The 54,903-nt window shown below is 62.4% G+C and carries 55 protein-coding genes and 4 tRNA genes (2 of these 59 cut by a window edge); 29 read left to right on the top strand and 30 right to left on the bottom strand.

The window, feature by feature from the left end; translation table 11 throughout:
• The 3 genes from ACT3UQ_RS02355 to ACT3UQ_RS02365 form a co-directional block, all read left to right on the top strand.
• Positions 1-159, top strand: partial view of an alpha-ketoacid dehydrogenase subunit beta gene (locus tag ACT3UQ_RS02355; protein WP_105553194.1) — the end only. Its footprint begins 924 nt before the window's first position; the window shows 159 of its 1,083 coding nt (coding positions 925-1,083); the start codon falls outside the window, past its left edge; its stop codon occupies positions 157-159.
• On the top strand, positions 160-1,560 hold the full coding sequence (locus ACT3UQ_RS02360) for a dihydrolipoamide acetyltransferase family protein (protein WP_444636432.1): 1,401 nt from the start codon (positions 160-162) through the stop codon (positions 1,558-1,560).
• Positions 1,561-1,821: 261 nt separating this feature from the next.
• Positions 1,822-2,787, top strand: a complete 966-nt coding sequence (locus tag ACT3UQ_RS02365; protein ID WP_444636433.1) for a hypothetical protein — start codon at positions 1,822-1,824, stop codon at positions 2,785-2,787.
• A 62-nt stretch (positions 2,788-2,849) separates the two neighbouring features.
• Here the strand turns inward: ACT3UQ_RS02365 and ACT3UQ_RS02370 are convergent, their stop codons facing one another.
• On the bottom strand, positions 2,850-3,713 hold the full coding sequence (locus tag ACT3UQ_RS02370) for a phosphatase PAP2 family protein (RefSeq protein ID WP_444636434.1): 864 nt from the start codon (positions 3,711-3,713) through the stop codon (positions 2,850-2,852).
• Between the two features lie 80 nt (positions 3,714-3,793).
• Here ACT3UQ_RS02370 and ACT3UQ_RS02375 point away from each other — a divergent pair, with 80 nt between their 5' ends.
• The 3 genes from ACT3UQ_RS02375 to menD all read left to right on the top strand — a co-directional run bounded on the left by ACT3UQ_RS02375 (position 3,794) and on the right by menD (position 8,861).
• Complete coding sequence (locus ACT3UQ_RS02375; RefSeq protein WP_444636435.1) at positions 3,794-4,801, top strand: o-succinylbenzoate synthase; 1,008 nt, start codon at positions 3,794-3,796, stop codon at positions 4,799-4,801.
• Positions 4,802-4,914: 113 nt separating this feature from the next.
• Positions 4,915-7,032, top strand: coding sequence for a PhoX family protein (locus ACT3UQ_RS02380; protein WP_444636436.1), 2,118 nt, complete (start codon positions 4,915-4,917; stop codon positions 7,030-7,032).
• Positions 7,033-7,169: 137 nt separating this feature from the next.
• On the top strand, positions 7,170-8,861 hold the full coding sequence (menD, locus tag ACT3UQ_RS02385; protein ID WP_444636437.1) for a 2-succinyl-5-enolpyruvyl-6-hydroxy-3-cyclohexene-1-carboxylic-acid synthase: 1,692 nt from the start codon (positions 7,170-7,172) through the stop codon (positions 8,859-8,861).
• Positions 8,862-8,931: 70 nt separating this feature from the next.
• Here the strand turns inward: menD and ACT3UQ_RS02390 are convergent, their stop codons facing one another.
• The 4 genes from ACT3UQ_RS02390 to ACT3UQ_RS02405 form a co-directional block, all read right to left on the bottom strand.
• The gene (locus tag ACT3UQ_RS02390; RefSeq protein WP_105553187.1) at positions 8,932-9,714 is read right to left on the bottom strand and encodes an amino acid ABC transporter ATP-binding protein; all 783 of its coding nucleotides are present in this window, start codon (positions 9,712-9,714) and stop codon (positions 8,932-8,934) included.
• Positions 9,715-9,727: 13 nt separating this feature from the next.
• A complete protein-coding gene (locus ACT3UQ_RS02395) occupies positions 9,728-10,519 on the bottom strand; it encodes an amino acid ABC transporter permease (RefSeq protein WP_444636438.1) in 792 nt (263 codons plus the stop codon).
• A 98-nt stretch (positions 10,520-10,617) separates the two neighbouring features.
• Complete coding sequence (locus tag ACT3UQ_RS02400; protein WP_105553185.1) at positions 10,618-11,400, bottom strand: ABC transporter substrate-binding protein; 783 nt, start codon at positions 11,398-11,400, stop codon at positions 10,618-10,620.
• 152 nt (positions 11,401-11,552) lie between these two features.
• Positions 11,553-12,890 (bottom strand): isochorismate synthase, encoded by a 1,338-nt coding sequence (locus ACT3UQ_RS02405; RefSeq protein WP_105553184.1) that lies wholly within the window; start codon positions 12,888-12,890, stop codon positions 11,553-11,555.
• A 286-nt stretch (positions 12,891-13,176) separates the two neighbouring features.
• On the opposite strand from ACT3UQ_RS02405, the gene ACT3UQ_RS02410 reads away from it, so the two are divergent.
• Complete coding sequence (locus ACT3UQ_RS02410; protein WP_105553183.1) at positions 13,177-14,274, top strand: polyprenyl synthetase family protein; 1,098 nt, start codon at positions 13,177-13,179, stop codon at positions 14,272-14,274.
• Here the strand turns inward: ACT3UQ_RS02410 and ACT3UQ_RS02415 are convergent.
• The 4 genes from ACT3UQ_RS02415 to ACT3UQ_RS02430 are packed head-to-tail and all read right to left on the bottom strand — an operon-like array spanning position 14,271 to position 16,880.
• Entirely contained in the window at positions 14,271-14,489 is a 219-nt protein-coding gene (locus ACT3UQ_RS02415; RefSeq protein WP_105650042.1) for a hypothetical protein, read from the bottom strand. The genes ACT3UQ_RS02410 and ACT3UQ_RS02415 overlap by 4 nt on opposite strands.
• A gap of 21 nt (positions 14,490-14,510) precedes the next feature.
• Positions 14,511-15,023, bottom strand: a complete 513-nt coding sequence (locus ACT3UQ_RS02420) for an HIT family protein (RefSeq protein WP_105553181.1) — start codon at positions 15,021-15,023, stop codon at positions 14,511-14,513.
• Positions 15,023-15,457, bottom strand: a complete 435-nt coding sequence (locus tag ACT3UQ_RS02425; RefSeq protein WP_096283502.1) for a hypothetical protein — start codon at positions 15,455-15,457, stop codon at positions 15,023-15,025. The genes ACT3UQ_RS02420 and ACT3UQ_RS02425 overlap by 1 nt, the downstream gene beginning before the upstream one ends.
• Before the next feature lie 19 nt (positions 15,458-15,476).
• Positions 15,477-16,880, bottom strand: a complete 1,404-nt coding sequence (locus ACT3UQ_RS02430; protein WP_444636439.1) for a PucR family transcriptional regulator — start codon at positions 16,878-16,880, stop codon at positions 15,477-15,479.
• 114 nt (positions 16,881-16,994) lie between these two features.
• On the opposite strand from ACT3UQ_RS02430, the gene ACT3UQ_RS02435 reads away from it, so the two are divergent.
• The 3 genes from ACT3UQ_RS02435 (at position 16,995) to gabT (ending at position 20,293) form a co-directional block, all read left to right on the top strand.
• Positions 16,995-18,602 carry a sodium-dependent transporter gene (locus tag ACT3UQ_RS02435; protein ID WP_444636440.1) on the top strand — a complete coding sequence of 536 codons (1,608 nt, stop codon included), beginning with the start codon at positions 16,995-16,997 and terminating at the stop codon, positions 18,600-18,602.
• A gap of 2 nt (positions 18,603-18,604) precedes the next feature.
• Positions 18,605-18,745 carry a methionine/alanine import family NSS transporter small subunit gene (locus ACT3UQ_RS02440; RefSeq protein ID WP_096283508.1) on the top strand — a complete coding sequence of 47 codons (141 nt, stop codon included), beginning with the start codon at positions 18,605-18,607 and terminating at the stop codon, positions 18,743-18,745.
• 207 nt (positions 18,746-18,952) lie between these two features.
• Entirely contained in the window at positions 18,953-20,293 is a 1,341-nt protein-coding gene (gene gabT, locus ACT3UQ_RS02445; protein ID WP_444636441.1) for a 4-aminobutyrate--2-oxoglutarate transaminase, read from the top strand.
• A gap of 50 nt (positions 20,294-20,343) precedes the next feature.
• On the opposite strand, the gene rarD is transcribed toward gabT, so the two are convergent.
• Positions 20,344-21,282 carry an EamA family transporter RarD gene (gene rarD / locus ACT3UQ_RS02450; RefSeq protein ID WP_444636442.1) on the bottom strand — a complete coding sequence of 313 codons (939 nt, stop codon included), beginning with the start codon at positions 21,280-21,282 and terminating at the stop codon, positions 20,344-20,346.
• A 294-nt stretch (positions 21,283-21,576) separates the two neighbouring features.
• On the opposite strand from rarD, the gene htpX reads away from it, so the two are divergent.
• Positions 21,577-22,440 carry a zinc metalloprotease HtpX gene (gene htpX / locus ACT3UQ_RS02455; protein ID WP_105553175.1) on the top strand — a complete coding sequence of 288 codons (864 nt, stop codon included), beginning with the start codon at positions 21,577-21,579 and terminating at the stop codon, positions 22,438-22,440.
• Positions 22,441-22,530: 90 nt separating this feature from the next.
• Here htpX and ACT3UQ_RS02460 read toward each other — a convergent pair whose 3' ends face one another.
• Positions 22,531-23,019 carry a YajQ family cyclic di-GMP-binding protein gene (locus ACT3UQ_RS02460; protein ID WP_105553174.1) on the bottom strand — a complete coding sequence of 163 codons (489 nt, stop codon included), beginning with the start codon at positions 23,017-23,019 and terminating at the stop codon, positions 22,531-22,533.
• Positions 23,020-23,184: 165 nt separating this feature from the next.
• Here ACT3UQ_RS02460 and ACT3UQ_RS02465 point away from each other — a divergent pair.
• Together ACT3UQ_RS02465 and ACT3UQ_RS02470 are read left to right on the top strand one after the other, a co-directional pair.
• Positions 23,185-23,266: transfer RNA gene (locus ACT3UQ_RS02465), tRNA-Tyr, on the top strand.
• 142 nt (positions 23,267-23,408) lie between these two features.
• Positions 23,409-23,780 carry a thioredoxin family protein gene (locus tag ACT3UQ_RS02470; RefSeq protein ID WP_096283570.1) on the top strand — a complete coding sequence of 124 codons (372 nt, stop codon included), beginning with the start codon at positions 23,409-23,411 and terminating at the stop codon, positions 23,778-23,780.
• Positions 23,781-23,815: 35 nt separating this feature from the next.
• On the opposite strand, the gene ACT3UQ_RS02475 is transcribed toward ACT3UQ_RS02470, so the two are convergent.
• On the bottom strand, positions 23,816-24,811 hold the full coding sequence (locus ACT3UQ_RS02475; RefSeq protein WP_444636443.1) for a DNA-3-methyladenine glycosylase family protein: 996 nt from the start codon (positions 24,809-24,811) through the stop codon (positions 23,816-23,818).
• A 91-nt stretch (positions 24,812-24,902) separates the two neighbouring features.
• Between ACT3UQ_RS02475 and ACT3UQ_RS02480 the strand changes: the two genes are divergently transcribed.
• Both ACT3UQ_RS02480 and ACT3UQ_RS02485 read left to right on the top strand, forming a co-directional pair.
• The gene (locus tag ACT3UQ_RS02480; protein ID WP_105553172.1) at positions 24,903-26,267 is read left to right on the top strand and encodes a pyridoxal-phosphate dependent enzyme; all 1,365 of its coding nucleotides are present in this window, start codon (positions 24,903-24,905) and stop codon (positions 26,265-26,267) included.
• 28 nt (positions 26,268-26,295) lie between these two features.
• Positions 26,296-27,453, top strand: a complete 1,158-nt coding sequence (locus ACT3UQ_RS02485) for a cystathionine gamma-synthase (RefSeq protein WP_105650037.1) — start codon at positions 26,296-26,298, stop codon at positions 27,451-27,453.
• A gap of 70 nt (positions 27,454-27,523) precedes the next feature.
• On the opposite strand, the gene ACT3UQ_RS02490 is transcribed toward ACT3UQ_RS02485, so the two are convergent.
• Complete coding sequence (locus ACT3UQ_RS02490; RefSeq protein ID WP_141393447.1) at positions 27,524-27,934, bottom strand: hypothetical protein; 411 nt, start codon at positions 27,932-27,934, stop codon at positions 27,524-27,526.
• 333 nt (positions 27,935-28,267) lie between these two features.
• Here ACT3UQ_RS02490 and ACT3UQ_RS02495 point away from each other — a divergent pair, with 333 nt between their 5' ends.
• Positions 28,268-30,181, top strand: a complete 1,914-nt coding sequence (locus tag ACT3UQ_RS02495) for a DEAD/DEAH box helicase (RefSeq protein ID WP_105553169.1) — start codon at positions 28,268-28,270, stop codon at positions 30,179-30,181.
• 285 nt (positions 30,182-30,466) lie between these two features.
• Here the strand turns inward: ACT3UQ_RS02495 and ACT3UQ_RS02500 are convergent, their stop codons facing one another.
• Positions 30,467-31,897, bottom strand: a complete 1,431-nt coding sequence (locus ACT3UQ_RS02500; RefSeq protein ID WP_444636444.1) for an HNH endonuclease signature motif containing protein — start codon at positions 31,895-31,897, stop codon at positions 30,467-30,469.
• Between the two features lie 287 nt (positions 31,898-32,184).
• Positions 32,185-32,256, bottom strand: a tRNA-Thr gene (locus ACT3UQ_RS02505).
• 414 nt (positions 32,257-32,670) lie between these two features.
• On the opposite strand from ACT3UQ_RS02505, the gene ACT3UQ_RS02510 reads away from it, so the two are divergent.
• Positions 32,671-32,742 (top strand) — tRNA-Thr (locus ACT3UQ_RS02510).
• A 47-nt stretch (positions 32,743-32,789) separates the two neighbouring features.
• A tRNA-Met gene (locus ACT3UQ_RS02515) sits at positions 32,790-32,863 on the top strand.
• A 50-nt stretch (positions 32,864-32,913) separates the two neighbouring features.
• Here ACT3UQ_RS02515 and ACT3UQ_RS02520 read toward each other — a convergent pair.
• Positions 32,914-33,630: a GTP pyrophosphokinase gene (locus ACT3UQ_RS02520; protein WP_374954780.1), complete on the bottom strand. Its 717-nt coding sequence runs from the start codon at positions 33,628-33,630 to the stop codon at positions 32,914-32,916.
• A gap of 341 nt (positions 33,631-33,971) precedes the next feature.
• Between ACT3UQ_RS02520 and ACT3UQ_RS02525 the strand changes: the two genes are divergently transcribed.
• The 6 genes from ACT3UQ_RS02525 (at position 33,972) to ACT3UQ_RS02550 (ending at position 38,394) form a co-directional block, all read left to right on the top strand.
• Complete coding sequence (locus tag ACT3UQ_RS02525) at positions 33,972-34,844, top strand: DUF2797 domain-containing protein (protein WP_105553166.1); 873 nt, start codon at positions 33,972-33,974, stop codon at positions 34,842-34,844.
• Positions 34,845-34,909: 65 nt separating this feature from the next.
• Positions 34,910-35,170 (top strand): hypothetical protein, encoded by a 261-nt coding sequence (locus tag ACT3UQ_RS02530; RefSeq protein ID WP_096283766.1) that lies wholly within the window; start codon positions 34,910-34,912, stop codon positions 35,168-35,170.
• 48 nt (positions 35,171-35,218) lie between these two features.
• Positions 35,219-35,665 (top strand): MaoC family dehydratase N-terminal domain-containing protein, encoded by a 447-nt coding sequence (locus ACT3UQ_RS02535; protein WP_105553165.1) that lies wholly within the window; start codon positions 35,219-35,221, stop codon positions 35,663-35,665.
• 3 nt (positions 35,666-35,668) lie between these two features.
• On the top strand, positions 35,669-36,109 hold the full coding sequence (locus tag ACT3UQ_RS02540; protein WP_105553164.1) for a MaoC family dehydratase: 441 nt from the start codon (positions 35,669-35,671) through the stop codon (positions 36,107-36,109).
• Positions 36,085-37,305 (top strand): MFS transporter, encoded by a 1,221-nt coding sequence (locus ACT3UQ_RS02545; RefSeq protein ID WP_258133536.1) that lies wholly within the window; start codon positions 36,085-36,087, stop codon positions 37,303-37,305. The genes ACT3UQ_RS02540 and ACT3UQ_RS02545 overlap by 25 nt, the downstream gene beginning before the upstream one ends.
• Before the next feature lie 27 nt (positions 37,306-37,332).
• Positions 37,333-38,394 (top strand): UDP-N-acetylmuramate dehydrogenase, encoded by a 1,062-nt coding sequence (locus ACT3UQ_RS02550; RefSeq protein ID WP_444636445.1) that lies wholly within the window; start codon positions 37,333-37,335, stop codon positions 38,392-38,394.
• Between the two features lie 53 nt (positions 38,395-38,447).
• On the opposite strand, the gene asd is transcribed toward ACT3UQ_RS02550, so the two are convergent.
• From asd to ACT3UQ_RS02595, 9 genes are all read right to left on the bottom strand, one after another.
• Positions 38,448-39,566 carry an aspartate-semialdehyde dehydrogenase gene (gene asd, locus ACT3UQ_RS02555; RefSeq protein WP_105553162.1) on the bottom strand — a complete coding sequence of 373 codons (1,119 nt, stop codon included), beginning with the start codon at positions 39,564-39,566 and terminating at the stop codon, positions 38,448-38,450.
• Positions 39,567-39,678: 112 nt separating this feature from the next.
• Positions 39,679-39,906 carry an NF038396 family protein gene (locus ACT3UQ_RS02560; RefSeq protein WP_096283756.1) on the bottom strand — a complete coding sequence of 76 codons (228 nt, stop codon included), beginning with the start codon at positions 39,904-39,906 and terminating at the stop codon, positions 39,679-39,681.
• A gap of 5 nt (positions 39,907-39,911) precedes the next feature.
• On the bottom strand, positions 39,912-40,460 hold the full coding sequence (locus tag ACT3UQ_RS02565; RefSeq protein ID WP_444636446.1) for a dihydrofolate reductase: 549 nt from the start codon (positions 40,458-40,460) through the stop codon (positions 39,912-39,914).
• Positions 40,457-41,269, bottom strand: a complete 813-nt coding sequence (locus ACT3UQ_RS02570; protein ID WP_444636447.1) for a thymidylate synthase — start codon at positions 41,267-41,269, stop codon at positions 40,457-40,459. The genes ACT3UQ_RS02565 and ACT3UQ_RS02570 overlap by 4 nt, the downstream gene beginning before the upstream one ends.
• 50 nt (positions 41,270-41,319) lie before the next feature.
• Positions 41,320-41,643, bottom strand: a complete 324-nt coding sequence (locus ACT3UQ_RS02575; RefSeq protein ID WP_105568739.1) for a GNAT family N-acetyltransferase — start codon at positions 41,641-41,643, stop codon at positions 41,320-41,322.
• Between the two features lie 81 nt (positions 41,644-41,724).
• Positions 41,725-42,732, bottom strand: coding sequence for an NUDIX hydrolase (locus ACT3UQ_RS02580; protein ID WP_444636448.1), 1,008 nt, complete (start codon positions 42,730-42,732; stop codon positions 41,725-41,727).
• Positions 42,732-44,948 (bottom strand): RNA degradosome polyphosphate kinase, encoded by a 2,217-nt coding sequence (locus ACT3UQ_RS02585; RefSeq protein ID WP_105650417.1) that lies wholly within the window; start codon positions 44,946-44,948, stop codon positions 42,732-42,734. Before ACT3UQ_RS02585 ends, ACT3UQ_RS02580 begins: the two co-directional genes overlap by 1 nt.
• Before the next feature lie 82 nt (positions 44,949-45,030).
• Complete coding sequence (mshD, locus tag ACT3UQ_RS02590; protein ID WP_105650418.1) at positions 45,031-45,993, bottom strand: mycothiol synthase; 963 nt, start codon at positions 45,991-45,993, stop codon at positions 45,031-45,033.
• 50 nt (positions 45,994-46,043) lie between these two features.
• Complete coding sequence (locus ACT3UQ_RS02595) at positions 46,044-46,700, bottom strand: response regulator transcription factor (protein ID WP_105553155.1); 657 nt, start codon at positions 46,698-46,700, stop codon at positions 46,044-46,046.
• 128 nt (positions 46,701-46,828) lie between these two features.
• Between ACT3UQ_RS02595 and ACT3UQ_RS02600 the strand changes: the two genes are divergently transcribed.
• The 3 genes from ACT3UQ_RS02600 (at position 46,829) to ygfZ (ending at position 49,520) form a co-directional block, all read left to right on the top strand.
• Positions 46,829-47,563 (top strand): hypothetical protein, encoded by a 735-nt coding sequence (locus ACT3UQ_RS02600; protein ID WP_444636449.1) that lies wholly within the window; start codon positions 46,829-46,831, stop codon positions 47,561-47,563.
• Positions 47,564-47,818: 255 nt separating this feature from the next.
• Complete coding sequence (locus ACT3UQ_RS02605; RefSeq protein WP_444636450.1) at positions 47,819-48,433, top strand: FABP family protein; 615 nt, start codon at positions 47,819-47,821, stop codon at positions 48,431-48,433.
• A 1-nt stretch (position 48,434) separates the two neighbouring features.
• Entirely contained in the window at positions 48,435-49,520 is a 1,086-nt protein-coding gene (gene ygfZ / locus ACT3UQ_RS02610; protein WP_444636451.1) for a CAF17-like 4Fe-4S cluster assembly/insertion protein YgfZ, read from the top strand.
• Between the two features lie 74 nt (positions 49,521-49,594).
• On the opposite strand, the gene ACT3UQ_RS02615 is transcribed toward ygfZ, so the two are convergent.
• The 4 genes from ACT3UQ_RS02615 to ACT3UQ_RS02630 all read right to left on the bottom strand — a co-directional run bounded on the left by ACT3UQ_RS02615 (position 49,595) and on the right by ACT3UQ_RS02630 (position 52,711).
• The gene (locus tag ACT3UQ_RS02615; protein ID WP_444636452.1) at positions 49,595-50,623 is read right to left on the bottom strand and encodes a 6-phosphofructokinase; all 1,029 of its coding nucleotides are present in this window, start codon (positions 50,621-50,623) and stop codon (positions 49,595-49,597) included.
• A gap of 231 nt (positions 50,624-50,854) precedes the next feature.
• Positions 50,855-51,097 carry a PspC domain-containing protein gene (locus tag ACT3UQ_RS02620; RefSeq protein ID WP_096283732.1) on the bottom strand — a complete coding sequence of 81 codons (243 nt, stop codon included), beginning with the start codon at positions 51,095-51,097 and terminating at the stop codon, positions 50,855-50,857.
• Between the two features lie 24 nt (positions 51,098-51,121).
• Positions 51,122-51,361 carry a hypothetical protein gene (locus ACT3UQ_RS02625; protein WP_105553151.1) on the bottom strand — a complete coding sequence of 80 codons (240 nt, stop codon included), beginning with the start codon at positions 51,359-51,361 and terminating at the stop codon, positions 51,122-51,124.
• Between the two features lie 12 nt (positions 51,362-51,373).
• A complete protein-coding gene (locus ACT3UQ_RS02630; RefSeq protein WP_444636453.1) occupies positions 51,374-52,711 on the bottom strand; it encodes a PspC domain-containing protein in 1,338 nt (445 codons plus the stop codon).
• 125 nt (positions 52,712-52,836) lie between these two features.
• On the opposite strand from ACT3UQ_RS02630, the gene ACT3UQ_RS02635 reads away from it, so the two are divergent.
• Both ACT3UQ_RS02635 and ACT3UQ_RS02640 read left to right on the top strand, forming a co-directional pair.
• Positions 52,837-54,105 (top strand): ATP-binding protein, encoded by a 1,269-nt coding sequence (locus tag ACT3UQ_RS02635; protein ID WP_444636454.1) that lies wholly within the window; start codon positions 52,837-52,839, stop codon positions 54,103-54,105.
• On the top strand, positions 54,102-54,770 hold the full coding sequence (locus tag ACT3UQ_RS02640) for a LuxR C-terminal-related transcriptional regulator (RefSeq protein WP_105553148.1): 669 nt from the start codon (positions 54,102-54,104) through the stop codon (positions 54,768-54,770). The genes ACT3UQ_RS02635 and ACT3UQ_RS02640 overlap by 4 nt, the downstream gene beginning before the upstream one ends.
• Before the next feature lie 58 nt (positions 54,771-54,828).
• On the opposite strand, the gene ACT3UQ_RS02645 is transcribed toward ACT3UQ_RS02640, so the two are convergent.
• Positions 54,829-54,903, bottom strand: partial view of a pyridoxal phosphate-dependent aminotransferase gene (locus ACT3UQ_RS02645; RefSeq protein ID WP_105568742.1) — the end only. The gene runs 1,125 nt beyond the window's last position; 75 of the gene's 1,200 nt are visible here — the last part of the coding sequence; the start codon falls outside the window, past its right edge; the stop codon is at positions 54,829-54,831.

The following is a 54,903-nucleotide window of genomic DNA, read 5'->3' on the forward strand; positions in this document are numbered from 1 at the left end:
GCCCGCGTCCAGGAACGTTGTTTCCACTCCTTGGCCGCCCCGGTATTGCGCGTGACCGGTTTTGACATCCCTTATCCGGCACCAACCTTGGAGAAATACAACCTGCCAAGTGCCGAGCGCATCCTCGATGCGGTAGATCAACTTCAGTGGGAGGCATAAATGAGCGTCAAGACTTTTCTCCTACCCGATTTGGGTGAAGGGCTGACCGAAGCAGAACTTGTTCGCTGGATGGTTGCCGCCGGCGACTCGGTGGCCGTGGACCAGCCCATCGCCGAGGTGGAAACCGCCAAGTCATTGGTGGAGATCCCCTCGCCTTTCGAGGGCGTAGTTTCCACCTTGCACGGCGAGGCCGGCCAGATGATGCTGGTTGATGAGCCGTTCTTCTCGGTGAACACCGGGGGAGACGAAGCAGCCCCGGCCGAGGAGCCAGCTGCCGGGGCGCAGAGCTACCTCGAGGAGGAGCTTGCCGGAACGCAGGCGCCGGCGGAGGAAGACGAAGGCAGCGGCAACGTCCTGATCGGATACGGAACCGGTGCCGCCAAGACCGGTGCCAGCCGCCGCCGTCGCCCGCGCAACGGGATCACCACGGCAGCGGCGTCCAGCGAAACGACGTCGGTGGCAACACGGGTTATCAATCCGCTGGTGCGCAAGCTCGCTCGCGAAAACTCCGTGGATATCAACCAGGTGCGCGGAACCGGAGCCGACGGGCTGATTCTGCGCAGCGATGTGCAGTCGCTCATCGGCCAGGGCGCATCTGCTGCCGATTCGCCTGCTGCGGCCAAGCAGGAGCAGGCCAAGCCTGCCCAGGGCTCGGCGGCACAGCCCGCCTCCTCGGATGCCGATTCGCGCACCGGCTTGCCGGTGGCCAGCTCGCAGGTGCTTACCGGCGTGCGCCGGACCATCGCCAACGCGATGGCTACCTCACGCCGAGAGATTCCCGAAGCCACCGTGTGGGTGGACGTGGATGTCACCAAGCTGTTGAAGCTTCGCGGCAAGCTCAAGGAAGCGCAGGGCAGTGCGCCAAGCATGCTCGCGATGATCTCACGCTTCGCCGTCGCCGGCCTGGCTCGCTTCCCGGCGATGAACAGCCGCATCGACACCGAAGCCGATGGCTCGTTGCGCCATACCGTGTTCGACGGGGTGAACCTTGGTTTCGCCGCGCAGACCGATCGCGGTTTGGTCGTGCCGAACGTGCGCGGTGCAGATAAGCTCAACGCCGGAGAACTCTCGGCAGAGTTCGCCCGCCTCGCTGCCCTGGCCCGTGAGGGCAAGGCGCAGGTCAGCGATCTGTCCGGCAGCACATTCACGATAAACAACTATGGCGTGTTCAACGTCGATGGCTCGGCCGCGATCATCAACTACCCAGAAGCGGCAATTATGGGCATTGGCCGGGTCGTCGAAAAACCGTGGGTGGTCAACGGAAAGGTCAAGGTTCGCTCGATCTGCGAGATGACCTTGAGCTTCGACCACCGGGTGTGCGACGGCGGAACGGCCGCAGGGTTCCTGCGTTTCGTTGCGGATGCGATGACCGATCCGAAGGCGGCCCTGACAGCGCTGTAGGGAAGATCAACCAATAGCTATCGCCCGGCCCCGTGCCGGGCGATAGCTATTTGCCGGCCAAGCACCAAAATGATTCGCAACCATAAGAATTATTTGCAAGCCATGAAGCGTTTACTAGAATGATTTACATACTTCGGCGAGGCATTCTGGGCATTAAAAATCGACATGCTCCAGCCGAGCGCCAAACCCAGTGAATAGGATGCGATCATTTCAACATCACGCTTTGAGGTCAAACACCGTTCGCTGGTCACGCTCCTGCTGGTGCTGCCGCTCCTGGCGGTGTTGGGAACGAGACTGGTCTTGGGCGAGAGCCTGCCGGCGATTACCGCCACCCACTGGTCCGGAAGTTCATACCCCGACGGCTTCACCGACACCCGGGTCTTTGTGGCGGTGTGCTTGAGCCTCGCCATCGGCGGAGGGCTGCTGGGTTTCCTCTCGCTAGCGTTGGCCAGCAAGCCGATGCTGCATATTGCGTTACTGTTCCTCGGCGCCTTGGCAGCGTGGACCAGCGCCGGCCTGTTCGTAGTCTGCGCCGTGCCTACGGCAATAGCAGGGGATCCCACCCAGGCAGTGAGCGGCGGGCTGACCTTTGTCGGTGTGCTCGCTTCGCTCATTGGCCTGCTGCCGGTCTGGATTGCCGGGGTATACCAGCAATTCGCGCGCGAACACCAGGAACAGCGCCGCCGTCGCGTAGCCCAAGCCCAGGGGCGCACGGTGGATGAACCGGTGATGCCCGAACCGGAAACTGCCGCCGAGAACTTCAACCAGAAAGCCAGCGCCCCGTGGGGGTTCTGGCTGCTGGGACTATTCCCGCTGGTGGTGGGCATCCTGATGCTGACCGTGCTGAAGGGCGATGACGGTTCCGAAAGCCTCATGCTGCTGGTCGCCGGATCGATCTTTGTGCTGCTGCTGACCCCATTGATTCTCGGAGTCTGCCTGGTGCGCGTGCGAATCCACAACGATAAATTCCGGGTCTCCTCGGCCATCTTCGGATTCCCGCTGCGCACCCTTGACCTGGAGCAGATCAAGGAAGTGCACAGCGAAGAAATTTCACCGATGCTGTGGGGCGGTTGGGGCTGGCGATTCTTCCCCGGAGGATCCGCCGTGGTGCTTCGCAAGAGCGAGGGGCTGGCATTTGAGCTGCACAACGGCAAACGCTTCGCGGTCACCGTACCCGAGTCGCAACGCGCGTCAGCGATATTGCAGGCAAAAATGCAGCAAGCCTGATCGGCTGCAGCGCAAGCGTCCAATGAGGTTAGATAGACCGTGCTCCGGCGCGGCGGGGCCGCCTAGTTCTGCAGCTGGCGCGTCGGACCCAGGATTACCGAGCGCAGGCACAGCCCGGCGATGAGCGAAACCGCAGTCACATGGACCAATCCGAGGATCGCATAGGCGATCAGCAGCGCTTCGGGGATGCGCTGGATGTGCGGGTGCGGCAGCAGGACCGAGGCAGCCAAAACCAGCAACCAGATCACCAGGCAGCCAATCCCGATCTTACGGGACCACGCCGATTCTGAAACGACCGGGGCCAGCGGTTGGATGCGCTGCAGGATGGCGCTTGCCAGCACCAGCCAGAACGCCACGATGAGGAATCCTCCGGCGATATCGCTGGGCCTGTGCCATCCGCAAATCAGCGTAGCGAGCCCCGTGGCGGTCGCAAAGATCCAGGCGATAGGTTGCACCACCGGACGGAGCTTTGGCGGCGAAATGAGATACATCAGCCCCATGGCTGCCGCGGCGGCCGTGGTGTGTCCGGACGGGAATGAATTGCCAGCCGTGCCGAAATTAAAGTCGGGCCGTCCCAAGAGCAGATGTTTGAGTATTTGGGTGCTCAGCAACGCCGCGGCCACCGCCGCGACGGCAAGGGCCGCGCGCAGGAAACTACGATCCCGAATCACTCGGTAGAGTAGGAAAATTCCTGAAATTCCGGCGCAGATCCACGGCAGGAGATTCAAGAATTCGCGCACCGGGTCAAGTATTTCCGTGCGCGGCCACCACTGGGTCCACCCCACGAAGGCAGCCTGATCGGTCCATTGCCCTACGCGAAGCTGAACGAAGAACAAGTATTCGACGGCAAATAGTCCGGCGAGCAGCACCAAGGCCCACCACCAGCGAAGGTGGCGAGGGGCAAGGAGGAATGACCGCGGACTCATGACTCTAGAATCTCACATTTTGGCCGACCAGCCCTATCGCCGATGCCTGTAAGCCTAGACACTATCGATAGTCTAGGCTTATGAATTTTGCCCTGCCTCCGGTGGAAGAACTGATAACGAATGCGCACGTGGTGCGTTTACCCATGCGGGTTAAATTCCGCGGGGTGACCGAGCGTGAAGCCTTGCTGATTCAGGGGCCGGCCGGCTGGGGGGAATTCTCCGCCTTCCTCGAATATGGTCCGCCAGAGGCCTCGCGCTGGCTTGCCGCGGCCATCGAAGCCGCCTATCAGCCCTTCCCACCGGCCCTGCGCTCCAGCATCCCGGTGAATGCGACGCTTCCGGCGGTGGCTGCGAACCAGGTGAGCCGCGTCCTTGCAAACTACGATGCACCGCACACCATCAAGATCAAGGTCGCCGAGAAGGGCCAGAGCCTGGAAGATGACATTGCCCGGGTCGCGAAGACCCGCCAGCTCTTCCCGGAGGCCGCCTTGCGCGTCGATGCGAATGCCGGCTGGGGGATCGAGGAAGCTATCACCGCGCTCCTTGCCCTTGCGGAATACGACCTGCAGTACGCCGAACAGCCGGTTCCCGGAATTACCGGGCTGGCCCAGGTCCGCGAACGGCTGCGCGCCCGCGGAGTAGAGCTGAAAATCGCCGCCGACGAGGCCGTGCGCAAGCATACCGATCCGCTCGAAGTCGCCCGCCTGGGCGCAGCGGACCTGATGGTCATCAAGGCCCAACCCCTGGGCGGCATCAAGACGGTACTGGAAATCGCCGCCAAGTCAGGGCTGGACGTGGTGGTCTCCAGTGCCCTGGACACCTCCGTGGGGCTGGCGCAGGCCGCCGCCCTGGCTGCGGCCCTGCCGGAGCTTCCCTACGCCTGCGGGCTGTCCACCGGCTCGCTATTCACCGACGACGTGACATCGAAGCCGTTGCTGGCCACCGCCGGTCAATTGCCGGTTCGACCAGTGGAGCCGGAAGCTGAGAAATTGCACAAGCTGCGGGTCGCCGCGCCACGCAGAATTTGGTGGGAACAACGACTCCGTGACTGCTACGCGTATCTGGAGCAGCCAGAAAATCGCTCCTGACAGGTGTTTACGCGCAGTTAACCTGCGCGACGGCAACAGCTCACCTCTTGATGAAAAGCTCAACTAGTTCGTTCCCCTGAACTTGAGCCAAAGAATGAGGAAGTGCCGTAGTTATGAATCCCATCCGAACCCTGTTGCCAATGCTGGGCCACACCCGCGGCGGACGTTCCGCAGCTACCTGCCACTTCAAATGCGGCGACGCTTGCGTTAAGCCGGAGTGCAACACCTCGGGTAATAGCTACTTCAAGGACATTGCCGACCAGGCCCTCTCCCGCCGCAACGTGCTGGGCCTAGGCGCAGTCGGCGCCTCGGCGCTGGTTATCGGCCCACAGCTGCTGGGCGCCCCGGGCGCCGTGGCCGCACCGCTGGTAGAGACCGGCCGCGGCAAGGGCGGCCACCTGAAATTCGAAGCCATCGAACCGGTTTCGCGTTCCGTGGACAATATGAGCGTCCCCGAAGGCTATGACTGGCACGCGATCATCCGTTGGGGCGATCCGCTATTCAAGTCGAGCCCGGAATTCGACGCCACGAAGCAGTCCGCCAAGGCCCAGGATCTGCAGTTCGGCTACAACTGCGACTACCTGGACATCATCGCCGATAAGTATTCCGGACGCACCGGCGTGCTGGTGGCCAACCACGAGTACTCCAACGAAGACATGATGTTCGATGCCCAGTGGTTTGCCGAGAACACCGACGAGGCCCGCCGCATCGCGATGAGCTCCCACGGCCTGAGCGTCGTGGAGATCAAGCGCAAGAAGAACGACAAGCGTTGGACCTACGTGGTAGGCGGGGAACGCAACCGCCGCATCACCGCAAATACCCCATTCGCCGTTACCGGTCCCGCCGCCGGCAGCGAGCTGCTGAAGACCGTCGCGGACCCGACCGGCAAGCTGGTGCTCGGCACGCTGAACAACTGCGCCGGCGGAACCACCCCGTGGGGCACCGTGCTGTCCGGCGAAGAGAACTTCGACCAGTACTTCCAGGGCCGCGGAACCGCCGAGGAATCCCGCTACGGCATCGGCACCAGCCCTTCGGGCCGCGGCTGGGAGCACACCGATCCACGCTTCGGCCTGAACAACGCGGGCTACGAAAATGAGGCAAACCGTTTCGGCTGGATCGTTGAGATCGACCCGCAGAACCCGAACTCCACCCCCGTCAAGCACACCAGCCTGGGCCGTTTCAAGCACGAGGGCGCTACCGTGCGCGTGGCGAAGAACGGCAAGGCCGTGGCCTACTCGGGCGATGACTCGCGATTCGAATACATCTACAAGTTCGTTTCGAAGGACACCTACCGCAAGAACGATCGCCAGCACAATATGACCCTGCTCAACGAGGGTGACCTATACGTGGCCAAATTCTCCGGAAACTCCCCGGTTTCCGAATTTGACGGCAGCGGCCAGGTCCCAACGGACGGCGCGTTCGACGGCACCGGCCAGTGGCTGCCGCTGGTGCGCAACGGCGAGTCGATGGTCGAAGGCATGAGCCTCGACGAGGTTTTGGTTTACACCCGCTTGGCTGCGGACAAGGTCGGCGCCACGAAGATGGACCGTCCAGAAGATGTCGAGCCGAGCCCGGTATCGGGCAAGGTGTACGTGGCCCTGACCAACAACACCGACCGCGGCAAGGCCGGCAAGGAAGGCGCCACCGAGCAGAACCCGCGTATCGCGAACCGCGACGGCCACGTGCTGGAAATGACCGAAGCCGGGAACGACGCAACCAGCACCCGTTTCACCTGGAACATCTTGCTGGTCGCCGGAGACCCGCGGGTCAATTCCTCGACCTACTTCTCCGGGTACCCGACCGACAAGGTCTCGCCGATTTCTTGCCCGGACAACCTCGCCTTCGACTCGGCCGGTAACCTGTGGATCTCCACCGATGGCGCACCAGGGGTCATCGGCCTGTCTGACGCGTTGCACAAGGTCAGCCTGCACGGCAAGGATCGCGGACGGGTCGAGCAGTTCCTGGCCGTGCCAACCGGTGCAGAGACCTGCGGCCCGGTGGTGCACGACAAGGACAACTCGGTCTTCGTCTCGGTCCAGCACCCGGGCGAGGGCGGCAGCTTCGCGCAGCCAACCTCCCTCTTCCCGGACTTCATCAATTCCGCAGATTCGGTCGGGAAGGGCCAGTTCTACGGCCCGCGCCCATCCGTAGTCCAGGTTTTCAAGCAGGGCAACGGAAACAACGGAAATGGAAACGGCAACGGCAAAGGAAACGGCAAGAACAAAGACTAGTCTTCAGTCTTAGCCGACCCTAGACCCCGGTGAGGGCGACTCAGTGCAGCACTGAGCGTCCGCACCGGGGTCTTGCCATAACTGGGCATAGACTTGAACCGATGCTTTCAGGCGATACTTCAGGGGTGGAACACGGCGTGAGCGCGCGGCAAGACGAAGGACAACCGGCAATTGCCACGGCGCGTCAGGTTCTGGCTGCACTGATTCGCGCCGGGCTGCGCGACCTGGTGCTATCCCCAGGCTCACGTAGCGCGCCCCTGGCCTACGCCGCAGCCGAGGCGGAAGCCGCCGGACACTTGCGGATACACGTACGCATCGACGAGCGTTCGGCAGGCTTCCTGGCGCTGGGGCTGAGCCACGGATCAAAGACTCCCGTAGCGCTGGCCGCCACCTCCGGAACCGCGATCGGGCAGCTGCTGCCGGCCATAATGGAGGCCAACCACACGGCAACGCCGCTGCTGGTGCTCTCGGCCGACCGCCCCGATGAGCTACTGGGGACCGGAGCAAGCCAAAGCACCGACCAGAAGAACCTATTCGGCCCCCACGTGCGTACCGCGTTGAACGTCGCCGCTGGTGCCGACCCGGCACCAGCGCTCGCCCAAGCACTTGCGGCCCTGGCAGGTTCAACCCAGCATCCAGCGGGCCCGGTGCAGCTGAACCTGCAGTTCCGCGACCCGCTGACCCCCGGAGAAGCAGACCGCGTCGCGAATCAGCCCTGGACCGAACTGGCCCCGGGGCGCTGGCACACGGCCACGGCGCCGGCACCCTGGGCTAGGCCCGAGACCTTGGCAACCCGCCGAACCGTCGTGGTCGCCGGCCATGGAGCCGGCGCCGAAGCCCAAATCTTCGCCGAGGCGCTCGGCCTGCCGCTGTTCGCCGAACCTTCCTCCAACGCGCGCTACTCAGCCCAGGCCATCGGCCACTACCGGCCATTGCTTGCCGTGGGGGCGGCGCAGATTGACCGCGTGGTGCTGTTCGGCCGTCCTACGCTCAGCCGCCCGGTGGGGAAGCTATTGGCGAACCCCGCGGTGTCCAGCGCGATCTGGCAGCCGGGACCGGTGGCCTGGTATGAACCCGGACGCCGCCGCGAAATGGTGATTGGCGAACCGGAGAAACTGGTCGAATTCGCCGGGACCGCGCCGGAGGGTTGGCTGGCGAGCTGGCAGGAGCTAGATGCCCAGGCGCTCGCCGTGCGGCAGGGCCTGGCACCCGAAACGCCACTCAGCGGCCCGGTGGTTGCCGAGGAAATTTGGCGGTCGCATTCCGGCCCGCTGCTCTTGGGATCCTCGAATATCGTCCGCGACTTCGATCTAGCCGCGATTCCCGCCGCCGCGGCCGGGGCTACGGTATTCGCCAACCGCGGGCTTGCCGGGATCGACGGAACGATCTCGACCGCGCTGGGCCTGGCGCTGGCCACCGGTGAACCGACGCTGAGCGTGATGGGAGATATCACCTTCCTGCATGATGCCAGTTCCCTGGCCTGGACCCCGGGGGAAGCGGAGCCGGACCTCGACGTGGTGGTCTACAACGATGGGGGAGGCGCGATCTTCTCCACGCTGGAACACGGCCAGGTAGAGCAGTCAGGACGCTACGCGCAGGCGGTCGAGCGGCTCTTCGCCACGCCGCAAAATGCCCGGCTGGAGGCGCTGGCGGCGGCTTATGGATGGCAATACCAACGGGTGGCGACGCCGACCGAGCTACGCGAGGCACTACGGGCCCCCAAGGCAGGCAAGCTGCGGCTGATCGAAATCGGTGCAAGCAGAGCGGGGTTGCGGGCCGATAACCTTGAACTAAGCTCGCGCATAACCGAGCTTCGCTGGCCCGCATAATCCCAAAAAAGCAGGGCGTGGAATCAGCGATCGCTGACTCCACGCCCTGCTTTTTAGCGGACCGTACCGCCTAGAGGTCTACGTGCGTTGGGTCCAAAACCCGACGCAGGAAGTCCTGCGTACGCGGCTGCTGCGGATTGCCGATCACGTCCACGGCCTTGCCTTCTTCGACCACGACGCCTCCGTCCATGAACACCACACGATCGGCAACTTCCTTGGCGAAGCTCATCTCGTGGGTCACCACCAGCATCGTCATGCCGGACTTGGCGAGGTTCTTCATAATCGAAAGAACTTCTCCGACCGTCTCCGGGTCCAAGGCGCTGGTTGGCTCATCGAAGAGCATCAGCGTTGGTTCCATCGATAGCGCGCGGGCGATCGCCACGCGCTGCTGCTGCCCACCGGAGAGCTGATCCGGGTAGCGTTCGCCGAAGTCGCCCAGGCCCACCCGTTCCAGGTTGCTCAGGGCGATCTTGCTGGCGTCCTTCTTATTCCGCTTGAGCACCTTGAGCTGGGCCACCGTGCAGTTTTCCAACACCGTCAGGTGCGGGAAGAGGTTGAACTGCTGGAAGACCATGCCCACATGCTGGCGCATCTTATCCAGATTGACCTCCGAATCGGTGGTCTCAAAACCTGCCACATGGATGGTTCCGCCGTTGGGCTGTTCGAGCAGGTTCACGCAGCGCAGCAAGGTGGACTTGCCGGAACCCGATGGGCCGATCAGGCACACCACTTCGCCCGGTTTGACCTCGAGGTCTATTCCCTTGAGCACTTCATTTGAACCGTAGGCCTTGCGTAGGCCGACGATGTTCACGCCCGAAGCTTTGACCGATAGCTCATTGTTTGGAGTCGTCATTCTCTGTTCCTAACTATCGCTTGGTCCGCGCCGAGCGGGATTCGAACTTACGAGCAATCAGGCTCAGCGGAATGGTGATCACCAGGTAGAACAGACCGGCAACCACCAGCGGGGTGATACCTGCATCCAACGATGAGATGCCGTCACGACCGAATTTAGTCATCTCGTACTGGGTGAAGGCAGCACCGAGGATGAAAGCCAGCGAGGTGTCCTTGGTCAGCAAGATGATTTCGTTGGTCATCGGAGGGAGCACGATCTTGAACGCCTGCGGGATCACGATGGTGACCATGGCACGCCAGGCGGGCATGCCCAGGGAGCGGGCGGCCTCGGTCTGTCCCTTGGGCACAGCCTGCAAACCTGCGCGCAGGGTCTCCGCGATGTAGGCCGAGGAGACCAGGCCCAAGGCGAACATGATGTTCACCGGTTGTGGCCAGTTGGTTCCAAATGCCTGAGGCAAACCGAATCCAAAGGCCAGGAGCACCAGGATGGCGGGAATGCCACGGAAGAACTCGATGAATACGGTGGCGAACCACCGGTACGGTGCGAACGAGGCCATCTTCATCAGGGCCAGGAGCAAACCCAGGACCAGGCCAAAGGCGAAGGAAATCACCGTGTAGAACACGGTGTTTCTCAGGCCGATGAGGATCATGTCCGGGAACATCGGTCCCAATTTTTCGAAGGAGAAGAACGCATAGCGCGCCTTTTCCCAGTCCACGGCAAACAGAATCGCGACGACCGCGATCACGAAGATCACGATCTGGATGGTCTTGCTCATGCGGGCACGCTGACTTGTAGTCATTGCCATGCTTGAAAACCTCTCGTAAAGGTAAGGGGAGCCGCGGCGAGGACTTTTTGAGTCTCGCCTCGACTCCGCCTGGTGTTCATTGGTTCAGCGACGCAGAATTACTTCTCGCCGAACCACTTCACGGTCAGTTCTTCCATGGTTCCGGCATCGGTCAGACGCTTCAGGGTGCCATTGACCAGCTCGAGGGTTTCGGCCTGTTCCTTGGGCACCGCGATGCCCAGCTGTTCGCCGGTCTTGAAGTCTGCGACCACCTTGTAGCCTGGCTTGTCCTTGATGGTGTAGCCAAGTACCGACTGGTTGCCCAGCAGCGCGTCGACCTGGCCTGCTAGAAGCGCCTGGGTCTGCAGGCCGGCATCTTCATAGCCGATGGTGTCGGTGAGCCCCTGCTCCTTGGCGTACTTCTCGCCGGTGGTCGCCTGCTGTACGCCGACCTTCTTGCCCTTCGCGGACTCCAGATCGGTAACTCCCGAACCTTCGGCCGCGATCAGCACCAGATCATCGTCCATGTAGGGGGTGGAGAAATCCATCTTGGCTGAACGTTCCTCGGTGATGGAGACCGAGGAGATCGCGATATCGCACTGGACGCTGAACAGGCCCGACTCGATCGAGTCGAAGCTGGCATCGATGACGTTCAGCTCGAGCTCGGCATCCTTGGCAATTTCGGCAGCGATGTCCATGTCGAAGCCGACGTTTTTTCCGTCCTGGACAAATTCGAAGGGCTCGTAGGGGATATCGGAGCAGAAGGTGAGCTTGCCGGCGTTGACCGGGAATCCACTGTCTTCGGACTCGTCGGAAGTCCCCGAACCGCAGGCGGTGAGGGCCAGGAGGGCCACCGAGGAGACGGCGAGAGTTGAAACGAAGCGCTTCTTGAGAGGACGCATAGGATCAGAACCTACTTTCGGTAATGCGAGTGGATCATTGCGTAGGAACAATCATAACCACGGACACACGAGACCGAGATTTCCATCACACATGAAGCGCAAAGCATAAGTTTTGCTTATGCTCAGACTTGGCTCTCAGATGCTGCTGGATTCTATTCTGCGCGCAGGGCCTGGCGCATCGGACGCATCTTGGCCCAGGACTCGGCCAGTTCGGCTTCCGGTTCGGAGCCGGGCACAATGCCGCATCCTGCGTAGAGCCGCATGAGATTCTCCGCTTCGAGCATTCCGCCACGCAACGCGATGCCAAATTCGCCATCCCCGCGGCTATCCACCCAGCCCACCGGCCCGGCATAGGGGCCGCGGTCCATGCCTTCCAACTCACGCAGCAATACTCCGGCCGGCTTCGTCGGGGTGCCGCACACCGCGGCGGTCGGGTGGAAAATCTGCGCAACATCCAGTGCCGAGGGGAGCTGGCCCTCGGCGTCGGCGCGCAATTCGGCGCGGACGTCGCTTGCCAGGTGCCAGACATTGGGCAGCGCCAGGATAAACGGTTCCTCGGGCGACTGCATGCCGTGGGAAATTGGATTCAAGGATTCGGTCAGCGAATCGATGGCCAACTGGTGTTCGTGGCGCTGCTTGGGATCCTCGAAGAGCTTTTCCTGCGCGTATCCGGGCGCGTTGGCGCCTTCGATGGCCCGGTCCAGGGTACCGGCCAGCACGCGAGCCTCGGCAAGCCCGTTGGTGACGCGCACCAGCATCTCCGGAGTCGCACCAACCAAACCATCAACGGCGTAGGTCCAGCAATTCTCATATTGTTCGGTCAAGGTGCGCAGCACCGAGGCCAGATCGATCGGCTTGGTGCTCCGGGCCAGGATGTCGCGTGCCAGCACCAGTTTGGAAATGCCTCGCTCTTCGAACTGTCCCAGCGCCGCCGTCACGGCTTCCAGATAGGATCCCGCGGTGAGCTGGCCGGTGGTGAGCTCGATTTCCCCTGGGTCCTGGGCGGGAATTGCCGAACTTGCGAGCTTTGCCTCGGCCAATCGCAGGGCGTCGGCAAATTCCATCCCTTCGAGCTTCTTTGCCGGTCCGGTGATCGTGATCCAGGCCTGATCCCCGTCCTTGCCCAGCACGACCTCCGGGATGACCAGCCGTGAGGCGAAGGTGCTGGTGAAGGAGAAAGCGAAGGAACCGAAGGCGACCAGGCCGCTGCCGGGACGGGCAATAGGGTCGGTGATCTGCGCCAGCTTGATGATTTGGGCAAACCATCCCCGGGCCTGTGCGAAGCGTTCTTCGCCCTGCGTGTGGATCTGGGCGGCGACGCCGAACCCGACGAGGCCATTTCCGTTGCGCGTCCAAACCATGGCGTGGTGGCGCAGGGAGTCGGAAATTAATGACTGCGCGGCATCTTTGAAATCGAAGGTGACACTGGTCAGGGCCGGTGTCGTAGATTGATGCGCGCTGGCGGCGAGAGCGGTCGAATCGGCAGACATGATAAGGCTAAGCCTACCGCGCAACGGGCTGGACGGTCGCGTGGAGGTGTTGCTGCTCACCCATGTGAGATGCGCCGGGTCTGTTCCTCCGCGCCTGCAGCAACCGGTAAACTCGGGGGCGAATACAGTTCAGGTACTTCGACTGTCATTGACGGTGGTTGCGGAGCGCCCGAAGACGTTGACTGGTAAGCATCGGCTAGAGTGAAGTTTGCGTGCATTTGGCATGCATGGAGTCTTCGCACTCTGCGATGACCAACCCGATGAAAGATAAGTAAGCCTTAAAACAGTGACTGATTCCAAGAGCAACTGGACCGCAGCCGGGCACGACGTGTCCGACTCGATTGAGCTGAATCCTGAAACCGCGGTGCTCGCTGCGGCCATCAATCTTCCCTCGGGCTTCGCGCTGATCGCCGAGGACCCGGAGTTTGGTCCCGCCATCTCCACCGGCATGGCCAAGGTTGAGAAGCTGCTGCGCGACGCGATCGCCAACTCCGACCCGCTGATAGATGCCACCAGCCGCCACCTTGTGGAGGCTGGCGGTAAACGTGTGCGCCCCCTGCTGGTGCTGCTCGCGGCGCTGCTCGGCGAGGGCATCAACGACGAGGTCATCAAGGCCGCCGCTATCGTTGAGTTAACCCACCTGGCTACGCTGTACCACGATGACGTGATGGACTCAGCTCCCATGCGTCGCGGTGCACCGACCGCCCATGAGGTCTGGGGAAACTCTGTCGCCATCCTCGCCGGGGACCTGATCTTCGCCCGCGCGTCGGTCTTTGGCGCCGAGCTCGGTACCGAGGCGGTGAATTGGCAGGCGCGCACCTTCGAGAGGCTGTGCCTCGGCCAGTTGCACGAGTCAATCGGCCCGCGCGAAAGCGAAGACGCGATTGCCCATCACATTCAGGTGATCAGCGACAAGACCGCTTCCCTGCTGGCAACCTCTGGGGCCTATGGAGCCAACTTCGGCGGCTGCCCACAATTTATCGACGTGCTGCGCGAGTACGGTGAAAAGGTTGGTGTCGCCTTCCAGGTTGCCGACGACGTGATTGATATTGCGTCCAAGGAAGCCGAATCGGGCAAGACTCCCGGCACGGACTTGCGCGAAGGCGTGCCGACGCTGCCAATCTTGCTGCTGCGCCAAGCAGCCGAGCACGGTGACGAAGCGGCGCAGGCGGCGGTAGCGCTGGTCGAGGCGGACTTGAGCACCGATGAGGCGCTGGCGGTCGCCGTCGCGGCGGTCGCCGCGCACCCGGCCACCGCCGAAGCATGGAAGGTCGCCCGCCGCTGGGCGGACGACGCCATTGCCGTACTTGCGCCACTGCCCGAGGGAACCATCAAGCAGGCGCTGATTTCCTTCGCCGATGCAGTAGTGACCCGCGAGGCTTAGGCCCACTGACAATATGCGCTGCTGGCGGTCTCATCCGGGATCGCCAGCAGCGCTTTGTTTTTAATCCGCCAGCCGGCTACCGGTTTCTTGGCGAAGGGCATTTGCAGGATGAGGCAAAACGCCAGGCCGTAGAACGGGTTGGGCCGCAAGGATTCGCTCGTTCCGCAGAATTGGGCGGCCAACCGTGCGCGCCAGGTGCGCGAGCTTGGAAACATCAGGCCCTGTGAGCGGTCCTGTCAGCGGATGATTTCGTCCTGCTGAAGGCGGTTTGGGTGCTCGGGCGAGCATAGCGCCGCGCGCAGCTCCCTGGCCTTCTGCGCCCGGTCGTCGACCGGGACGCGATGGCGCAGCTGGCGGTACAGCTCGTCGTCTGCATAGCGCGGAAACACATGCTGGTGATAGTGCCAGACATGCTGATTGCCCGCAGGCTCGTTGTGCTGGCGGGTGCTGGTTCCTTCCGGATTCCACGCCAATTTCATCGCCAGGGCGACGCGCTTGGTCTCCCACATAATGGCAGAGCCGGTTCGCTCATCCAGGTCGTAGAGCGCTTCCAAGTGCGCCGTGGGAATGATCATCACATGACCGCCGTAGTTCCCGAATCCGTCGCAGGCCATGATCGCGGCCACCAATTCGGTCTGATAGATCAGATCGCTCGGCGCGCAGAGGTTGCCTTCGCTAAATGGCTGCTCGTTGACAAGCTCGCAAAAAGGGCAACGATATCCTGCTGGTTCGTGGGAACTATGCAGCACTAGTCATCCAGTTCGGCGGCTAGTTCTTCGAAGACCCAGCTGAACAGGTCCAAGGTGAATTCGCTGAAGGTTCCTTCTTCGCTGACCCAGGTTCCCTTGGCATTATTGCGGCGGTAAACGATCGGATCCGGCACGTCGAGCTGGGAGGCTTTAAAACCCCAAACGTATTTCTCTTCTTCGTCTTCGAGGAACAACAGGTAGTCCCCGTCGATTTCCAGCTCTTCGGGATCGAAGAAGAAATGGTAGGCCTCGGTGAAATCCTCGTTATTACCCACCGCAAGGTAGAACTCTTCGAGCACGAAAGGAATGGAAACCCCCGATTGGGCCAGCCCCTCGGCCAATTCTTCGGCGGTCAATCCGTCAGCTTCATTCCACTGGTCCTCAAGGTACTTGGGGACGAGGGAACGGAACTTCTCAAGAAACATGTCAGCCATGTCTTTATCCTATCGAGAATTAGCCCAGTTCAAGTGCGCTCAACGCGATCCACAGCTGCACACGATCGCTTGTGACGTTCGGGTCGTACCCGGTGAGTTCGGATATCTGCTGCATGCGATAGCGCACGGTATTGCGGTGCAAGCCCAGTGATTCCGCGACGGCGCCCACCGAACCGTCGCGATTAAGGTACTCACGCAGCGTCCGTTCGAGGTCGGAATCGTGAGTTGCATCAAATTTGCGAATCGGCCCCAAGGCTTCCTCGGCCAGGTCCTGCAAGGGCACATCTCGGGCGGCAAGCAACAGCGAGGTTAGCGACAACTTATTGGGCACGTTGACGCGGTCACCATGGCGCAAGGCTTCGAGAGCTTCAAAATAGCTCCACCGGATGCCCGGGGTATTCGGGTAGCGCCCGCCATATCCCACCCGTGTGGTGATACCCGCGTCATTCAGATAGGTATCAAGTCGTCGAACCGAATGCTGCAGCTGGTTGTGCGCCACAATAATCGCCAGGCGGTCCTCGATGATCACGGAAACCTGTGAGCTCAGTTCGGCTGGCAAGGGAAGCGCCGGTAGGCGTTCGGGGTGCGTCGCGGCCTGAATCAGGATCACCGCATGCTCGCGCTTCGGATTGAGCCCCAGCGCGCCGATTCTGACCGTCGCATCGTCCCCGGCCAGCGTGCCGGCGACCAGGTCCGCCAGCACCTGCCCGTTGGATTGGCGCTCCGAGGCGAGCAGCCGGGCGTTGTTGGCAACTTCCAATCCGATCAGCGACTGCGCGTATTCGATCAGAGGATCCGGCGCGTACGGCTGCGCCAGGTGCAGAACGCATTTGTCGCGGATGCCGGTGGCCACCGGCAGGCTATTCCAATCGCGTTGCGCATCGTAGTTGCCACTGATGCATTCGCCATAAAGTGTCAACGCCACGTCGGTCTTCAATATCCGGGCGAGTTCGTCGAGCATGGTGTCCAGATCGGAGGACAGCAATGCGCGGGTCAGCCGCTGGTGCGAGCGCAGCAGCCGTTCGAGCCGCTGCAGGTGGTCCGCGTTCAGCGCCTCGGCGATGATTCGAGTGATTGCGGCAAAGGGAATCTGATAGGGAACCTCGAAGACCGGGAGACCGACCTCATTTGCTGTTTGCAAGATCGAGGCTGGGACATTTTTGTGGCCCAAGCCGGTACCGAATCCCAAGGCCACGACGTCGTTCTGCGCGAGGGTCTTGACGAATTCTCGTTGGCTGGCCGTCGTCTTCTGCCGTACGCCCGTGGTGAGCACGATTTCTCGACCGGTGAGGAAGTCTGCCGGATTGAGAAGTTCGGTGACCGCGCCCCAGGTGATTGCGGTGTCATTGGCTGCCGAATGATCGTTGAGCGGACGAAGATCCAGCTCGTCAAGGGCCAATAGGGCGCGTAGTGTGATTGCCATACCGCAATTCTATGGTGCCGCGCAAAAGTTCCCGAAAAACGAAGTTGTTCAGATTATGGACATTTTTCTTGGAGAATTGCCCATAATGTGAACCATTTGCGCTAGTTTAGTGCCATGAGCACTCCATCTTTGAAAAAGGGCGCTCCACTCGCTGAAGGCAAGCGCGAGACGTTCTCGTCGCGCAAGCTTTTTATTCTCTCGGCGATTGGTTCAGCCGTTGGTCTGGGAAACATCTGGCGTTTCCCCTATGTCGCCTACGAGAACGGTGGCGGCGCGTTCCTCATTCCATACCTCGTCGCAATTCTCTGCGCCGGTATTCCACTGCTATTCCTTGACTATTCGATAGGCCACCGCTACCGAGGTTCGGCCCCGCTGGCATATCGCCGGGCGAGCCGCAAGGCCGAGGTGCTTGGCTGGTGGCAGGTACTGATCTGCTTCATTATCGCCATCTACTACGCGGCAATTATCGCGTGGGCGGCCATGTACTGCTGGTTCTCCCTCACGAAGGCCTGGGATGACAACCCCGATGGCGCTGGTGCCTTCTTCCAGAGCGACTTCCTCCAGGTCGCACCCGAAGCCGGTGTCTCGATGGATATCGTGGGCGGGGTCTTCGGGCCGATGCTCGGCGTCTGGCTGGTAGCCATCATCATTATGGTCGCCGGTGTCAACAAGGGCATTTCGCGTGCCAACGGCTTCATCATGCCGCTGCTGATCGTGATGTTCTTGATCCTTGTGGTCCAGTCCGTCTTCCTTCCCGGAGCAGTCGATGGCCTGAACGCCTTCTTCACTCCGAACTTCGAAGCATTGTCGAACCCAGGGGTTTGGGCTGCGGCCTTCGGCCACATCTTCTTCTCCCTGTCCATCGCCTTCGGCATCATGGTCACCTACTCCTCGTACATGAGGCGCAAGAGCGACCTGACCGGCTCGGGCTACGTGGTGGCCTTCGCCAACTCCAGCTTCGAACTGCTTGCCGGCATTGGCGTTTTCGCGGCGCTGGGCTTCATGGCCTACAACGCGAACTCCGCGGTCTCCGATGTGGCCGCCAGCGGCATTGGGCTGGCCTTCATTGCCTTCCCGACCATCGTTTCTGCCGCGCCTTTCGGCTCGGTCATCGGCGTGCTGTTCTTCGGTTCGCTGGTCTTCGCGGGAATTACCTCGCTGATTTCGATCCTCGAAGTCATCGTGGCGGCGTTCCAAGACAAGCTGGGCTGGAACCGCAAGGCCGCTACCTTGGTGGTGACCCTTCCGGTGGCGCTCGTTTCGATGATTCTGTTCCCAACCACCACCGGTCTGTACCTGCTGGATACCATGGACGCGTTCGTGAACCAGTTCGGCATTCTCGCCTGTGCATTGGTTCTGGTCATTGTCTTCGGCGCTGGCCTGGGCATGCTGCCGCGCCTGGCCAAGCACCTGAACCGCCACAGCTCCATCAAGCTGGGTACCGCGTGGATGGTTCTCGTCGGTGGTGTCGGTCCGGCAGCGCTTGGCTACATGCTGATCAACGAAATCCAGACCAAGATCGCCGAGCCGTATTCCGGCTACCCGGTCTGGTTCAACGGTGTCTTCGGCTGGGGCATGGCAGGTTCCTTGATCGTCGGTGCGGTGCTGCTCGCGCTCGTTCCATGGAGCAAAAAGTCGAAGCTGAATGATCCCGAATTTGCGGAACATCAGAAACACGTCGAGGCAGAAGAGTTGCCCGATCCAGTTGGAAAGGAGTACTAGTCATGAGCGGCATTGCAATCACCTTCATGATCATCGCCATGTTGACCATTTGGGGCGGCCTGGCGATCAGCCTAGTGAATCTCTCGCGCAATCCGGAAAAGCACGATGACGATGTCGAGCCGGCCACCACTGGCAACGAATAAACACCAGGCCACTGCCTAAAGAACTAAGCCTCCTCCTCTTCGGATCAGCGTCCGGAGCGGAGGAGGCTTTTTCTCTGTGCAAGTGCACTGTGAATGTGGTTCATTATTGTGCTGGTATGGGTAGAGCAATACGCCGCACGGCCATATTCTTCTAGATAGAGTCATTCCGGCAACAAGGACCGGCAATATTTTTCGAAAGGAAACACGGTGGACGTTACTTACCGCATTGAGCAGAAACGCCAGATTAATGGTGCCTTCCCAGGACCGAAGTCCCAAGCATTGAGCGCCCGCCGTGCCAAGGCGGTCGCCGCCGGCGTGGCATCGAGCCTGCCGGTCTACGCAGCCGATGTCGATGGCGGCATCATCGTCGACGTTGACGGCAACCAGCTGATCGACCTGGGCTCCGGCATTGCCGTGACCTCCGTAGGCGCTTCCAACCCTGCGGTGGCCAAGGCCGTCGCCGAGCAGGCGGCTCGTTTCACCCACACCTGCTTCATGGTGGCCCCTTATGAGAACTACATCGAGCTGGCCGAGAAGCTCGCAGCGATCACTCCGGGCAACTTCGAGAAGCGCGCGGTGTTCTTCAACTCCGGGGCCGAAGCGGTAGAAAACGCGATCAAGGTTGCTCGTGTGGCTACCGGCCGCCAGGCGGTTGTCGCCTTCGACCACGCCTACCACGGCCGCACCAACCTCACCATGGGCCTGACCGCCAAGGCAGCTCCCTACAAGCGCGGCTTCGGTCCGCTGGCACCGGAGATCTACCGGATGCCAATGAGCTACCCATACCGTGAAGAGAACCCGAACATCTCCGGAAAGGAAGCCGCCGAGCGCGCGATCCTGGCCATGGAGAAGCAGATTGGCGGCGACCAGATTGCCGCGATCATCATCGAGCCAATCCAGGGCGAGGGCGGCTTCATCGTCCCGGCCACCGGCTTCCTGCCGCGCGTGGTCGAATGGGCCAAGGAAAACGGCATCGTCTTCATCGCCGATGAAGTCCAGGCCGGATTTGCCCGCGCCGGTGCGTGGTTCGCTTCGGAAATCGAAGGGATCGAACCCGATCTGGTGACCGTGGCCAAGGGCATCGCCGGCGGCATGCCACTGTCGGGACTCATCGGGCGCGCAGAATTGCTCGATTCGGTGCACGGCGGCGGACTCGGCGGAACCTACGGCGGCAACCCGGTCGCGGTGGCCGCGGCGCTGGAGAGCATCAAGTTCATGGAAGAGCAGGATCTGGCCGGGCGCGCCCGCGAGATCGAAAAGCAGTTCTTCGCCCGCTTCGAAGCCCTGCAAAAGGATGTTTCGGCGCTGGGTGACGTTCGCGGCCGCGGCGCGATGGTTGCCCTCGAACTGGTCAAGGCCGGTGGCAAGGAACCAGACGCGGAGCTGACCAAGAAGGTCGCCGCCGAGTGCCTGGCCCAGGGGGTGCTGATCCTCACCTGCGGTACCTACGGCAACGTGGTGCGCCTGCTGCCTCCGCTGGTCATCGGGGACGCTCTGCTGAGCGAAGCCTTCGATGTCCTCGAGGCAGCGATTCGCAAGCACGCGTAACTCGCTCAAACACGAGAGGCCTGGTTCTGTTGAACCAGGCCTCTCGTGCGTCAACTAACCTGTTTAGGTTCCGGGCCGCGCCCTGCCCGCGGCGTGCGAACCATGTCGAGAATGATCAGCACAACCGCCGCCCAGACCAACCCGAAGCCGATCCAACGCTCCACCGGCATCGACTCGCCGAAAACCAGCAGGCCGAGGATGAACTGCATGATCGGTGCCAAGAACTGCAAGGAGCCCAGGGTGCTCAGCGGCAGGCGGCGTGCGGCACCGCCGAAAAGCAGCAATGGCACGGCGGTGATAATGCCGCTGGCAGCCAACAGGGCCAGCATCGGTAACTCAACGCCGGCTAGCGCCGAGGCGCCCTGGCTCGACGTCCAGATCAGGAAGCCGCCAGCGAGCGGCGCCAAGATGAGCGTTTCCATGGTCAGCGCGCCAAGGGCCGTACCGCTTTTCCCCACCTGGCTCTTGACCAGTCCGTAGAAGCCGAAGGAAAACGCCAAGCCCAGCGAGATCCACGGGACCCGGTCGAGGCCGAAAGTCAGAACCAGCACCGCGATCGTGGCAACGGCCAAGGCGGACCACTGCAACCGGCTCAGCCTTTCCTTCAGGACAATCACGCCGAGCACGATGGCGACGATGGGATTGATGAAGTAGCCCAGCGAGGCTTCAAGGACATGGCCGGTGAGCACCGCCACGGCATAGAGCGTCCAGTTCACCGCGATCAGCACGCTGGCCAGCGCCAGCCGGCCGACCGCCTGGCGATCCCTGAACATGCTGAGGAACAAGCGAATCTGCTTGGTCGCGAACAGCAGCAGGGCGCAGAAAACTAGCGAGAAGACGATGCGCACGGCGACGAATTCGAAGGCGGAGATTTCCGGCAGCAACAGGAAGTACAGGGGGAGCAGGCCCCAGACCAAATATGCGGTCGTGCCTTGGATCAGGCCAAGGGAATGTTCGGAGCGAACGGGTTTATTGCTGCCGGAACTCATGAGTTAATCGTTTCTACTTCCACCGAGCCGCCACGGGCCGCAAGGGCGCCATGGATCGAGCATTATGAGTCGATCGTATGCCCAACGGCCGGGCGCGGCCGCACAAGGTGATGGTAGTCACCCCGCGGCTCAAGCGGGAAAGAGCCGGGAACTAAAGCACATCCGCGAGGGGCGCCGTGATCCATCTCACGCCCGGTGCGCGGGCCTCCGGCTGGGAACAAAAACATCGACTGGCTCGTTCAAATACACTAAAGGGAACCGCAATGGGATTTCGTATATGGGAGTGGACCTAAGGTGCATCAACACAACAATGGCTTCAAAACCGCGCTTTTGCTCGGTGGCATGTTTGCCCTCCTGCTGGCGCTCGGCTCGCTGATTTCCTTCGGCAGCGGAAACGGCTCATTCATCTGGATCTTTGCCCTGATCGGCGTGGGCACCACCGCCTATGGCTACTGGAACAGCGACAAGATCGCCCTGCGCTCGATGCACGCCTACCCCATCACCGAAGCGGATCAGCCGGCCATGTACCGCATCGTTCGCGAGCTGTCGATTAACGCCCAACAGCCGATGCCGCGGCTCTACGTATCCCCAACGACCTCGCCCAACGCCTTCGCGACCGGCCGCAACCCGCAGAACGCCGCGGTATGCTGCACCGAGGGAATCTTGCAGCTGCTCGACGAGCGCGAGCTGCGCGGCGTGCTGGGCCACGAACTGATGCACGTGTACAACCGGGACATCCTCACCTCTTCGGTGGCGGCGGCCGTGGCCGGCGTGATTACCTCCGTCGCCCAATTCATGCTGTTCTTCGGCGGACGGGACAACCGCAACGTCAACCCCATCGCGTTGATTGCCATGTCCTTGCTGGCACCGCTTGCCGCGTCGCTCATCCAGATGGCCGTGAGCCGAACCCGTGAATTCGATGCGGATGAAGATGGCGCCAAACTCACCGGAGATCCGCTGGCGCTGGCCAGCGCCTTACGCCGGCTTGAATCCGGGATCAGCGCCGCCCCGCTGGCCGCGCAAGACCAGAAGCTGGTGAACAGCTCGCACCTGATGATCGCGAACCCCTTCGGCTCGCGCCTGAAGCAGATGTTCTCGACCCACCCATCCATGGACGACCGAGTAGCCCGTTTGGAAGCGATGGCCCGAGGCCGCTAAATACTTCGGTTGAAAATTCACCATGCAATGACAAAGCCGTTGCCAACGAACAGTTGGCAACGGCTTTGTCATTGGCGCTCCGGCGGGTTCCTAGCGGAAGTTCACGAACTGGAGGTCAGCTTCGTCGAAGCCGCGCAGCAGCGTCATGGTCTCCTGCAGGTCGTCGCGGGACTTGGACGAAACACGCAGCTCGTCGCCCTGGATGGTGGACTTGACGCCCTTCGGCGCTTCGTCGCGAATGAGCTTATTGATCTTCTTGGCAACGTCTTGGGCGATGCCCTCGACGATGGACGCCTCGATGCGGTACTCCTTGCCCGAAGCATAAGGTTCGCCAGCGTCCAAGGACTTCAGCGAGATGTTGCGCTTGACCAGCTTGGACTGGAAGATGTCCAGCACAGCCTTGACGCGCTCCTCGGCGTTGGCCTTCATCAGGATCTTCTCGCCGCTGTAATCGATCTCGGCGCCGACGCCCTTGAAGTCGTATCGCTGCACGATTTCCTTCTGGGCCTGGTGTAGTGCGTTGGCGACTTCTTGGCTGTCTACCTTGCTGACGACATCAAAAGTGGAATCGCTAGCCATGTGATTTCTCCTTGGTGTTCTACGGGTCCAATTCGCTTCATAGCCTACCGGTTTAGCAGCGCGAATTTGGGCTGTGATCAGGCTTACATCAAAAATGCGCCTCTCGATTTCACAAGTCCCCGAAACTCCTGTAGAGTTATTTCTCGTTCCGACGTGAACAAACGGGGCAGATTACCCGAGTGGCCAAAGGGGGCTGACTGTAAATCAGCTGGCAACGCCTTCACTGGTTCGAATCCAGTATCTGCCACAAATGACTCCCAGATCTTAGGATCTGGGAGTTTTTTGCATCTCCGGAAAAGTACGCAAAAATCCCGATATTTCGGGTTTTCGAACTGCGCTCCATGTCTCTCAGCTACGTACTTGTGGCCGAATTCGGCTACCGTGTAAGCATGGCAACTAAAAATGTGAGCGAAGCAGAATTCGCCCAGCTGATTGAAGACAATGACATTGTGCTCGTTGATTTTTGGGCAGCGTGGTGCGGTCCTTGCCGTCAGTTCGCGCCGGTTTATGAGCAAACTTCGGAAAAGTTCCCTGACGTTGTGTTCTCGAAGGTGGACACCGAAGCCGAACAGGGTTTGGCCCGCGCTGCCAATGTCACGTCGATTCCGACCGTGATGGCATTCCGCGAAAAGGTCCTGGTTTTCTCCCAGCCTGGTGTACTGAATGCGGCCCAGCTCGAAGATCTAGTCACCGCAGTGAAGGGCATCGACATGTCCGAGGTGCACGCGCAGATCGCCGAGGAAGGCGCGCAGGCGGAATAGTACAAAAGCTATCTAGCAACTAAAGCTTCGGGCTACTAACGACCTCGATGATCCAACGGGGCATAGCGTGGCCCGAAGCTTTGCTTTTTCTGGCCGGAAAGCAGAAGCAGCCGAATCAGGCGCTGGCGCTGTCCGGCAAAAGGCGACAGCAGCTCAAGCATTGTCGAATCCTTGACGCGACGGCCGGTCAGCATCTGGCCAACGAACCCTGCCAGATGAAAGTCGCCGACCGAAATGTGGTCGGGGGAGCCGTGGGAACGCTGCAAGGTTTCGGCAACCGTCCAAGGCCCGATCCCGGGTATGGCCAGCAACGCAGCTTCCAGAGTGCCCGCGCCACTAGCCTGCGGCTTGATCTCACCCAGTTCCGGGGCGGCCCACCATTCCAAACGGCTCGCGGCGAACGCTAGCCTGCCCAAGGTCTGCGCCCGCTGATTCTCAACCCGGGCGCCTTGCCAATCCCAGCGTTTGAGCGCCGCGATTTGTTCCGGGCGCGGAAAAAGCCGCAGCCCGTCGGGCGCCGGGCCCGGTGCAGGTCTTCCATGGTGCCGGATCAGCCAGCGCCACGCATGATTAGCTTCGATACCGGTGACGCGTTGTTCCAGCACCGCACCGGCGGCATGCTCGAAGATCCGGTGGGTCCGCGGCAGCACCATATCCCGATGTTCCCTGCGCTGACGCTGCACTATTTCGGGCAGGGCGGCGAAGAAGTCCGGCTCATCGAAGCGCGCCCAATCGTCCTCCTTGCCCAAGAGCTCCGGCGCGAAATCGATGGCCCAGCGCGCACCCGGCCCCCACGCGCCGAATCGAGCGACGCCAGCGGGTGACAATTTCGAGATGTGCAGCGTCGCATCTCCCTGCGGCGTCGCAAAGGCCAACCAGGCGTCCGTGGCCGACAGGCGGATGGTCGGGTCGCCGAGGCCGCGACGCAAAATCCCCAAGGACTTCAGCAAATTGACCGGACGCCGCGGGTCATAGGTGCTGCTGATCGCCGCGGTGTGCACGCTCGGTACCTCTTCCCTGTTCGGGCCCATCGCTAACATTTCGGGCCGGTGATGGCTACTGGATGACGCTAAGCTACGAGCGGCCACGACATGTGTGACATCCGCCGGTAAAGTTCTTGACATGAAGTATGCGTCTACAGTTCTAGATCTGATTGGCAACACGCCACTCGTCAAACTCAATCGCGTGACCGACGGTATCAAAGCCACCGTGCTGGTCAAGCTCGAATACCTGAATCCGGGCGGATCCATCAAGGATCGCATCTCCCTGAAAATGGTTGAGCGTGCGGAGCAGAGCGGCGAGCTGAAGGCCGGCGGAACTATTGTCGAACCTACCAGCGGCAACACCGGTGTCGGGCTGGCGATGGTCGGACAGCTGAAGGGCTACAACACCATCTTCGTCACCCCGGACAAGGTCGGCGAGGAAAAGCGCGACGTGCTGCGCGCATACGGAGCCGAAGTCGTGGTGACGCCCACGGCGGTAGCCCCGGAATCCCCTGAGTCCTACTACGGTGTCTCGGACCGTCTGGTCCGCGAGATCGAGGGCGCATACAAGCCAGACCAGTTCTCCAATCCCGGAGCCCCGGAAAGCCACTTCGAGTCGACCGGCCCGGAAATCTGGAACGATACCGACGGCAAGCTCACCCATGTGGTGATCGGCGCGGGCACCGGCGGCACCATCACCGGTACCGGACGATACCTCAAAGAGATTTCCGCCGATCGTGCCACGGGTCCGGTCAAGGTCATCGCCGCGGACCCGGACGGTTCGGTCTACTCCGGCGGCACCGGCCGCCCGTTCCTGGTCGAAGGCGTCGGCGAGGACATGTGGCCGGGCAACTACGATCCTGCGGTGCCCGATGCGGTCGAGGCGGTCAAGGATGCCGACTCCTTCGAGATGACTCGCCGGCTGGCTCGCGAGGAGGGACTGCTGCTGGGCGGTTCATCCGGCATGGCCATCGTGGCGGCGCTGCGCGTGGCCAAGGACCTGAGCGAGGACGACGTCGTAGTGGTCATCGCGCCCGACGGCGGCCGAGGCTACCTGGCGAAGATCTTCAACGACTCCTGGATGCTCACCCAGGGCTTCACCTGCGAGGCGGACTCCGAGCTGGTGGGCATAGCCCGCGCGCTGGCTACCCAGCCGCAACCGGCCCTAGCACCCGAGACCACCCTGGTCCAGGCCGCCGCGGCGCTACGCGAGTCCGGTGCCGAAGCGCTGGTCGTGGCCACCAGCCAGCTGCCCGCCCGGATCGGCGAAATTCGCGGGGTCATCGGCGCGGCGACCATCGCCGACGCGCTCCTGGCCGGTGCCGCGGCCACCAGCGAGCTGGCAGAGCTCGAGCAGCTGGCCATCCCGCTGCTCGGCGTGGGGGAAGATCTCGCCCGTGCCCAAGAACTGCTGGCCGTGCACCCGGCGGTGCTGCTGACGCACGGCGGAGACGTCGTCGCCGCGCTGTCTGCCTCGGACCTGCTGGCCTACGTCACCCGCTAACGAATTCCATCACAAGGACAGGAACGTCATGACCGAAAATACCCAGGGATCAAATACTCGTTTCGTACACACCGGCCAGGAATTTGAACCGGTGACCGGCGCGGTAGTTCCGCCGCTGCACTTCTCCTCGACCTATGCGCAGGAAGCGATCGGCAAATTGCGCAACGGCTATGAATATGGCCGAGGCACCAACCCAACCCGTGATTCGCTCCAGGCGCAGCTGGCCGGAGCCGAATTCGGCAAACATGCGTTTTCCTTCAGCTCGGGCCTGGCGGCCGAGGACTCCTTGATCCGGGCGATCCTGCGCCCGGGGGACCACATCGTCCTGGGCAACGACGCCTATGGTGGAACCTTCCGCCTGATCGACCGAGTGCTTGGCGCCTGGGGCATCGGCAACACCCCGGTGGACATGTCCGACGAACAGGCTTTGACCGCCGCGATCGAAAAGAACAAGGCGAAGCTGGTCTGGGTTGAGACCCCGTCGAACCCGATGATGAAGATCACCGATATCTCCCGGGTCGCCCAGATCGCCCACGCGGCCGGAGCGCTGCTGGTTGTCGACAACACCTTCGCCAGTCCCTTCCTGCAGCAGCCGCTGACCCACGGCGCGGATATCGTCGTCCATTCCACCACCAAGTACATCGGTGGGCACTCCGATGTTGTCGGTGGTGCGATCATCGTGAACGACGACGAGCTGGCCGAGAAGATCGGTTTCATCCAGTTCGCGGTCGGTGCCGTCTCCGGCCCGATGGACGCCTTTCTGACCACCCGTGGGTTGAAGACCCTGGGCGTGCGCATGCGCACGCATAGCGAGAATGCGGCCCAGGTCGCTGCCTGGCTGCGCGAACGCAAGGAAGTGGAGCGCGTGCTCTACCCGGGCTTCGCGGATCACGCCGGCCATGAGATCGCCAAGAAGCAGATGAGCGGTTTTGGCGGCATGGTGTCGGTGCAGTTCGCCGGTGGCGAGGCCGCCGCGCGGAAGATTGCCGAAAGCACGAAGCTCTTCACCTTGGCCGAGTCGCTCGGTGGCATCGAATCGCTGATGAACTACCCATCGGAGATGACTCACGCTTCGGTCAAGGGAACCGAACTGGCCGTCCCGGTGAATTTGCTTCGCCTCTCGGTGGGTATCGAAGACACCGCCGATTTGATCGATGATCTGGAGCGCGCCTTCACGGCGCTCTAAGCAGAAAAAACACCGCGGGACTCGCAACCATTTGGGTTACGAGTCCCGCGGTGTTTAACGCGGCCGTCGACTATTTCTGTTTGGGCTTTGGCGAGACGAGCTTAAAATACTTGATGCTTGCAGGTGTCCACATCAGCAGCACCGCGACGAGCACCACGGCCGCAAGAATCGCATAGCGTCCCATGCGCAGCAGGGTAGGCAGCGCCGCGATCAGTCCGATCCAGGTCAACTGGGCACGTGCCGACCGTTCGCCCTTCCACAGGCGGATGGCCAAGAGGCAGAACGCAATGCCGGCCACCGCCAGCAGGGCTACGAGTGCCAGCGGCCCTAGGTCCAGGGACCGGCCAGTCCAGGTATCGAAGAACAGATTGGCTGCGAAGCCCAAGAAGAGCACTCCGGCCAAAATCCAAACAAACCGAGAGATGCGCAGTGCACCGGGGGTTGACACGTCCGTAAGTGAGGGATTCGCGGGCTTTTTCACGTCTTCCAGCCTAGCGTTCCGGCAACGGTTTTGGGTCCTCTGCGTCGCGGTGCCCGAACTCACACGGCTCTCACCCTGACAAATGGCCCCTGGTGTCGATAGTATTAGGTGTTCGCGAACATCAGGGTTTCCTTGCATCTCGCCCAATTTTTGAGGCTAGAGCCTTCTCGTGTTGTATTTCTTCCGCCAAGTGTGAGCGCGGTTTTTATGTCATAGGGGAGCGCTTGATGAGCGTGAGTAGTTTTTTACTGTGTAGCCTATGCGTCGTTCTTTCTTTTGGGGACGGGTAGGCCTTCCCCCAAACGAATGAGGTAATTCTTCGTGTCATCTGACATGCCCGTAAACACCAATGACGAAAAGACCACCGAAGAGCCGACCGTGCTCTTCAGCGAACTTGGTCTTGACGCCCGAGTGCTTGCAGCACTGGCCGACCTCGGCTACGAGAAGCCATCGCCAATCCAGGCCGCCACCATCCCACTGCTTCTTGAAGGCCGTGACGTTGTTGGTTTGGCTCAGACCGGTACCGGTAAGACCGCTGCGTTCGCGCTGCCGGCACTGTCCCGCATGGCCGAGCTTGCTGACCTCAACGGTCCAGCTCGCACCCCGCAGATCCTGGTTCTGGCTCCAACCCGCGAGCTAGCCCTTCAGGTTGCTGAAGCTTTCACTTCCTACGCCAAGTACCTCAGCGACTTCACCGTCCTGCCGGTATACGGTGGCTCCCCATACGGCCCACAGCTCAACGGCCTGCGCCGCGGCGCACAGGTTGTTGTTGGTACCCCAGGTCGAGTCATCGACCACATCAACAAGGGTTCCCTGGACCTGTCCAACCTCCAGTACGTTGTCTTGGACGAGGCCGACGAAATGCTTCGCATGGGCTTCGCCGAAGAGGTTGACAAGATCTTGGAGTCGACCCCGGCCGACAAGCAGGTTGCACTGTTCTCCGCAACCATGCCACGCACCATTCGTCGTATCGCTGCGGAATACCTGCGCAACCCACAGGAAGTTTCCGTCAAGTCGACCACCTCGACCGGCACCAACATCACCCAGCGTTACCTGCAGGTTATGGGTGCCCACAAGCTGGACGCCATGACCCGTATCCTCGAATCCGAGGAATTCGAAGGCGTTATCGCCTTCGTGCGCACCAAGATGGCTACCGAAGATCTTGCCGACAAGCTGAAGGCACGTGGCTTCACCGCCGCAGCTATCAACGGTGACATCCCGCAGCAGCAGCGTGAGCGCACCGTCGAGAACCTGCGTTCGGGCAAGATCGATATCTTGGTCGCAACCGACGTGGCCGCTCGTGGCCTTGACGTGGAACGCATCTCCCACGTCATCAACTACGACATCCCACACGACACCGAGTCCTACGTGCACCGCATTGGCCGTACCGGCCGTGCAGGCCGCAAGGGCGACGCGATCCTCTTCATGACCCCACGCGAGAAGTACCTGCTGCGTGCCATCGAGAAGGCTACCCGCCAGCCGGTGACCCAGATGCAGCTTCCTTCTCTGGACTCGGTCAACGACCGTCGCATCCAGCGTTTCATTGATCGTATCGACCAGACCATCAGTGGCCAGGATCTGACTACCTTCCGTGAAATCGTGGAGCGTTTCGCCAGCGAGCACGAAGACCTGGATCAGCTGGAAATCGCTGCCGCACTGGCACTGATGGCTCAGGGCGGTCGTCCATTGCTGATGACCGAACCAGTCGTCCCACCATCGAAGAAGGCCCGCATGGACCGCGAAGGCGGACGTGAGGGCGGTCGTGACGGAGCCCGTCGCGAACCACGTGAGCGCGGTGCACGCAAGACTGCAGCCGAGGGCAACGCCATGTACCGTCTGGCCGTTGGCCGTCGTAACCGCGTTCAGCCAGGCTCGATCGTCGGCGCACTGGCAAACGAGGGCGGCTTCAACTCCTCCGAAATCGGTGGCATTGACATCCGTTCGGATCACACCCTGGTCGAATTGCCAGCAGAGCTGAGCAAGGACCAGTGGCGTGCACTGTCCAAGACGCGCATCGGCGGCGAAGCCATCGACCTGGAGCTCGACAACGGTCGTAGCCCAGCCGAGGACTCGGATCGCGGTGGCTACGGCGACCGTAAGCGCTCCGGTGGCTTCGGTGGCGGACGCGGCGGCTTCGGCGGCGGCGGACGCGGTGGCGAAAAGCGCGGCGGCTTCGGCGGCGGCGGACGTGGCGGCAAGAGCCGTTTCGGCGATTCGGGCCGTAGCGGCGGACGTCGCGACTACTAAGCTCTGATTTCAATAGCACCCTCCTGAGCCGTGAAAACGGCTCGGGAGGGTGCTTTTGTTTAACCCCGATATCTCTTGAGGTTATTATTCCGGTAAGCCTCCAGCCGGCCGCCTACCGTTATCAAAGATGCTCTGCCCCATCATCCTGGCTTCGTAGTCGATGGCCGGGCTTCGGCGTGCTGGCGCAGCAAGCTAGGAGTCCTCGGAGGACGGCTAGCTGCCCTGCGGCGCGTTACTTGGAGGCCTGTGGCTGTGCTTCGGGCAGGACTACTTCAGCCAAGTTGCTTACTCTCGTTGATGCTTGGGCAGGTGGATGACCGGTGGAGTTGTATCTCGGACTACTCCGGTGGCTGGGGGAGCCAGGGACCGGTAGGTCCGTCCGTCTCCGGTGTCGATCACGATGGAGTGCGGCAGGTACGGATCGACTTTTTCATACCATCCCGGCAGTTCCTTCGCCTTGTTGCAGAACGAGCAGCGGAAGGAGGAGTTGTGCACGGTGGTCGGCCCGTTCAGGTGGTGCTGGACCACGTGGTCGATTTCTTCCGGGACTCCGTTGCAGTAGGGGGTTTGGCAGTGCGCGTCGCGGATGCGGATGAACTCTTTGAGGCTTTCGGGGAATTCGCGGGCTTTGGAGTCCATGGCGATGAGGTCTTGATTTCCCGGGGCGGTGTAGATTCGCTGGATTTCGGGGAAGGTGAAGATTCTGCGGTTCAGCTCGTCCTCGTGGCGGCTGAGGTGGAAGGGGTCTTCGAGGTCTACCCGGGCTCCGGCGACTAGTTCGCGGGCGTATTGGGCCGGGAGCATGCCGTAGCCGGGCAGGTTCGCCGGTTCCCGGTCGCCGAGGAACAGGGCCTTGTCGGTCATGATGAGCTTCACGTCGAGGAAGAGCGGGATTTTGGGTGGGAAGCCGTTGAGCTGGCTGCAGATGAGCATGTCTGCTTGGAGCTGCTTTTTGGTGCGGGGGTCGTTTCCGGTGCGGTGGATTGCTTTGGCGCGTTGTTTGATGGATTTGGCGAGGGCGGTGCCTTCGATGAGGGGGAGCTTGGCGCTGAGCATGACGCAGTTTTTTCCTTTGCGGAAGCGGATGTAGCGTTTGGCGGCTTCGTCTTCGGCTTGGATGGCTTTTTCGCTGCTTTGGTAGCGTTCGGTGAATTTGCGGACGGTGTCGGTGATGGCGTTGGGGCCGAGGTGGTTGAACATGTCGGGGTGGGTGGCGAAGAGGGCGTCGAATTCGCGGCGTGGGTTGGTGTCGATTTCTTGCAGTGGTGCGGTGATGGCCAGTATTTGGCGTTCGGTGAGCTCTCCTTGTTCGAAGGCGTGGGCCAGGTGTGGGGTGTCTTCGTTGAGGATGCGGCAGGAGGTGAGGTAGTTGCAGGCGCCGTGGGTGGTTTGGCGGCGGTTGATGGCGATGGTTGCGGCGGCGCCGCGTGCGCTGTGGTCGATGTGGATGCCGCGGTCATCGTGGTCGCGGACGACTGTTTTTTCGTAGTGGTAGGCGAGTTTGGCTTGGGCTGCGCTGCAGCTGGCTTTGAGCCGTTCGAGGTCGTCGATGGTTTGGGTGAGGGTGGTTTGGTTGCCGTGTTCCAGGATGGTGGCTAGGCGGGTGTTGAGGTCCTCGATGAAGGGCATGGGTTGGTTCAGGACGCCTGGGGTGGGTGGCCTGGGTGGGGGCTGGGTTTCGAAGTGTTTGTTGCCTTCGTTGTGTTCTTCGAACATATTTCCACTGTACGTGGGTGGCGTGGAGCGTTTGGGGTGGCGTTTACCAACTGTGGATTAGTGGAAACTTACCTGGCTGAGCGCCTGTGGAAAACGTCAATAAATCGCTGTGGCTTGAAGCTCTAGAGGCGTTGAATGAGTTGACAGGTATTGTCCCCGCAATGCGCAAGCTGCTGGCCTGGGGGGCTGCGCCTATAGCGGGATCGTGGCCCGTGCTCTGATTCGGAAAGTATTTTGGCAAGCAAAAAGGGAGAAAATCTGCGAACAGATTTTCTCCCTTTTATCCGAGCCCCCTGCCGGAATCGATCCGGCGACCTCGTTCTTACCAAGAACGCGCTCTACCACTGAGCTAAGGGGGCAACAGGTAAATACTTTACACACAAATTATGTGTTTTCAAAATCAGGCACCGCTTAGTGCTTGACCTCACAAAATCCATGCTCAGTAGGGGTTCTCTGAATTCAATGGACACTGGTTGCTTGCCTGCGCAGCGGCGGCGTGATGGTCGGCCAATGCAACCAGCCGCCTTGGTTGCGAGGGCAAAATTGGGCGGAACTGGGACTGCGGGGAAGAGTGTGGGCGCATAGCCGAGAAGACTAGCTTTGAGTGAGTAGCGTCACGGGCAAGGTTTTTGGTGAGGGCCATTCAAAGTCCGCGAACAGAGAAAGTGAATAACCGTTTTCACTTGGATCTTTATGGGAAATTGGGGTTTGGTTCACGCGGGGTTGGTCCGATTTTTCTTTGCTGAGAAATCCGTGTAGAGTATTTACTCGTTGCCCCCTTAGCTCAGTGGTAGAGCGCGTTCTTGGTAAGAACGAGGTCGCCGGATCGATTCCGGCAGGGGGCTCTGAGTGGGAAGTCTTCTTGGCTTCTACAGGATGACTTCCCACTTGTGGCGGCGTAGCTCAGCTGGTTAGAGCGCACGACTCATAATCGTGAGGTCCCGGGATCGAGTCCCGGCGCCGCTACCGACAAAAGCCTCGAAAACTCGTTGAGTTTTCGAGGCTTTCTTCGTTTTCTAAGGCTGGCCGATATTATCGGCCGTGTTCCTCGATGCTTTCAGCGCCAATGTGCGGACCTGCTCGAGCAGCTCTTCATCGAATGGTTCACCGGTAGCCGGGTCTCCCGCATTCGCATCGTGCCCATGCACGGCCGTGTGAAGCCGCTGCATCTGGAAATCAAGTTTTTCGGCTGCGCCGGCCGCTTCGGTCAGTTCCTCGACCAAATGGCTCGGCACGGAGCCTTCGTACTTGTAGAAAATCTTGTGTTCTAAACTGGCCCAGAAATCTTGGGCGATGGTACGAATCTGCACCTCGACGATCACCGGGACTGGCCCCTCCGAGAGGAACACCGGAATCTCCAGGATTACGTGCAAGCTTTTATAGCCGTTCGGTTTCGGGTTCTTGATGTAGTCCTTGACCTGAAGCACCTTGAGATCGTTCTGTGAAGTGAGCGTATTAAGGATCTTGTAGGTGTCCTTGATGAAACTGCAGGTAATCCGGATTCCGGCGATATCGGTAATGTTCGCGCGAATTGAAGAGAGGGCTGGATCGATGCCGCGCTTGACTACTTTTCGAAGAATGCTCTCCGGTGATTTCACGCGTGAAGTGACATGCTCGATCGGGTTGTACTTGTGCAAATACAAGAATTCCTCGCGCAGGATCGAAACCTTGGTCAGTACTTCGTCCGCGGCGAAGCGGTATTCCATCATGAACTTTGGAAGCGATTGCCGCAGGGAAAGCGCGAAGTCATAGGCAAGCGGCCCGTCGCCGCCGGCGGAATTGCTGATCGGAGTAGGTAGGACGGCGTGGTGATCATCTGAATGGGGAGAAATTTCGGCCACCTCTGCATAAAGTAGTAGGCCCGAGGGCATACCAATATTTCGTCATCTTCTTCCACACTAATGCTGTCCACTAAGAATTAGGCATGAACGAGATACATGTTGGTAGTGCATTGTCGCGGTGTTTAACGCTCTAACGTTGTGTGCAGGACTTTTGAAAGGGTCGGATGATTCTCGAACGTGAAAACCGGCAGCTCTGCCATGGAATTAGTTTTTCGCAAAATGAGCCAGATCCAATGTTGCGCCTGCGCCGTGGCGATGACTGGATCAATGAACCGCTTCGCGAGAACCGATCGATCACGCTGAGCGTGGGGGAGACGAAGTTCTGTCTGGGATATGTGAGCATGCGCGCCGATGGTTCACGCAGCCTGCATCCCTGCCCGAAGCTCAAGGGACTGAACACCGGCACGCAATGCGATGGCTGCCGCCGTTTGGACCAAAGCAAATTCATGCACCAATTCCATAAGACCGGAGAAGCGCCCGAGGGGCTGCGCAAATACCTGGAGCAACCGCATTTCCTGTACGTCGCAAGTTTCGCTCAAGGTGCTACCAAGGTCGGAACCACCTCGATGCAGAGCAAGTGGACGCGACTGGCGCAGCAAGGGGCGGTAGCCGCACGCTACGTCGCCCGGGCGGTAGATGGCGCAGCGATCCGCGTGTTGGAGGACCTTGTCACCGAGCATGTGGGTCTGAAGCAGCAGGTTCGACAAAAATCCAAGGTTAAAGGGCTGACCTCGTGGGACATGGATGCCGCGAGTCTGGACGCTGCCAATGCATCGGCCGCGCGGCGCACGCAAACCTTCCTCGAATCGCAGGGGGACCTATCGGCCTATGGCGTGGAATTGATGGATCAGCGTTGGGAACAGCCCGCATTTGCGCGTGAGGTAATCCGCGCATGGGATGCCAAGTCCGTCCACCCATGGGCGGGAGCGGTTCCGGGAAGCGAACTGAATCTGCGCATTCGCGGGGTGCTTGGCCAGGTGATTCTCGTGGACAGCGGCGCGGAGACGACTCTAAGATTGCTCGATGCCGCGGAACTGAAGACTCGCGTGGTGAGCGTGAAAGAGCAGCGCGGTGAGTTCTTCGAGGAACAATCTCCATTGTTCTGAGTTTCACGCGCAATTTCGTTTCGCGCTGGGCACCGTGGCGCGCACCGTCAACTAAACTGGATGCCATGACCAACACTCCATGGGAAGCGGCCTCTCCGCGTTACAAGAAGCTTGTGTTCACCGCCATGGGTGTTATGGGCTTTGGGATTATCTTGGCAATCATCGGTGCGAACATTCCTTCGCTGCCGCTGGTCTACACCGCGATCTGCATTATGGTCGTTGGCATGCTGTGCCATATTGTGGCGCTGGCTGTCCGTGCCCGGGATACCCGCAACTGGCGCATTGCCAATGGATTGGCGACCCCGCGCGCCAAGAAGCAGAAGTAACAGAGCCACCAGAAGCTACTTAGCAACTCACAACGTGCAGGAGAACTAATGGGTATCAACCCTGACCTCGTGGGGCGTATCTACCCCGCCGGTGCGTCCTACCAGGTAGGACGCGAAAAGATTCGTGAATTCGCCACCGCAACCAAGGCAAGCTCGCCGGCGCATTTCGAGGTGAGCGCGGCCCGCGATCTGGGGTACGCGGATCTGGTTGCCCCGCCAACCTTCGCCATCATCATCGCGCAGCGTGCCGATGCCCAGCTCATCGCCGATCCGGCCTCGGGAATCGACTTCTCCCGCGTGGTGCATGCCGACCAGCGGTTCACCCACCACCGGCCGATCGTTGCCGGCGACGAACTGCTCGCCGAGCTCTACGTGGACCAGGTGCGCGAAATGGGGGCCGGGGCGATGATCACCACCCGCTCCGAGATCACCACCGTGGCCGGCGAGAAGGTCGCCACCACCACTTCATCGCTACTGGTACGAGCAGAGGACTAGGCCATGATCGAATTCTCCACCCTGGAAAAGGGACAAGTCATCGGCTCGAAGACGGTGAGCGTGAACCGGGGCGATCTGGTGCGCTATGCCGGCGCCTCGGGGGACTTCAACCCGATCCACTACAACGAGCGCTTCGCTAAGGAAGTTGGGCTCGACTCGGTGATCGCCCACGGCATGTTCACCATGGGTTCGGTCATCGAACTGGTCAGCGCGTGGGTGGGAAACCCCGGAGCGATCCTGGACTACCAGACCCGCTTCACCAAGCCGGTCATCGTCGAAGACCCGGCCGGGAGCAACCCGGGCGACGCGGCGGGCACCGCCATCGACATCGAAGGCAAGATCGGCGCGCTGGATGCCGAAGCCCGCACCGCGCGCGTGGACTTGACCGTATCGGCCAACGGAACCAAGGTGCTGATGAAGTGCCAGGCCGTGGTGCAGCTCTGAACAAGCACCCGGTAGGCGAAGCGCCCGGAGCGGTCATCGCCTGGCGCAATTCGCTGATGGCGGCCTACCTGGCCAGCGGCCTGCTGATCTCCGCTCTGGTTTCCCGGCTGCCGGCGGTGCGCGACGCGCTGGCGCTGGATCACGCGAATGTCGGCTTGCTGCTGCTCTGCCTCAGCGCCGGCTCCTTCCTGTCGGTAGCCCTCTCGGGGCAGGCCGTCTTGCGCGTGGGTGCCACCAACGTCATGCGCGTCGCGGCGAGCGTGGCGGGCAGCTCGCTGCTGCTGGTCGGGCTGGGCTCCGGGGCGTTGGGCTCCACCTGGCTGACCGGAGTATTTCTCTTCACCCAGGGGCTGGGGACCGCCGCGTGGAATGTGGCCTCCAATGTGCAGGGCGCGGCCATGGAGCGGGCCCTGGGCAAAAGCATCATGCCCGCGCTGCACGGATTCTTCTCCATCGGCACCGTGCTCGGCGCCGGAATCGGTGCCGGCTCGGCCGCGCTGGCGCTGCCGGTGCAATACCACTACGGCGCGATGGGCCTGCTCATCGTGGGCACGGTGCTCTACAGCGCACGGTTCTTCGGCGAGGACTTCGCCAGGACCCCGCGCACGCACTCCGGGCCTTCGCTGAAGGCGGCCTGGCGGGAACCGCGCACGGTGCTGCTCGGCGTGCTGGTGCTGGGCATGGCCCTGGCCGAAGGGGCCGCCGGCGACTGGGTGGCCCTCGCCCTGGCCGACGGCTACCAGAGCAGCGCGGCGGTGGGCGCCATCGGCTACGGGGTGTTCGTGAGCACGATGACCTTGACCCGGTTGCTGTCCGGGGATCTGATCCTCCGGCTGGGCCGGGTGCGCATGATCCAGGCCAGCGCGATCGCCGCCCTGGCCGGCGTGCTGCTCTTCGCCTTCGGCGGCAGCCTGCCGCTGGCCTTCATCGGCTTGGCCGTGTGGGGGATGGGCGTCGCGCTGACCTTCCCGCTGGCGATGAGCGCCGCCTCCGCGGATCCGCTGCATGCGGCCACCCGCGTCTCGGTGGTCTCCACCATCGGCTACGGCGCCTTCCTGGGCGGCCCGCCATTGCTGGGGCTGCTGGCCGGGGCGATCGGGCTGCTGCCGGCGCTGGGCAGCATCTCGATTCTGGTGGTGCTTGCCTTCTGCCTTTCCGCCAATATGGCAGGGTACCGCCAGGCCGAAGACCACTAGCACACGTAATTATCCGAAAGTAGAAGCATGCTGAAGAATTTGACGACATCGCAGGTCGGCGGCCCGGCCCAGTCGCTGCTGGTCGCCACCGCCGAGGACGAGCTGGTCGCGGCCATCGCGGCGGCCGACGCCGCCGGGGAGCGCGTGCTGCTCGTCGGCGGCGGCTCGAACCTGGTCATTTCCGATGCGGGATTCCCCGGGACCGCCATCCAGATCGCCACCCGCGGGGTGCGCGTGGAAGAGCAGAGCCCGCACACCGCGCTGCTGCGCGTGGCCGCCGGGGAGAACTGGGACGCCGTGGTGGAATTCAGCCTGGCCCAGGAACTGAGCGGGCTGGAGGCACTCTCGGGCATCCCGGGCTGCGCCGGAGCCACCCCGGTGCAAAATGTGGGGGCCTACGGCGCCGACGTTTCGCAGACCCTTCAATGGGTGCGGCTCTACGACCGGGAAACCGGCGAGCGGCTCACCATGGACAAGGCGCAGCTGTCCTTCGGCTATCGCGACTCGCGGATCAAGCGCACGAGCGAGAACGGTTCGCCGCGCTACGTGGTGCTGGAGGTAGGCTTCGCACTGCGCCGCACGGAGGCCTCCGCGCCGATCCGCTATGCGGAATTGGCCCGGCGGCTCGGCGTGGAAGCCGGGGACAGCGCGCCGGCCGCAAAGGTGCGCCAGAGCGTGCTGGAGCTGCGGCGCTCCAAGGGCATGGTGTACGAGCCGAACGATCCCGACTCGCACTCCACCGGCTCCTTCTTCACCAACCCGATCCTGCCCGCCGAGGTGCTGAAGCGGCTACCGGCGGACGCACCGCACTACCCGGTGCCCGAGGCGGGCCTGGTGAAGCTGTCGGCGGCTTGGCTGATCGACCGGGCGGGCTTCGCCAAGGGCTTCGGGCTTCAAGGCAACGCGGGCTACGCGCTGGCCGGCGGGCGCGCGGCCCTGTCCACCAAGCACACCCTGGCGATCACCAACCGGGGAGGGGCCAGCGCCGCGGATCTGCTGGCCATCGCCCGGGCGGTGCGCGCCGGGGTCCACGAGCGCTTTGGCATCATGCTGGTCAACGAACCGCTGCTGATCGGCCTCGCCCTCTAGAGCGCGCAAAAAGCCCCTTCGAGCCGATGGCTCGAAGGGGCTTTGCCGTGTGCCTAGAGGCGGCCCTGGGCGATGGCCAGCATGCGGCGCAGCGGCTCCGCGGCGCCCCAGAGCAGCTGGTCGCCCACGGTGAAGGCGGAGATGTACTGCGGGCCCATTTCCAGCTTGCGGATGCGGCCCACCGGGATGTCCAGGGTGCCCGAGGCGGCGACCGGGGTCAGCGCGTCGACGGTGGCTTCCTTGGTGTTGGGCACGACCTTGGCCCATTCGTTGTCGGAGTCCAGCAGCGATTCGATCTCGGAGACCGCCAGGTCTTCCTTCAGCTTCAGGGTCAGCGCCTGCGAGTGCGAGCGCATCGCGCCGATGCGCACGCACAGCCCGTCCACCGCCACGTGCCGCTCTCCGCTGGTCTGCAGGATCTTATTGGTCTCGACCCCGGCCTTCCACTCTTCCTTGGACTGGCCGTTGCCCAGGTCCGCGTCGATCCACGGGATCAACGAGCCGGCCAGCGGCACGCCGAACTGGGTGGCGTCCAGCCCGCCGCGCTGCGCGGTCAGCACCTTGCGGTCGATCTCCAGGATCGCGGAGGCCGGGTCGTCCAGCTCGGAGGCGACGTGGGAGTTGATGTCGCCGAACTGGGTGAGCAGCTCGCGCATGTGGCGGGCGCCGCCGCCGGAGGCGGCCTGGTAGGTCATCGAGGTGCCCCATTCGACCAGGTTGTTCTTGAACAGCCCGCCGAGTCCCATGAGCATGCACGAGACGGTGCAGTTGCCGCCGACGAAGTCCTTGACCCCGGCGACGAGGGAATGATCGATCACGCTGCGGTTGACCGGGTCGAGCACGATCACCGAGTCCTCGTTCATGCGCAGCGTGGAGGCCGCATCGATCCAGAGCCCATCCCAGCCGGACTTGCGCAATTCGCTGTGGACCTTGGAGGTGTAGTCCCCGCCCTGCGCGGTGACGATAATGGGCAGCTTGGCCAGGGTTTCAAGATCGTAGGCGTCCTGCAGCGCCCCGGAGCCTTCGGCGAATGCCGGGGCGGCGCCGCCGGCGTTCGAGGTCGAGAAGAAGACCGGGTCGAGGTGCGCAAAATCGCCTTCGTCGAGCATGCGCTGCATCAGCACGGAGCCAACCATGCCGCGGTAACCAACAAATCCAACAGATGAAGTCATATCTCCATGGTAGGGCGCGCGGGCAATCTGGGCCGGGTTCGTTACAGCAGTTAAAGCAGAATCACACCCGAGGCCCAGCAGGGCTCGAGTGTGATTCGCGGAAGCCGAAGAGTTACTTTTCCTCCAGCAGCTTCTTGCGATTGTTGATGGCCCACATCGCGCCGAAGATGAACAGCTGGGTGGGGACCAGCAGCATGATCAGCCCGAAGACCTTGTTTCCGCTGAGCACCATGAAGAAGCCCAGGGCCGCCACCACCAGCGCCAGCAGGGGGAAGAGCATGTAGCCGAGGATGAACAGCGCCTCGGGGTGCGCCTTGAGCTCGCCAAGATATTTTTTCACGTCGGTTAGTCCTTTTCGCGGATCCAGGATTCGAAGCGGTAGCCGATACCGCTCTTTGAGCTATGCCAGGCCTCGGCCGGGTCGGCCGCGGAGAGCTTAAAATCTTCCGGGAGCTCCGGGGCCTTGGTATCGCCGGCCGGGCTCAGATCAAGCCGGGTGACCACCGCAACATCGAGCAGCTCCAGGGCCGCGGCGTAGAGCTGTCCGCCGCCGATGATCCAGATCTCTTCGCTGCCCGGGCTCTGCCGGGCGATATCCAGCGCTTCGCGCAGGCCGCCGGCCGGGATGCCGCCGTCGGCGCGGAGCTGATCCTGCTTGCGCGAGGTCAGCACGATATTGCTGCGCCCGGGCAGCGGGCGGAACTTGGCCGGGAAGGATTCCCAGGTGTTGCGTCCCATGATTACCGGGTGCCCGGCGGTGACGGCCTTGAAGTGGGCCAGATCCTCGGGCACATGCCAGGGCATGGAGCCGGCGGCGCCGATGATCGAGTTGGCGCCCTGCGCCCAGATCGCGCCGATCAGCGGTGCCTGGCCGGTGGCGTGGCGTGGACTCATACGGCCACGGCCCCCTTGATGGTCGGGTGGTGCTGGTAGTCCTTGAGCACAAAGTCTTCCAGCGTGTAGTCGAAGAGCGAGGCCGGCTTGGACGCGAATTCCAGCTTCGGGTAGGGGTAGGGCTCGCGGCGCAGCTGCTCACGGACCTGTTCCAGGTGGTTGGTGTAGATGTGGGTGTCGCCGCCGGTCCAGATGAATTCGCCCGGTTCCAGATCCAGCTGCTGGGCGACCATCAGGGTCAGCAGCGCGTAGGAAGCGATGTTGAAGGGAACGCCGAGGAACATGTCGGCGCTGCGCTGGTAGAGCTGGCAGGAGAGCTTGCCCTCGGCGACGTAGAACTGGAAGAACACGTGGCAGGGAGGCAAGGCCATCTTCTGGATTTCGGCCACATTCCAGGCCGACACGAGGTGCCGGCGCGAATCGGGGTTGCTTTGCAGGGAATCCATGACCTGGGAGATCTGGTCGATATGCGCGCCGTCCGGGGTCGGCCAGCTGCGCCACTGCACCCCGTAGACCGGGCCGAGCTCGCCGTCTTCATCGGCCCATTCGTTCCAGATGCGCACACCCTGGTCCTGCAGCCATTTCACATTTGATTCACCGCGCAAAAACCAGAGCAGTTCCGCGGCAACCGACTTAAAATGCACCCGCTTGGTGGTGATCAGCGGGAAGGATTCGCTCAGGTCGAAGCGCAGCTGGCGGCCGAAAACGGAGCGCGTGCCGGTGCCGGTGCGGTCCTCTTTCGCGGCGCCATTGGCGAGCACATCGGCCAGCAGGTCTTCGTATGGTGTGGCGATAGTCTGTGGAGTCACCGTTCCATCCTAGCTTTCCATGGCCCGATCGCGCTAAAAGCGGTGCCGGCTCACGCGAGCATATCGTGGTACTCCGGGTAGCGGGAGAGATAATCCTGCACATAGCTGCATTCGGGGACGATTGTGGCTCCCTCGGCGCGCAGCTCATCGAGCACCATGGTCACCAGCGCGCGGGCGTAGCCGCGGCGGCCGAACTCCTCGTTCACGATCGTATGCTGCAAGGTCACCTGCTGCCCCTCGCGGTGGTAGCCGATGAAGCCGACGAAGGTGGAGCCGTGCCATAGCGAGTAGCGCCCGCGTCCCGGGTCGTGGTCCATGCGCAAGCCCTGGTGCACGATCTTCTGCACCGGGTGTTCTGGCTGTTGGGCAGTCATGGCGGTTGCCTCCTCGCTGGTGACTTCTCTCACCTCTAGTCATAGTCGCATTTCGGGATAGATGCAACGACCGTGCACGAGTTAGTCGTGATAGGGCGCGTGGATCTCCACGGACACGAACTGATGCTTCGCGCCGATGGCCTGCTGGGCCACGATCACGCCGCCCGGATCCAGGAACGGGTCCTGGGCCGGCAGCACCGCGGCGACCTTCGTCGAAACCCGGGAGCGCAGGACCTCGATGATCAGCGGGAGCACCGGGCGGTGCGTGCAGATCACCTGCGAACGCGACTTGGCCACGAGCTTCTCGATGGCGCGTTGGGCCTTGTGCGGCTTGCGCTTGGCCTCGTGCTCGGTGATGGAGCGGATGGTTTTCAGCTTCAGCGCGTGCAGCACCAGGTACGGGGTCACCGTTTGCACGCAGCGCGTCCACGGGGAGGAAGCCACATGCTCCGGGCCCCACGCGTCGAGCATGCGCGCCACCGCCTGCGCCTGCCGGCGGCCGGTGGCCGCCAGCGGGCGTTCGCCCTCGGCGCGTGTCCACTTGCCGCGCGGCTTGGCCTTGGCATGGCGCAGGATGATGAAGGCCAAGCTCTCCAGGCGCTGCTTCTGGTGGGCCTTGAGCAGATCTTCGAGCGGGGCGAGATCCGAGGGGTTGGTCAGCAGGGCCGCGGCCTCGGCCGCCGTGGCCCAGCGCAGCTCATCGCATTCGACGCCGTCGGGCTCCGCCTGCAGCGCGGGGTCCACCTTGGCCGCCCAGTAGTAGACGACCTTGGTTTTGCCCTTGACCGAATAGGCGGTGGCCGCCAGCGGGATGCCGAGGTTCAGCCGCAGGCCGACCTCTTCGCGCAGTTCGCGGATGGCGCATTCGGGGATCGACTCGCCGGAGTCGAGCTTGCCCTTGGGCCAGGACCAATCGTCATAGCGCGGGCGGTGGATCAGCAGCACGTGCAGTTCGCCGTCGCGCAGCTGCCAGGGGATCGCTCCGGCGGCGACCACATCGAATTCGCCCAGGCGGATCTCTTCGGCATCGCTTGAGCGCTGTAGTTCGCACAGCTGCAGACGTGAATGCTGGGACTGGGAAGCGGTCACTAGTTGTGCAGTCCGCTCTGCCGGCGCCGGGTGTGCTCTTCGGTGAGCCAGAACTGGATGTCGGTGAGCGCCTTGCCCTCGGCATCCTGGTGGTGGCGGGTCCACGCGCCATCGGAGCCCAGATGCCAGCTCATGGTTGAATCGTCCATATAGCGCCCCAGCAGGTCGGTGAGGGAGTCGATGTCCTCCTGGGCGTGCAGCGAAACGAGCGCCTCCACGCGGCGGTCCAGGTTCCGGTGCATCATATCGGCGCTGCCGATGTAGACCAGCGGGTCGCCGGCATTGCCGAAGAAGAACACGCGGCTGTGCTCCAGGAAGCGGCCGAGGATCGAGCGGACGCGGATGTTCTCGCTCAGGCCCGGCAGCTGCGGGCGCAGCGCGCAAATGCCGCGGACGATCACATCCACCTTCACCCCGGCCTGGCTGGCCCGGTACAGGGCATCGATAATGGCCTCGTCGACCATCGAATTCACCTTGATGCAGACGTAGGCCGCGACCCCGTTTTGCGCGTTGGCGATTTCCTTCTCGATCAGCTCCAGCAGCCCGGTGCGCACCGTGCGCGGGGCCACCAGCAGCCGGTGGTAGGTGGACCGCGGCGCGTAGCCAGAGAGCTGGTTGAACAGCCGCGAAACATCTTCGCCTACGGCTTCGTCGCAGGTCAGCAAGCCAAAGTCTTCGTAGTAGCGGGCGGTGCGCGGGTGGTAGTTGCCGGTGCCGATATGGCAGTAGCGGCGCAGCTTGTCGCCTTCCTTGCGCACCACCAGGGAGAGCTTCGAGTGGGTTTTCAGGCCCACGATGCCGTAGACCACGTGCACCCCGGCCTGCTCCAGCTTGCGCGCCCAGGTGATGTTCGCCTGCTCGTCGAAGCGCGCCTTGATCTCCACCAGCGCCAGCACCTGCTTGCCGGCCTCGGCCGCGTCGATCAGCGCGTCGACGATCGGGGAGTCCCCGGAGGTGCGGTAGAGGGTCTGCTTGATCGCCATCACCTTCGGGTCCGCGGCGGCCTGCTCCAAAAACGCCTGCACGGAGGTGGAGAAGGAATCGTAGGGGTGGTGCAGCAGGATGTCGCGCCGGCGCACCGCGCCGAAGACATTCGCGGCCTTCGCGGTCTCCGATTCGTTCAGGAACCTGGAGGTGTGGCCCACATGCTTGGTGTAGTGCAGCTCGGTGCGGTCCAGCGCGGCGATGACGCCCAGCCCGCGCAGATCCAGCGGGGCCGGCAGCCGGAAGACCTCGTCTTCCTCGATATTCAGCTCGCGCACCAGCAGTTCGAGCACCTGCGGGTCAATGTCGTCGGCGACCTCCAGGCGCACCGGCGGGCCGAAGCGGCGGCGCAGCAATTCCTTCTCCAGGGCCTGGAGCAGATTCTCCGCGTCGTCCTCCTCGACCTCCAGATCCTCATTGCGGGTGACGCGGAAGAAGTGGTGCTCGACGATTTCCATGCCCGGGAACAACAGGTCCAGGTGCACGGCGATCAGCGCTTCGAGCGGGATGAACCGGGCGGTGCGCTGCGAGGAGTGCGCCGCCTTGGCTCCGTCGATGCCGACCAGCCGGGCGATGGTATCGGGCACCTTGAGCCGGGCGAAGAGCTCCTTGCCGGTCAGCGGGTTGCGGACCACCACCGCGAGGTTCAGCGACAGCCCGGAGATGTAGGGGAAGGGGTGCGCCGGGTCGACCGCCAGCGGGGTGAGCACCGGGAACACCTGGGAAACGAACCAGGAGGAGAGGTGCTGGCGCTCGGATTCGCCGAGTTCATCCCAGCGGGTAATCCGGATGCCTTCCTCCGCGAGGGCCGGGCGGACCTGCTCGGAAAAGACCAGGGCATGCCGGGTCTGCAGCTCGTGGGCCGAATTGAGCAGCAGTTCGAGCTGGTCGACCGGGTTCATCCCGTTGGCTGCGGGCACCGCCAGGCCGGTGGCGATGCGGCGCTTGAGCCCGGCCACGCGCACCATGAAGAACTCGTCGAGGTTCGAGCCGAAAATTGAGAGGAAGTTCACCCGCTCCAGCAGCGGGAGATCCTTGTCTTCGGCGAGTTCCAGAACGCGCGCGTTGAAGTGCAGCCAGGACAACTCCCGATCCAGGAATCGTTCGTTGTTGAATCCACCCTCGGGATGCCGGGCCGGCGATTTGATGGCCGGCTCGATGCGGTCTTCGTTCATCTTCGACGCTGGCACATCACGTAACTGTGAGGCCGGCTGCTTCGGGGTGGTAGTCATCTACTGAACTCGCTTCTTTCTGCAAGTGGAAACCTAGTTGCACCTCATTGCGCTGGCCAGAGGCTCTGCTCTGCCCGGTACCCTACGATTCTATCGGCTGCGGGCCGTACATGATGTCGGTGTCCCAGAGTGTGAAGCCCAGCGAACGGTACAGGCTGACCGCCGCCTGGTTCTCGGCGTCAACGTAGAGCAAGACGGCGCCCACTCCCATTTCCAGCAGGTAGTTCACGCCGAGGGCGGTGAGCACGCGGCCCAGGCCCAGGCCCTGGGCTTCGGGGACCACGCCGACCACGTAGACCTCGCCCAGCGGGCGGACCGAATCCCCGGTGGCCGGGTGGATCTTGGTCCAGTGGAAGGCGATGACCTGCTCCGCGGCGTCGAAAGCCAAGAAGAAGCCCGCAGGATCAAACCAGGATTCGGCCATGCGCGAGTCCAAATCAGCCAGCGTGAGCGAACCCTGCTCCGGATGGTCCGCGAATGCCGCCGCGTTGGCGGCCAACCAGGCCGGCTCGTCCTCGCCCACCCGGAAGGTGCGGACGTTGCTGCCGCGGTCCAGCTGCGGAACTTCCAGCGCTTCGGGGCTTTCGCGGCGCAGCTTATGGAGTTCGCGCACGGTGGCCAGGCCGATTGCCTCGGCCAGCTTCTTGGCCGCGGGATGCCCGCCGTGGGCCCACGCCTGAATGCGGCTCAGTTCCAGCTCTTCGCCGAGGCGCTGCACGAGGGCCGAGGCGATGCCTTGCTGGCGATGCTGCGGGTGCACCACGAGTTCGACCACCCAGGAATCGGCCTCCGGATCACGCACCGCGGCCACCACGCCGACCAGCGTGGACTCTCCGGGGTCCGCCTGCTGCTCGGCGCGCAGCGAGAAGACCTTGTCCGAGAATTCCTCGGAGCCAAGGGCGACCAGGGTCTGGTCGCTCAGCGGCGGGTTGCCGTCGTGTTCCTGAGCTGCGGCGGCAAGCTTGCGTACCTCAGCAAGTTCGCGTTCTTCCAGCTCACCTTGTGTTTTCTCGATGGACAAAGTAGTTTGTGGCAGTTCGCTCATACCTTCACCTTAGCCGGTGATTCCGTGCAGCTACCAGTGGCGGGAGAAACTTAAACTTCGGTGTAGAAGCGGTAGCCGACATTTCGCACGGTGCCGATCAGCTGTTCATGATCGGTGCCGAGTTTGGCGCGCAAGCGACGCACGTGAACGTCGACGGTGCGGGTACCGCCGTAGTAGTCGTAGCCCCACACTTCGTGGAGCAGCTGCTCGCGGGTGAAGACGCGTCCGGGGAACTGCGAGAGGTACTTGAGCAGCTCAAATTCCTTGTAGGTCAGATCCAGCATGCGGCGATCGATGCGCGCGGTGTAGCTCAGCTCATCGATGGTCAGCCCGGAGGTATTCTCCTGGACCACCACCTCCGGTGCGGCCGAAAGGATCAGCCGGATCCGGGCCTCGAGCTCCCCGGGGACCGCGGTAGGCAAAATGAAGTCGGAGGCATGCCAAGCGGAATTCAAAACGCCCAGGCCACCCTCGCCAATGACCAGCAACAACGGTAAATTGACGGTAGAGTGGATGGTTTGCGCCAGGGCTCGCGCGGCAATCAGCTCGGTGCGCGCGTCGAGAATGACCGCTTCGGCGTCGCCGATTTGGCTCAGCGCCTCGGTGTTGGCCGGCAAGCAGCGGTTCTCGTGAAGCAGCAGTTCCAGCGCCGGAAGCACCTCGGCACCGGTGCTTGCATTATTACTCAGGAGCAGTAGGTGCGCCATGATGGAGTTCCTCCTGCCAGTGGTGTGCGAAAAAATCGTTTTTACGTGTCACAGTATAAAGAAAGAATCACTCAAAGTGCGCATGTGAACGAGCAAGTGCCCGGACTATTACCGATGGGAAATTTAGTTTGCGAATCAAGGTACTGATTAGTGGGCTGCTCGCCGCGGCCCTGTTGGCTGGCGCCGCCAGCCTCAGTTCGCTGAACTTTGCGATGGCGGCGGTCGCCGTGGTGCTGCAGCTAGTTTTCGCCTATACCTGGCCGCGGATGACGCGTTCGGAGACTCCCTGGACGATCAGCATCATCCTCGCGGTCGCCGCCCTGGCCTCCACCGCGGCGACGCTCTTCATGCCGGGGGCCACGCAGACCTCGCATAGCGTCGAGGTCATTGCCGCCGGGGTGCTGATGATTTTCATTACGCAGGTCATGCGCGGCTCCACCGCCGATGGGCGGCTAGCCGGAGTGGTTTCGGGGATCACCGGTTTGGCCATCGTGGCGCAAGGCTCGGGATGGGCCGCCATGGGCCTTGGCGAGGGGGCGCTGGGGGTCACCGTCTTCACCCTCATCGCGCTCGTTGGCGCCGGGGCGATCGCCATTACCCGGTTGCCGGACCGGATTACCTTCGTGCTGGCACCCTTGATCGGCGGGGCGCTCGGGGCGGCGGCCAGCGCGTTGACCTTCGGTCCCACCTGGTACCAGGCGCTGACCATTGGGGTGCTGGCGGGGCTGCTGGTGGGCAGCCTGCGTGCGTTGGCCTTGTCCACCCGCAGCATCCGCACGCTCTCCGGTGTGCTCGCCCTGGCTAGCGGGATCCTGATCCTGGCCGGAGCGATGAGCTGGTACGTGATGGCCCTGCTGAGCTAATCACGAAATGTGATGCCTGCTTCGTCACGAGTGTCGGAAATACCGAAGTGCTCGGGCTAAGATGTAGGCATGAATGAAAATTACCTTGCACTCGAAATTTTCTTCCTCGCCTTGCTGACCATTGCAGGTCTGGGCATGGCCGGATTCGCCGGACTTGTAGTAAAGCGTCTCTTCAAGGGGCAGAAGTAGAAGCAGCGCACACAAAAACGTGTGCGCTGTTTCCATTTAACCGGGCAACTTAGGAGCAGCTAGTCTATGGCTTTTGACATTCCCACGGACCTCATGCCGGAACTCGTGCCCTTCTCGTGGCTCATCGGCAGCTGGGAAGGAAGCGGGCGCCTCGGCGACGGGGAGGATGCGGACCCGCACTTTTGGCAGCAGGTCACCTTCCGCGAGGTCGGCGCCCCGTATCTGGAATACCGCAGCGAAGCGTGGCTCACCGAAGCCGACGGCACCAAGCTGCGGATCCTGGCCGTTGAAAACGGCTTCTGGTCGCTGGACCGTGAGCAGCAGGATGCAGACGCGGGCCCAGGAATGACCCCGGGAGAGATCTTCCCGGCCTTGCGCTCGGCCGACGACGTGCAGCAGCTGCACACCACAGAGGGCTTCAAAATTCAGGCGCAGATCCTGCAGCCTGGCGGGATCAGCGAACTTTACTACGGGCTGATCGACGGTCCGCGGGTGCACCTGGCCACCGAAGCGTTGTTGCGCAGCAAGAATGCGAAGCAGTACGCCTCCTCGACCCGGATGTACGGGCTTGTCGGCGGAGATCTATTTTGGCGTTGGGACGTGTCCTTGGGCAATCAAGATCTCAAGGCTCATGCCTCAGCCGCGCTGAAACGTGTTACTACAGAGGCGATGGATTCCTGACATGAGCGAAAATCAATATCGTTCGGTGCTGCTGGATCGTGCGGCAGCAATCGAGGCATCCGGGGCAGATGCCGGCGTGGCAGCACATTATGGCGCGCCCACCCGCGAGGCCCGCAAGCTATTCCAAGGCCAGGCGATTGCCGACCTGAGCCACCTTGACGTGCTGGAACTGCGTGGCGAGGACCGGCAGAGCTGGTTGAACACGCTCAGCAGCCAGTCGCTCACCGGGCTGAAGCCGGGGGCCTCCAGCCAGGCGCTGCTGCTTTCGGTTCAGGGGCGTATCGAGCACGAGATGAAGGTGCTCATCGACACCGATCGGGTGCTGCTGATCGTCGAGCAGGGCCGCGCCGAGCCGCTGCAGAGATTCCTCGAATCGATGCGGTTCATGCTGCGGGTGGAACTGGCAAACCTTTCGAGCACCCATGGCGTGCTCGGCGCGGTGCGCGAGATTCCCAGCTGCAACGAGCTGGTGTGGCGCAATCCGTGGCCGCAGGTCAGCGCCGGGGGATGGGCCTATTCACGCGAGGACCACCCGGGTCTGGAACGACCGTGGTTCTTGCATGTTGTTGAACTTGAGCGCTTGGAAGAAGCCGTCGGCGAGGAAGAGCTTGCCGGGAGCATGGCGGTCGAGTCCCTGCGCATCGCCGCCTGGGAGCCGCGCTTCGGTTTCGAGAATGATGACAAGACCATCCCGCATGAACTGGATTGGCTGCGCACCGCGGTGCACATGGACAAGGGCTGCTACAAGGGGCAGGAAACCGTTGCCCGCGTGCACAACATCGGCCACCCGCCGCGTCGCCTGGTGTTCCTCGACCTCGACGGGTCGATGCACACCTTGCCGGCCGCCGGTTCGGAGATCAAGCTCGGTGAGCGCACCGTCGGCAAGCTGACCTCGGCCTCCCTGCACTATGAAGCCGGACCGATCGCGCTGGGCGTGATCAAACGCAATGTTGACCCCGAAGCGGTGCTGAGCGTCGTGGACGGCGAGAGCGTCTACCCGGCCGCGCAAGAGGTCATCGTGGCCACGGACGCCGGACAGACCGCGGGCCGGTTCACCGGTTTCCTGCGGACCCCGCCCCCGGCCTGAGCAGCTTAACGCAACAGCGGTCCGGCAACTCCCGCGGGAGGTGCCGGACCGCTGTTGCTTTGCCGGTGCGGAATTTAGCCGAAGAGGATCCGGGCCTCGTTGTAGCGGTCCATCGGAACCCGCTTGAGGTTGTTCAGCGCCGCGCGCAGCGGGACGCGGTTGACCTTGGTGCCGTGGATCGCGACCATGGTGCCCCAGGCCGAATCGGCGACCGAATTCACCGCGGCCATGCCAAGCCGCGTGGCCAGCACGCGGTCGAACGCGGTGGGCACTCCGCCGCGCTGGATATGGCCCAGCACGGTGGCGCGGGTTTCGAGGCCGGTTTGCTCCTCGATCAGCGGGGCGAGCATTTCGCTGATTCCACCGAGCCGCGCCCGGCCGAAGGTATCCACCCCACGCACCGAGAACGCCTCGTCCAGGCCCTCGGGGACGAACCCCTCGGAGACCACGACCAATGGTGCACGGCCACGCTCGTGGGCTTCGCGCACCCACTGGTAGATCTCTTCCATGGTGGTGGAAACCTCGGGGATGAGGATCGCATGGGCGCCGGAGGCCATGCCGGCGTGCATGGCGATCCAGCCGACGTGCCGGCCCATAACCTCGGCGATCATGCAGCGATGGTGCGAGTCCCCGGTAGTGCGCAGCCGGTCGATGGCCTCCACGGCGATCTGGTTTGCGGTGTCGAAACCGAAGGTGTAGTCGGTGGCGTCCAGGTCGTTGTCGATGGTCTTCGGGACGCCAACCACCGGCAGCCCGGCCTCGCACAGGCGCTGCGCGCCGGCGAGGGTCCCCTCGCCGCCGATCGCGATCAAGGCGTCGACATTGTTCTTCTTCAGCGTGGCGGCGATATGCTCGGCTCCGCCATTTTCTCCCTCGAACGCGTTGGTGCGCGAGGTGCCTAGAATGGTTCCGCCTTGTTTGGCGATACCGCGGACGGCGGTCCGGGGAAGCTCGAAGAAGTCGCCTTCCTTGACTCCCTTCCAGCCGTCGCGGAAGCCAACAAATTCGTAGTCATAGCTTTTGATGCCATTGAGCACCGCACCGCGGATCACCGCGTTCAATCCCGGGCAGTCGCCTCCCGAAGTCATGATTCCAATGCGCATTTACCCTCACTTAGTAAGTAGGGAAGACTTCGGATACACGACGGGTTCCTTGCTGAATGCTGCTGCGGAGCGGGCCGGGTATCCGAGGAAAACCCTTCGGACTTCATTCGATTCCGCGCACCATTGAGCATCGAGTTCTCTAAGATTCTACGTGGTTAAAACCACAAGAGCGAGTTGTTTGCCACCTGAGGTAGCGAACAACCCGCTCTGTTTCGGAGATACTCCGTGGGATTAGAACTTGCGCAGCAGTTTCTGCAGCACGATGCTGTCATCCTGGGCCGGAATCAGCAGCCAGGCCACGATGTACGCGCCGATGCCGATGACCGGCAGGAGGAAGGAGAGCAGCAGCCCGATGCGGACCAAGGTGACATCCCAGCCGAACTTATCCGCGATGCCGCCGGCGATCCCGGCAACCATGCGCGAGGGGCCGCGGCGCAGCGGGATCGAACGGATCTGGTTGAAGAAGGTATCCATGAGTGCTCCTAAAAATGGTGGGTGCTAGTCGTTGTGGGAAGGTAGTTCGGTGTTCTTGCCGCTGGCCTTGCGTGCCGAGGAGATGCCCGCGAAGATCATCCCCACCCCGGCCAGGGCAACCAGCGCGATGAAGAACAACGGGGTGTCGAAGTGCCAGCTGAATAGGGTTCGGCTGAGCGTCGCAAGCGCGACCACGACGAGGATCAGGCCAAACACCAAGGTGCCGGCAGGAAATTTTGCTTCGGTTTGCTGATCAGAATTCATGCTGTCCGCTCCTTAGAACGTTGGGTTGGAGGTGCCGGTTCCATCGCTTGAGTACTCGGGATCGTATCCAGAGAATACGCCATTGATCACGACCGTGAGCGTGGGGGCATCTGCGGCGAAGCCGCCCGTCGGCTGCGAATTGTTTTCGTTGAGCGAGGAGAGGAACAGCCCGTCGGCCTGGATCTGCACCGGAATGTTCGTGGGCAGTTCGAGATCCACCTTGGAGAAGACCGAGGAGACCTCCACCGTCGTCGGCTCGGTGATCGTGGACAGGTGGCGCAGGTCCACCGTCGACTTGCTGAACACCGAGCTGTACTGGTTCGAATCCGTGGCCACGCCGACCGTTTCGCCCTGCATGCCGCGGAAATCGTTGCCACCGAAGATCACCGTGAGTACCAGCAATGGAATGGCCAGCCCGAGCAGCCCGCCGCTGGTGCGGTGCGCGAGGGAGACGAAGACCAGCGCCAAGCCGACCACGAACAAGCCGATGGCAAATGCCGTGCCCCACCCGTTGCCCGGCAGCGCGATCGCCCCGAGGTAATCCGCGGCGAGCACCAACGCCACCGTCAGGATGGTGACGCCGACGATGATGGTGGCAACCCAGCCGGGAACCGGGGGAGCATTGCGCAGCTTTTTATTCGCCTTGGCGAAATGTGGATCCAGCTGCGGCCCGTGGTCCTGCGGGATATGGCCGAAGCCGCGAGGTTCGGGGTCCATGGAGTCCTCCTCGGAGTCTGCGTTGCTCTTGTCGGTGTGCGGGTGCGTGGTTTCTGGATTGCGCAGCGGCTTCGTAGCCGGTGGGAACTGTTCGGGATAAACGGGTGCCTGCGTGCTGAAGGACTGGGCACGCTGCGCGCGCCAAGGCTTTTCAACGACGGAGCCGGGTGCCGGGTCGCTGGGCTTCGGCGTGCGGCGGGGTTTGGAGGTGCCGGCAAACTTGGTGTCGCGTCGGCTGAAGATCACGAAGAGGATTCCGGCGACCACCAGCAGCGGCCACAGAATCGGGGCCACGGTGCTGAGCAGCCAGGGGGCGAGGAAGAAGCCGATGAGCAAAAATACCAGGGCTCCGGTGAGCGCGCTGGTCCAGTCCTTGCCGTGCACCGCCCGCTCCAAGGGGATCGTGCCCTTGGGGCCGGGCAAGAGCCCCCAAGCCAGCCCGTAAACCAGGAAGCCGGTTCCGCCGAGCAAACTCAACGCGACGAATACCCCGCGCACCAGCACCACATCGATGTTGAATCGCTGTGCGATGCCCGCCGCAACGCCGCCCAGCCACTGGGAATCTTGCCGTTCGATGCCAATTTTGCGTAATTGGTCGAAAACGTTGCTGCGCGGAGAGTTCTCGTTGTCCATGCTTAAATCTTCTCCCGGGGGCGGGCTTAGCGCTATGAGGGGCTACCCTGATTCTTCCCTAGGGGCCGCCCTGACTTCCGGCAGCGACCCGGTTTTCTGCCCGGGAACGTGCTTGACTTGTCAGTATGGAACGAACCGAGCAGCGAAATCAGATCGTACGCAGTGAATCCCGGCTGATCGCCGGGGTGTGCGGCGGCCTCGCTGTGCACCTTGGCATACCGGTGAACTACCTGCGTATCGGGTTCTTGGGGCTTACCGCCCTGGGCGGGGCCGGCGTATTGCTCTACGCCTGGCTGTGGGTGTTCACTCCCAGCGCCGAAGAATCCAAGGCCGGAGCGCTGCGCTCCCGGGGTACGGGGCCGCGCACGCTCGCGGAGGAAATGGGCCGCGTGCAGCAGGGCATATTTTCCCCGCGCGAGATGAGCGAGAAGCTTTCCTCCTGGCGTGAAACCCTCATCGGCGTCGCCTTGCTGCTGGTGGCGCTGCTGGCGCTGGGGCAGTGGCTCGGGCTGAATATTCGCTGGGATCTGATTTGGCCCAGCTTGGGCATCATCGCCGGCGTGCTGCTCGCCTGGCTGCAGGTCGATGGGCAGCACCTCGACGGTGACCGCAAGGCCAAGGCGCTCGTCTTCGGGCGCTTGATTCTGGGCCTGCTGCTCGCGATCGGCGGGCTGCTGGCGATTCTCAGCGGGCGCGTGAGAACCTCCGATCTGCTCGGCGGGATGTGGGCGGCGCTGGCGATTATCACCGGTGCGGTGGTGGTGCTGCTGCCCTGGGGCGCCAGGTTGTGGCGCGACTATCTTTCGGAGAGAAGCAATCGGCAGGCCGCGGCGCAGCGCGCGGACTTTGCCGCGCATCTGCACGACTCGGTGCTGCAGACGCTGGCCGTGATCCAAAAACGCAGCGATGACCCGGCCGCGGTGCGAACCCTGGCGCGCGTGCAGGAACGCGAGCTGCGCGCTTGGCTCTATGAGACCGAAGAGCTCGACGAGAAAGACGTGGTCGTGGAAATCCAGGCCGAGGCCGACAACGTCGAGAAATTGCTGCTGCGCGATGTCGATGTGATTACCGTCGGCAATGCCAGGGGCTTCGACGGACAGCAGGCGCTCGTGGCGGCGAGCCGGGAAGCGATGATGAATGCAGCAAAACATGCCGAGGGGACGATCTCGGTGTATGTCGAATGCAGCGAGCAGCTGATCGAGGTGTTCATCAGGGATCGCGGAAAGGGCTTCGACGTAGGCGGGATCGACAAGGACCGCTATGGGGTGCGCGAATCGATTATCGGGCGGATGCAGCGGGCCGGCGGGCAGGCTTCTATTCGCAGCGGCGAGACGGGCACCGAAGTAGAGTTGAAAATGCCAAGGAACAGCAGTCAGGAAGATACAGAATCATGAGTAGCGAACAGCAGAACTTCACTGTGGTGTTGGTAGACGACCATGGAATCTTCCGCTCCGGGCTCCGCGCGGATCTCGGTGAGGACCTGCGCATTGTCGGTGAGGCGGGGTCCGTTGAACAGGCTATCGAAGTCATCGAAAGCCAGCGGCCGGACGTGGTCCTGCTCGACGTGCATCTGCCCGGCGGCCGCGGCGGCGGGGGCGCCGAGGTCTTGCGCGGTTGCGCGCACCTGTTGGGTTCCACCAAGTTCCTGGCGCTGAGCGTTTCGGATTCGGCGCAGGACGTGGTCACGGTGATTCGGGCCGGGGCCCGGGGCTACGTGACCAAGAGCATTTCCGGAACCGAAATCTCGGACGCGGTGCGCCGGGTGGCCGGGGGAGATGCGGTGTTCTCGCCACGGCTGGCGGGCTTTGTGCTTGACGCATTCGGCGGTGCAAAAGTGGCCGAAGCGACCGGCATCGACGAGGAACTGGATCTGCTCTCGGACCGGGAATTGCAGGTGATGCGCCTGATCGCCCGCGGCTACAGCTACAAGGAGGTGGCCAAGGAGCTGTTCATCTCGGTGAAAACCGTGGAATCGCATGTCTCGAACGTGCTGCGCAAATTGCAGCTCTCGAATCGGCATGAACTCACGCGCTGGGCGGTGGACCGGAAGATCCTCTAGGCGTTGACGAATGCGGGCCCGATCCGGCGGATCGGGCCCGCATTGTCCGGATGCCGCTCTACTCGGCTTCGCCCAGCAACCGGGCCATCCGGGACACGCCCTCTGCCAGGTCCGCATCGCCCAGCGCATAGGA

Source organism: Glutamicibacter sp. AOP12-B1-11 (assembly GCF_052379245.1).
Taxonomy (GTDB): domain Bacteria; phylum Actinomycetota; class Actinomycetes; order Actinomycetales; family Micrococcaceae; genus Glutamicibacter.

What these genes read in the sequence shown, in the direction of transcription:
- ACT3UQ_RS02360 (WP_444636432.1), top strand. Translation starts at nt 160, where the DNA reads ATGAGCGTCAAGACTTTTCTCCTACCCGATTTGGGTGAAGGGCTGACC.
- ACT3UQ_RS02370 (WP_444636434.1), bottom strand. Translation starts at nt 3,713, where the DNA reads ATGAGTCCGCGGTCATTCCTCCTTGCCCCTCGCCACCTTCGCTGGTGG.
- ACT3UQ_RS02375 (WP_444636435.1), top strand. Translation starts at nt 3,794, where the DNA reads ATGAATTTTGCCCTGCCTCCGGTGGAAGAACTGATAACGAATGCGCAC.
- ACT3UQ_RS02380 (WP_444636436.1), top strand. Translation starts at nt 4,915, where the DNA reads ATGAATCCCATCCGAACCCTGTTGCCAATGCTGGGCCACACCCGCGGC.
- ACT3UQ_RS02390 (WP_105553187.1), bottom strand. Translation starts at nt 9,714, where the DNA reads ATGACGACTCCAAACAATGAGCTATCGGTCAAAGCTTCGGGCGTGAAC.
- ACT3UQ_RS02395 (WP_444636438.1), bottom strand. Translation starts at nt 10,519, where the DNA reads ATGGCAATGACTACAAGTCAGCGTGCCCGCATGAGCAAGACCATCCAG.
- ACT3UQ_RS02400 (WP_105553185.1), bottom strand. Translation starts at nt 11,400, where the DNA reads ATGCGTCCTCTCAAGAAGCGCTTCGTTTCAACTCTCGCCGTCTCCTCG.
- ACT3UQ_RS02405 (WP_105553184.1), bottom strand. Translation starts at nt 12,890, where the DNA reads ATGTCTGCCGATTCGACCGCTCTCGCCGCCAGCGCGCATCAATCTACG.
- ACT3UQ_RS02415 (WP_105650042.1), bottom strand. Translation starts at nt 14,489, where the DNA reads ATGTTTCCAAGCTCGCGCACCTGGCGCGCACGGTTGGCCGCCCAATTC.
- ACT3UQ_RS02425 (WP_096283502.1), bottom strand. Translation starts at nt 15,457, where the DNA reads ATGGCTGACATGTTTCTTGAGAAGTTCCGTTCCCTCGTCCCCAAGTAC.
- ACT3UQ_RS02430 (WP_444636439.1), bottom strand. Translation starts at nt 16,880, where the DNA reads ATGGCAATCACACTACGCGCCCTATTGGCCCTTGACGAGCTGGATCTT.
- ACT3UQ_RS02435 (WP_444636440.1), top strand. Translation starts at nt 16,995, where the DNA reads ATGAGCACTCCATCTTTGAAAAAGGGCGCTCCACTCGCTGAAGGCAAG.
- ACT3UQ_RS02440 (WP_096283508.1), top strand. Translation starts at nt 18,605, where the DNA reads ATGAGCGGCATTGCAATCACCTTCATGATCATCGCCATGTTGACCATT.
- rarD (WP_444636442.1), bottom strand. Translation starts at nt 21,282, where the DNA reads ATGAGTTCCGGCAGCAATAAACCCGTTCGCTCCGAACATTCCCTTGGC.
- ACT3UQ_RS02460 (WP_105553174.1), bottom strand. Translation starts at nt 23,019, where the DNA reads ATGGCTAGCGATTCCACTTTTGATGTCGTCAGCAAGGTAGACAGCCAA.
- ACT3UQ_RS02470 (WP_096283570.1), top strand. Translation starts at nt 23,409, where the DNA reads ATGGCAACTAAAAATGTGAGCGAAGCAGAATTCGCCCAGCTGATTGAA.
- ACT3UQ_RS02475 (WP_444636443.1), bottom strand. Translation starts at nt 24,811, where the DNA reads ATGGGCCCGAACAGGGAAGAGGTACCGAGCGTGCACACCGCGGCGATC.
- ACT3UQ_RS02480 (WP_105553172.1), top strand. Translation starts at nt 24,903, where the DNA reads ATGAAGTATGCGTCTACAGTTCTAGATCTGATTGGCAACACGCCACTC.
- ACT3UQ_RS02485 (WP_105650037.1), top strand. Translation starts at nt 26,296, where the DNA reads ATGACCGAAAATACCCAGGGATCAAATACTCGTTTCGTACACACCGGC.
- ACT3UQ_RS02495 (WP_105553169.1), top strand. Translation starts at nt 28,268, where the DNA reads ATGCCCGTAAACACCAATGACGAAAAGACCACCGAAGAGCCGACCGTG.
- ACT3UQ_RS02500 (WP_444636444.1), bottom strand. Translation starts at nt 31,897, where the DNA reads ATGTTCGAAGAACACAACGAAGGCAACAAACACTTCGAAACCCAGCCC.
- ACT3UQ_RS02525 (WP_105553166.1), top strand. Translation starts at nt 33,972, where the DNA reads ATGTTGCGCCTGCGCCGTGGCGATGACTGGATCAATGAACCGCTTCGC.
- ACT3UQ_RS02530 (WP_096283766.1), top strand. Translation starts at nt 34,910, where the DNA reads ATGACCAACACTCCATGGGAAGCGGCCTCTCCGCGTTACAAGAAGCTT.
- ACT3UQ_RS02535 (WP_105553165.1), top strand. Translation starts at nt 35,219, where the DNA reads ATGGGTATCAACCCTGACCTCGTGGGGCGTATCTACCCCGCCGGTGCG.
- ACT3UQ_RS02540 (WP_105553164.1), top strand. Translation starts at nt 35,669, where the DNA reads ATGATCGAATTCTCCACCCTGGAAAAGGGACAAGTCATCGGCTCGAAG.
- ACT3UQ_RS02550 (WP_444636445.1), top strand. Translation starts at nt 37,333, where the DNA reads ATGCTGAAGAATTTGACGACATCGCAGGTCGGCGGCCCGGCCCAGTCG.
- asd (WP_105553162.1), bottom strand. Translation starts at nt 39,566, where the DNA reads ATGACTTCATCTGTTGGATTTGTTGGTTACCGCGGCATGGTTGGCTCC.
- ACT3UQ_RS02565 (WP_444636446.1), bottom strand. Translation starts at nt 40,460, where the DNA reads ATGAGTCCACGCCACGCCACCGGCCAGGCACCGCTGATCGGCGCGATC.
- ACT3UQ_RS02575 (WP_105568739.1), bottom strand. Translation starts at nt 41,643, where the DNA reads ATGACTGCCCAACAGCCAGAACACCCGGTGCAGAAGATCGTGCACCAG.
- ACT3UQ_RS02585 (WP_105650417.1), bottom strand. Translation starts at nt 44,948, where the DNA reads ATGACTACCACCCCGAAGCAGCCGGCCTCACAGTTACGTGATGTGCCA.
- mshD (WP_105650418.1), bottom strand. Translation starts at nt 45,993, where the DNA reads ATGAGCGAACTGCCACAAACTACTTTGTCCATCGAGAAAACACAAGGT.
- ACT3UQ_RS02595 (WP_105553155.1), bottom strand. Translation starts at nt 46,700, where the DNA reads ATGGCGCACCTACTGCTCCTGAGTAATAATGCAAGCACCGGTGCCGAG.
- ACT3UQ_RS02605 (WP_444636450.1), top strand. Translation starts at nt 47,819, where the DNA reads ATGGCTTTTGACATTCCCACGGACCTCATGCCGGAACTCGTGCCCTTC.
- ygfZ (WP_444636451.1), top strand. Translation starts at nt 48,435, where the DNA reads ATGAGCGAAAATCAATATCGTTCGGTGCTGCTGGATCGTGCGGCAGCA.
- ACT3UQ_RS02615 (WP_444636452.1), bottom strand. Translation starts at nt 50,623, where the DNA reads ATGCGCATTGGAATCATGACTTCGGGAGGCGACTGCCCGGGATTGAAC.
- ACT3UQ_RS02620 (WP_096283732.1), bottom strand. Translation starts at nt 51,097, where the DNA reads ATGGATACCTTCTTCAACCAGATCCGTTCGATCCCGCTGCGCCGCGGC.
- ACT3UQ_RS02625 (WP_105553151.1), bottom strand. Translation starts at nt 51,361, where the DNA reads ATGAATTCTGATCAGCAAACCGAAGCAAAATTTCCTGCCGGCACCTTG.
- ACT3UQ_RS02630 (WP_444636453.1), bottom strand. Translation starts at nt 52,711, where the DNA reads ATGGACAACGAGAACTCTCCGCGCAGCAACGTTTTCGACCAATTACGC.
- ACT3UQ_RS02635 (WP_444636454.1), top strand. Translation starts at nt 52,837, where the DNA reads ATGGAACGAACCGAGCAGCGAAATCAGATCGTACGCAGTGAATCCCGG.
- ACT3UQ_RS02640 (WP_105553148.1), top strand. Translation starts at nt 54,102, where the DNA reads ATGAGTAGCGAACAGCAGAACTTCACTGTGGTGTTGGTAGACGACCAT.